Annotated in this window: 49 protein-coding genes and 10 tRNA genes (2 of these 59 running past the window's edge); 3 read left to right on the forward strand and 56 right to left on the reverse strand. The window is 23.1% G+C overall.

Annotated features, from left to right (window positions below; all coding sequences use genetic code 4):
* The 4 genes from JTY60_RS02240 to JTY60_RS02255 form a co-directional block, all read right to left on the reverse strand.
* A protein-coding gene (locus JTY60_RS02240) for a hypothetical protein (protein WP_434414495.1) crosses the window boundary here: on the reverse strand, positions 1-1556 show its start. 2857 nt of this gene lie to the left of the window's left edge; 1556 of the gene's 4413 nt are visible here — the first part of the coding sequence; it begins with the start codon at positions 1554-1556; its stop codon lies beyond the left edge, outside the window.
* A gap of 2 nt (positions 1557-1558) precedes the next feature.
* Positions 1559-6070: a hypothetical protein gene (locus JTY60_RS02245; RefSeq protein ID WP_434414496.1), complete on the reverse strand. Its 4512-nt coding sequence runs from the start codon at positions 6068-6070 to the stop codon at positions 1559-1561.
* A gap of 84 nt (positions 6071-6154) precedes the next feature.
* On the reverse strand, positions 6155-7150 hold the full coding sequence (locus JTY60_RS02250; RefSeq protein WP_434414497.1) for a hypothetical protein: 996 nt from the start codon (positions 7148-7150) through the stop codon (positions 6155-6157).
* A 44-nt stretch (positions 7151-7194) separates the two neighbouring features.
* The gene (locus JTY60_RS02255; RefSeq protein WP_434414498.1) at positions 7195-12366 is read right to left on the reverse strand and encodes a hypothetical protein; all 5172 of its coding nucleotides are present in this window, start codon (positions 12364-12366) and stop codon (positions 7195-7197) included.
* 193 nt (positions 12367-12559) lie between these two features.
* Here JTY60_RS02255 and JTY60_RS02260 point away from each other — a divergent pair, with 193 nt between their 5' ends.
* A complete protein-coding gene (locus JTY60_RS02260; protein WP_434414499.1) occupies positions 12560-12724 on the forward strand; it encodes a hypothetical protein in 165 nt (54 codons plus the stop codon).
* Positions 12725-12810: 86 nt separating this feature from the next.
* Here JTY60_RS02260 and JTY60_RS02265 read toward each other — a convergent pair whose 3' ends face one another.
* From JTY60_RS02265 to JTY60_RS02300, 8 genes are all read right to left on the reverse strand, one after another.
* On the reverse strand, positions 12811-14640 hold the full coding sequence (locus tag JTY60_RS02265) for a PTS transporter subunit EIIC (protein ID WP_434414500.1): 1830 nt from the start codon (positions 14638-14640) through the stop codon (positions 12811-12813).
* Positions 14641-14761: 121 nt separating this feature from the next.
* Complete coding sequence (locus tag JTY60_RS02270; protein WP_434414501.1) at positions 14762-15319, reverse strand: NAD(P)H-dependent oxidoreductase; 558 nt, start codon at positions 15317-15319, stop codon at positions 14762-14764.
* A 5-nt stretch (positions 15320-15324) separates the two neighbouring features.
* A complete protein-coding gene (locus tag JTY60_RS02275) occupies positions 15325-16383 on the reverse strand; it encodes an ABC transporter permease (protein ID WP_434414502.1) in 1059 nt (352 codons plus the stop codon).
* Positions 16367-17395, reverse strand: a complete 1029-nt coding sequence (locus tag JTY60_RS02280) for an ABC transporter ATP-binding protein (protein ID WP_434414888.1) — start codon at positions 17393-17395, stop codon at positions 16367-16369. The genes JTY60_RS02275 and JTY60_RS02280 overlap by 17 nt, the downstream gene beginning before the upstream one ends.
* A 50-nt stretch (positions 17396-17445) precedes the next feature.
* The gene (locus JTY60_RS02285) at positions 17446-18336 is read right to left on the reverse strand and encodes a 5'-3' exonuclease (RefSeq protein WP_434414503.1); all 891 of its coding nucleotides are present in this window, start codon (positions 18334-18336) and stop codon (positions 17446-17448) included.
* Positions 18320-21298 (reverse strand): DNA polymerase III subunit alpha, encoded by a 2979-nt coding sequence (dnaE, locus tag JTY60_RS02290; protein ID WP_434414504.1) that lies wholly within the window; start codon positions 21296-21298, stop codon positions 18320-18322. The genes JTY60_RS02285 and dnaE overlap by 17 nt, the downstream gene beginning before the upstream one ends.
* Positions 21267-22295, reverse strand: a complete 1029-nt coding sequence (locus tag JTY60_RS02295; protein ID WP_434414505.1) for a DHH family phosphoesterase — start codon at positions 22293-22295, stop codon at positions 21267-21269. The genes dnaE and JTY60_RS02295 overlap by 32 nt, the downstream gene beginning before the upstream one ends.
* Positions 22295-23989 carry a septation ring formation regulator EzrA gene (locus JTY60_RS02300; RefSeq protein WP_434414506.1) on the reverse strand — a complete coding sequence of 565 codons (1695 nt, stop codon included), beginning with the start codon at positions 23987-23989 and terminating at the stop codon, positions 22295-22297. The genes JTY60_RS02295 and JTY60_RS02300 overlap by 1 nt, the downstream gene beginning before the upstream one ends.
* A 148-nt stretch (positions 23990-24137) precedes the next feature.
* Between JTY60_RS02300 and rpsD the strand changes: the two genes are divergently transcribed.
* Positions 24138-24749, forward strand: coding sequence for a 30S ribosomal protein S4 (gene rpsD, locus JTY60_RS02305; protein WP_434414507.1), 612 nt, complete (start codon positions 24138-24140; stop codon positions 24747-24749).
* Between the two features lie 68 nt (positions 24750-24817).
* Here the strand turns inward: rpsD and tyrS are convergent, their stop codons facing one another.
* From tyrS to JTY60_RS02520, 43 genes are all read right to left on the reverse strand, one after another.
* On the reverse strand, positions 24818-26086 hold the full coding sequence (gene tyrS, locus JTY60_RS02310; protein WP_434414508.1) for a tyrosine--tRNA ligase: 1269 nt from the start codon (positions 26084-26086) through the stop codon (positions 24818-24820).
* A gap of 45 nt (positions 26087-26131) precedes the next feature.
* A tRNA-Phe gene (locus JTY60_RS02315) sits at positions 26132-26208 on the reverse strand.
* Positions 26209-26283: transfer RNA gene (locus JTY60_RS02320), tRNA-Asp, on the reverse strand.
* Position 26284: 1 nt separating this feature from the next.
* Positions 26285-26360: transfer RNA gene (locus JTY60_RS02325), tRNA-Met, on the reverse strand.
* 39 nt (positions 26361-26399) lie between these two features.
* A tRNA-Ser gene (locus tag JTY60_RS02330) sits at positions 26400-26490 on the reverse strand.
* A gap of 2 nt (positions 26491-26492) precedes the next feature.
* Positions 26493-26569, reverse strand: a tRNA-Ile gene (locus JTY60_RS02335).
* Between the two features lie 20 nt (positions 26570-26589).
* A tRNA-Met gene (locus tag JTY60_RS02340) sits at positions 26590-26664 on the reverse strand.
* Position 26665: 1 nt separating this feature from the next.
* Positions 26666-26739, reverse strand: a tRNA-Ala gene (locus JTY60_RS02345).
* 8 nt (positions 26740-26747) lie between these two features.
* A tRNA-Pro gene (locus JTY60_RS02350) sits at positions 26748-26824 on the reverse strand.
* Positions 26825-26899: transfer RNA gene (locus tag JTY60_RS02355), tRNA-Arg, on the reverse strand.
* Positions 26900-26901: 2 nt separating this feature from the next.
* Positions 26902-26976 (reverse strand) — tRNA-Cys (locus JTY60_RS02360).
* Between the two features lie 81 nt (positions 26977-27057).
* Positions 27058-28629: an extracellular solute-binding protein gene (locus JTY60_RS02365; protein ID WP_434414509.1), complete on the reverse strand. Its 1572-nt coding sequence runs from the start codon at positions 28627-28629 to the stop codon at positions 27058-27060.
* On the reverse strand, positions 28613-29524 hold the full coding sequence (locus tag JTY60_RS02370) for an ABC transporter permease (RefSeq protein WP_434414510.1): 912 nt from the start codon (positions 29522-29524) through the stop codon (positions 28613-28615). The genes JTY60_RS02365 and JTY60_RS02370 overlap by 17 nt, the downstream gene beginning before the upstream one ends.
* A complete protein-coding gene (locus tag JTY60_RS02375; RefSeq protein WP_434414512.1) occupies positions 29517-30371 on the reverse strand; it encodes an ABC transporter permease in 855 nt (284 codons plus the stop codon). Before JTY60_RS02375 ends, JTY60_RS02370 begins: the two co-directional genes overlap by 8 nt.
* A 1-nt stretch (position 30372) precedes the next feature.
* Positions 30373-31488, reverse strand: a complete 1116-nt coding sequence (locus JTY60_RS02380) for an ABC transporter ATP-binding protein (protein ID WP_434414514.1) — start codon at positions 31486-31488, stop codon at positions 30373-30375.
* Positions 31489-31610: 122 nt separating this feature from the next.
* The gene (locus tag JTY60_RS02385) at positions 31611-32882 is read right to left on the reverse strand and encodes a hypothetical protein (RefSeq protein WP_434414515.1); all 1272 of its coding nucleotides are present in this window, start codon (positions 32880-32882) and stop codon (positions 31611-31613) included.
* Between the two features lie 7 nt (positions 32883-32889).
* Positions 32890-33975 (reverse strand): aminopeptidase P family protein, encoded by a 1086-nt coding sequence (locus JTY60_RS02390; RefSeq protein WP_434414516.1) that lies wholly within the window; start codon positions 33973-33975, stop codon positions 32890-32892.
* A gap of 13 nt (positions 33976-33988) precedes the next feature.
* Positions 33989-34144, reverse strand: a complete 156-nt coding sequence (rpmG, locus tag JTY60_RS02395) for a 50S ribosomal protein L33 (RefSeq protein ID WP_434414518.1) — start codon at positions 34142-34144, stop codon at positions 33989-33991.
* Positions 34134-35021 (reverse strand): deoxyribonuclease IV, encoded by an 888-nt coding sequence (locus JTY60_RS02400; RefSeq protein ID WP_434414520.1) that lies wholly within the window; start codon positions 35019-35021, stop codon positions 34134-34136. Before JTY60_RS02400 ends, rpmG begins: the two co-directional genes overlap by 11 nt.
* 27 nt (positions 35022-35048) lie before the next feature.
* Positions 35049-35795 (reverse strand): Nif3-like dinuclear metal center hexameric protein, encoded by a 747-nt coding sequence (locus tag JTY60_RS02405; protein WP_434414521.1) that lies wholly within the window; start codon positions 35793-35795, stop codon positions 35049-35051.
* Positions 35785-36471 carry a tRNA (adenine(22)-N(1))-methyltransferase TrmK gene (locus JTY60_RS02410; protein WP_434414522.1) on the reverse strand — a complete coding sequence of 229 codons (687 nt, stop codon included), beginning with the start codon at positions 36469-36471 and terminating at the stop codon, positions 35785-35787. The genes JTY60_RS02405 and JTY60_RS02410 overlap by 11 nt, the downstream gene beginning before the upstream one ends.
* Complete coding sequence (locus tag JTY60_RS02415; RefSeq protein ID WP_434414523.1) at positions 36452-37723, reverse strand: sigma-70 family RNA polymerase sigma factor; 1272 nt, start codon at positions 37721-37723, stop codon at positions 36452-36454. Before JTY60_RS02415 ends, JTY60_RS02410 begins: the two co-directional genes overlap by 20 nt.
* A 2-nt stretch (positions 37724-37725) precedes the next feature.
* The gene (locus JTY60_RS02420) at positions 37726-39492 is read right to left on the reverse strand and encodes a CHC2 zinc finger domain-containing protein (protein WP_434414524.1); all 1767 of its coding nucleotides are present in this window, start codon (positions 39490-39492) and stop codon (positions 37726-37728) included.
* Complete coding sequence (locus tag JTY60_RS02425; protein ID WP_434414525.1) at positions 39482-40852, reverse strand: glycine--tRNA ligase; 1371 nt, start codon at positions 40850-40852, stop codon at positions 39482-39484. Before JTY60_RS02425 ends, JTY60_RS02420 begins: the two co-directional genes overlap by 11 nt.
* Positions 40853-40860: 8 nt before the next feature.
* A complete protein-coding gene (gene era / locus JTY60_RS02430; RefSeq protein ID WP_434414526.1) occupies positions 40861-41754 on the reverse strand; it encodes a GTPase Era in 894 nt (297 codons plus the stop codon).
* Entirely contained in the window at positions 41754-42227 is a 474-nt protein-coding gene (ybeY, locus tag JTY60_RS02435) for an rRNA maturation RNase YbeY (RefSeq protein WP_434414527.1), read from the reverse strand. Before ybeY ends, era begins: the two co-directional genes overlap by 1 nt.
* 79 nt (positions 42228-42306) lie before the next feature.
* Complete coding sequence (locus tag JTY60_RS02440) at positions 42307-43278, reverse strand: hypothetical protein (protein ID WP_434414528.1); 972 nt, start codon at positions 43276-43278, stop codon at positions 42307-42309.
* Positions 43236-43616 (reverse strand): hypothetical protein, encoded by a 381-nt coding sequence (locus JTY60_RS02445; protein ID WP_434414529.1) that lies wholly within the window; start codon positions 43614-43616, stop codon positions 43236-43238. The genes JTY60_RS02440 and JTY60_RS02445 overlap by 43 nt, the downstream gene beginning before the upstream one ends.
* Before the next feature lie 3 nt (positions 43617-43619).
* Entirely contained in the window at positions 43620-43994 is a 375-nt protein-coding gene (locus JTY60_RS02450) for a hypothetical protein (RefSeq protein WP_434414530.1), read from the reverse strand.
* A gap of 16 nt (positions 43995-44010) precedes the next feature.
* Positions 44011-44976: a hypothetical protein gene (locus tag JTY60_RS02455; RefSeq protein ID WP_434414531.1), complete on the reverse strand. Its 966-nt coding sequence runs from the start codon at positions 44974-44976 to the stop codon at positions 44011-44013.
* Positions 44969-45364, reverse strand: a complete 396-nt coding sequence (locus JTY60_RS02460; RefSeq protein ID WP_434414532.1) for a hypothetical protein — start codon at positions 45362-45364, stop codon at positions 44969-44971. The genes JTY60_RS02455 and JTY60_RS02460 overlap by 8 nt, the downstream gene beginning before the upstream one ends.
* Positions 45365-45447: 83 nt before the next feature.
* Positions 45448-47250 (reverse strand): translation elongation factor 4, encoded by a 1803-nt coding sequence (gene lepA / locus JTY60_RS02465; RefSeq protein ID WP_434414533.1) that lies wholly within the window; start codon positions 47248-47250, stop codon positions 45448-45450.
* Positions 47238-47759 (reverse strand): hypothetical protein, encoded by a 522-nt coding sequence (locus JTY60_RS02470; protein WP_434414534.1) that lies wholly within the window; start codon positions 47757-47759, stop codon positions 47238-47240. Before JTY60_RS02470 ends, lepA begins: the two co-directional genes overlap by 13 nt.
* Positions 47743-48663, reverse strand: coding sequence for a methionyl-tRNA formyltransferase (locus JTY60_RS02475; protein WP_434414535.1), 921 nt, complete (start codon positions 48661-48663; stop codon positions 47743-47745). Before JTY60_RS02475 ends, JTY60_RS02470 begins: the two co-directional genes overlap by 17 nt.
* A 123-nt stretch (positions 48664-48786) precedes the next feature.
* Positions 48787-49509, reverse strand: coding sequence for a hypothetical protein (locus tag JTY60_RS02480; protein WP_434414537.1), 723 nt, complete (start codon positions 49507-49509; stop codon positions 48787-48789).
* A 19-nt stretch (positions 49510-49528) separates the two neighbouring features.
* A complete protein-coding gene (locus JTY60_RS02485; RefSeq protein WP_434414538.1) occupies positions 49529-50146 on the reverse strand; it encodes a Sua5/YciO/YrdC/YwlC family protein in 618 nt (205 codons plus the stop codon).
* Between the two features lie 248 nt (positions 50147-50394).
* Positions 50395-51201: a Sua5/YciO/YrdC/YwlC family protein gene (locus JTY60_RS02490; protein WP_434414539.1), complete on the reverse strand. Its 807-nt coding sequence runs from the start codon at positions 51199-51201 to the stop codon at positions 50395-50397.
* Positions 51202-51387: 186 nt separating this feature from the next.
* Positions 51388-52653: an HAD-IC family P-type ATPase gene (locus tag JTY60_RS02495; RefSeq protein WP_434414540.1), complete on the reverse strand. Its 1266-nt coding sequence runs from the start codon at positions 52651-52653 to the stop codon at positions 51388-51390.
* A complete protein-coding gene (locus JTY60_RS02500) occupies positions 52647-53402 on the reverse strand; it encodes a hypothetical protein (RefSeq protein ID WP_434414541.1) in 756 nt (251 codons plus the stop codon). The genes JTY60_RS02495 and JTY60_RS02500 overlap by 7 nt, the downstream gene beginning before the upstream one ends.
* A 2-nt stretch (positions 53403-53404) precedes the next feature.
* Positions 53405-54133, reverse strand: coding sequence for a ribonuclease III (gene rnc, locus JTY60_RS02505; protein WP_434414542.1), 729 nt, complete (start codon positions 54131-54133; stop codon positions 53405-53407).
* Entirely contained in the window at positions 54133-55104 is a 972-nt protein-coding gene (locus JTY60_RS02510; protein ID WP_434414543.1) for a hypothetical protein, read from the reverse strand. Before JTY60_RS02510 ends, rnc begins: the two co-directional genes overlap by 1 nt.
* Positions 55105-55108: 4 nt before the next feature.
* Positions 55109-56770: a DAK2 domain-containing protein gene (locus JTY60_RS02515; protein WP_434414544.1), complete on the reverse strand. Its 1662-nt coding sequence runs from the start codon at positions 56768-56770 to the stop codon at positions 55109-55111.
* Between the two features lie 27 nt (positions 56771-56797).
* On the reverse strand, positions 56798-57121 hold the full coding sequence (locus JTY60_RS02520) for a hypothetical protein (protein WP_434414545.1): 324 nt from the start codon (positions 57119-57121) through the stop codon (positions 56798-56800).
* Between the two features lie 49 nt (positions 57122-57170).
* Between JTY60_RS02520 and rpmB the strand changes: the two genes are divergently transcribed.
* Positions 57171-57359 carry a 50S ribosomal protein L28 gene (gene rpmB, locus JTY60_RS02525; RefSeq protein WP_434414546.1) on the forward strand — a complete coding sequence of 63 codons (189 nt, stop codon included), beginning with the start codon at positions 57171-57173 and terminating at the stop codon, positions 57357-57359.
* 5 nt (positions 57360-57364) lie between these two features.
* Here rpmB and JTY60_RS02530 read toward each other — a convergent pair whose 3' ends face one another.
* Positions 57365-57671: the end of an FtsX-like permease family protein gene (locus JTY60_RS02530; protein ID WP_434414547.1), read on the reverse strand. Its footprint extends 2435 nt past the window's final position; 307 of the gene's 2742 nt are visible here — the last part of the coding sequence; the start codon falls outside the window, past its right edge; the stop codon is at positions 57365-57367.

The raw sequence follows: 57671 nt of genomic DNA on the forward strand, positions 1-57671 counted from the left end.
TGTTCTTTTGTTAATTTTTTATCTAAAAAATCTTTAATACTTAAATTTTCATAGGTTTCGAAAAATTTATTGTCTCAATCATCTGTGGAAGGGTCAAGTGAATTAAATATATTTTTGTTGTCTAAACCTTCTTTTAATTTTCTAAGATAATTTAGAAAATTTTGATATTTTTCAGTTTGAATTTTTTTTATCAACAAATTATCATTAAAAATATTAGAAATTAAATCTGCTTCTTGTAACAATTCTTTTGAATTTATCAAAAAATCTTTTAAAACATCACTACTTTCAATATTTTCTTGAAATTTATTTACAATGCTTTCTAATTTTGCTTTTTTCTCTTTTAAATAGTCATAAGTTTTTTTGCTAATAAAATTATTGCTATGATCATAATTTTCTAAATCAATGTTAATTTCTGAGAATAATAAATCACAAAAATTTTGTCAAATTTGTTTAAAAATATTTTTCAAATATTCAGGATTAAATAAAGATGCTTTTATTTTGATAAAACTATCTAATAAATCTGAATTTTCAGAATCAATTTCTTGATTAAATGTATAAGTCAAAATAAAAGATTCAAGTTCTTTTATTTTCGTCATTAAAGGGTAAAAAGTAAAAAATAGATGGATGTTTTCTCTTTGAAAAATTTTTTTTGTTTTTTCAACAAAAAAATAAGTGGTTCTTAAGTGAAAGGTAAGGTCTAGTTTATCTTTAACTTTTTCTAGATTATCTGGCAATGATCAGAAATTTAAAAAATCATCAATATTCATCTGTCAAAAAAATTTTTTGGCGTTTTCTAGGGATTGTTGAGAATGAGTGTCTTGAAAATTATTTCCCATATAATCAATGAAATTTAAAAAATTTTTCGAATAACCTAAAAAAATATTTTTTTCTAAAATACTTGTAAAAGTATTCATTCTATCGGTTTGATTCAAAAAATATTCATAAAATAATTGTTTATTTGCTTCTAAATAGTTAAACAATATTTTAGATTTTGATAAAATTAAATTAAAATTGGCTGAAAAAAAATTATTTTTTTTAAGTTTAAAAAAAATATTTTTTTTTAAGTTTTTTAAGTCTTCTGAATTATTTAGTGATAATAGCGCATCATATTCTAGTAAAAGATTATTTTCTTTATCTATTAGTGGTAGACTTTTTAATTCATTAATAAAAAAATATCCAGATCCAAGTAGCAATTTGTTGTAGGTTTCTTTAATAGTTAACTTGTCTTGTTGGGTAAATTCTGCTTCTTGATAGTTTTTATATTTTTCATAAATAATGATGAATTTATAATATAAATGTGATGTCTTAAAAAAAGTTGTTGAGAACTGATATTTTTTATTCAAAATTTCTGCATTTTGATTTAAATTTTTTAAATAATCTTTATTAAAAATATCTGTTGTTTCAACTAATTTATAAGATTTTTTTAGATCAACTAAAAATTGTTGAAAATTTTCAACAAATTCAACTAATTTGTTAATTTTAATAACATCATCTTTTGTTTCATTGGGAATACTTTTTAAATACTCTGTACTAATATTTTCAATTAAATATAACATATTTATTTATCTTGATTTTTATCTTTCAAATTTATTTTATTTACTAGTAATTTTGCTCTTATTTTTTTATTAAGCTTATAAAAACTAAAAATAAATATTGGTGATGTAATTGCAATTGTAAAAATAACAATTGCATATAATGGAATTTTTTTCTTATCTGGTGTGTTAAATTCAATAATATCAATATTATGTCTTAGTAAAAATTCTAAAATTTTATCATTGTCTATTCTATTGATGTTAAAAATAGAATTATTAAAAAAGCTATCTCATTCATAAATAAATATTTGTGATTTTTTACTATTAATAATTTTTCCTTTGTCTTTTTCTTTTAAGTAAGTACTTAAGCGATTTATTGATGATAAAAAAATATTATTTTTCGTTGAAAAAAAATCACTTACTGAGTAATTTGAAATATCACCTTTTTTATCAATAACTCCAAATGATTTCACTTCTATCCGATCATTTTTAACATTATTTGCAAAACCAATATTTTTTATTAAAAAATTATCTGAAGTTTTATTATCGTGGAAAATATTTACTTCTAAGACTTTAGTTTCTGGCATTTTTAAATAATTCTTGTCGATGGTAATATTTTTATCTTTATTTACAACTAAGCTAGTTCCTTGGAAGTCAAAAAAATAAAAAACAACGCTGTAGTTGTTTTCAGCCTCAAATACTATTCTATTGTTGTTGTCATAATAATTAACTTTTTTTACCTTAAAAGTTCGAGAAACATAAGGAATTTGTAAAAAAGCCTGTTGATTGTTGTTTTTATTTGCAAGATAAAATTTTATTGCATAAGTTGATAGGAAGGACTCAATATAGGCATTAGGGTTTTTTTTAATAACTACTTTTTCATGACTAGGTTTGTTGATATTTGGTACAAAATCAATGGTATTATTGCTAGATTGTGGACCCTTATAAATATCGATAATACTGTTTGTGTAAGCGATTGGAACATTAATTATGTTGTAATGAGTAATGTATTTGATTATTTTATCTTGTTCAGAACGAAAATTATTTAACTTATGAAAAAAATATTCAATTAAATAACCACTATTTTTTTCTTTATTTTGAAGTTTATTCAAGTCAGGTAGGGGGTTTTCAATAAATTGTCCATCTTCTCGATAATAAAAAATAGTTTTGTAATTTTTTTCGATTTCTTCAATTTTTTTTCTTAAAATTTCAATTGCCCGATTGAATAATTTATTTTGTTCTTCAATAAATTTTTTTCATTCACTTCCATTAATATCAAATTGAGAAATAAGTTGATATGATCTGTGATCTTTTTTTGAATGATATGAATTTAATTTTTCTAAAATTTTTTCATCTGTTAAAAAATTATCAAGAAATGTTCCAAAACGATTTTCATTTAAAATTTTTAATTTTTGAATAATTTCTGAGTTAAATGAACTTCCAATATAAGAAGTATTGGAATAACTATAGTATTGTTTGCAAAAAAGGATGTGTTTGTTTAAAAATTTTTCTTGTCAGAGATTGAAATTATTAATAAAGTCATCAGTTAAAAATTCATCTAAAACAGCTTTTTTACTAGCAAAGTTGATTGTATTTTCAATTTTATCAAAATCGTATTTGTCTGATCCTTGAATAAAAATTTGGGAAAGACTTAAACTCTTTTGTAAATGATAAAAATTTCTGTACCCGTAAAATTTAATTTCATAAAGCAAAAAATGGTTTAAAAAATCTTTATTAACTTTTAAAAATTCATCTTGTAATTTTATAGAATTTTTGTAATAAGTATCAAGGATATAAAAATTTGTTCCCTTCCCTGAACTTAGTAAAAAACTTAAAAAATCAATTAAATTATCTTTAAATAGGTATTTGTTATGATAAGGTTGTTCATTGATTTTAAAATTATTTAATTGTTGTAAAGTATTTTTATTGTTTAAGTAACGAAATAATTTTTCTGTATTTCCTTCTTTATATTCATAAAAAGCACTATTATCATTAATTTTTTTAATAATTCACTCACAATGTTTTTTGGAAAGTTTTTTTTGATTTTCTTCAAAAATCCCTTTTGTTTGTTTAATAAATTGTTTAAATGTGTTTTGTCAATTAGTTTTTGAATCCGATACAGCATAAATACTATTTTTAAAAATACCAAATTCAGAAATTAAATCATTTAGTGATTTATCAGTGTTGTTGTCTCAATTATAAAAATCTTTGGTGTTTTCTTGTTTGTAATTTAGGTTTTTTGGTGCTAATTTGATAATATCTTTATTTAAGGAGTTTAAGGCCAATTCTTTTGTATTTTGATCAATTCCATAAATATAATCAATAAAACTTTTATTGGCTAGTGTGTAAGAAAAATTTTCAAGAATAGAAAAGTTATCAGTACCTATCGCTAAATCATATTTTAATTTATCTAAATTATCTAATGATTTATCAAATAAATACTCGACATATTTTTTGTTGCTTATCCCAGATCAAGAAAAAATTTCATCATCAATAAACAAATTATTGGCTATATTACCAGTAATTTCATTTTTATTATTAATAAGATCATTTTTGTAAACTGTTTTTAAAATATCAAACATTTTTAAAGAAATATTGTTAATCTTAGAAATAAGATTTTCAAGTCTTAAAGATCTAGAACCAGTGGCAGTTTTTTGTCGCTCTTTCTCAATATCATCCCTAAAATTTTTAAAATCGTCTGAAAAATTTGGATAATATACCGCGGTTAATCTTTTATTGTAGATATCAAATAAACGATCTGCTTTTGAAAAAATATTCATAATTAGGTGATCATAAAAAGAATCATCATCTTTTTGATCAATATATGTAATAAACTCAGTTGCAGTTCTTTCAAATTCATCCAAAGGATCCAAAATTATTAATTTATCATGGTTTAATGTTTTTATCATATTTTTGTCAATAATTAATTTACTATTAGAAGAATTTAAAATATTAGAAAAAGTATCAAAGTCAAGTCTTGATAAAAAAACAAAAAAATCTCTTACTGCTACTTTATTTTCTTCATCAAAAAAATACTTGGTCAAGTAATAATTTCTACTATTTATCTTTAAATTTTGAACTTTTTTTATAAATTTATCAAATTTTTGATCAAGCGACAAAGCTTGATTTTGTATCAACAAAGCTTGATCTTGTAAAAAAATAAATTTATTCAATTCATCAATTTTATTATTGGAAACTGAAATATTTTCATTAATTTTTGGTTGAGAAGGATTTAAATTAATAAATAAATTCAAAATATTTTGAATTTTTGGCAATAACCAAATTAAATTATTATTTTCATATTTAATATCTTCAATTAATTTTTGAATTTCTTCTTTGTTTTTTTCGCCAAGTAATGAGGTGTTTTTTTTAGCTTCAAAATAATTTAATAAACTACTTTTAATCTTAGTTACAAATTTTTTTTTATAAGTTTCAAAAAAAATTTTTTTTTCTTTAATTAAATTATCGTCGTCTTCTTTTGAGAAAATAGCATCAATTTTACTAGTTTTAAAAAAATTCAAAAAAAATGTTTCAGATAAATTTTCAAATATATTTGAAAATTCTAGATATTGTTTTTTTATCTCATCAATAAAGATATTGTTTTCCAAAAATATTTGATGGTTCAGAATGTCGGTTGTAAATTTGTCTTTAAAATAAAAATCTAAGCTAAAATTTGTAAAATTTTTTAATAATGACAGATAATCTTGAAAAAAAAGATTAAATAAATCATTTGCGTCTAAGGTAGAAAGAAGTTGTTTTAAAAAATTTTTTTTAGTTTCTTCTTGAAGCTTATCTCGATTATTAATTTTTCACTCATAAACTTTGTCTAAAAAATTAAAAAAATTTTCAGAATAACTTACGTTGTAAAACTCTTTCATTAGGGTTTGAACGTTTTTTGAAAAATTATTTTCTTTTAATTTTGAGTTAGTGGCCTTAAAGTTATGATAAATTTCTGTAATTATATGAATTTTTTCGTCAATGTTATTATATAAAAAATCTTTTTTAATAACTTTTTTAAAAATTTTTTTTTTAAATTCAAAAAAAGTTTTTTCATCATAAATATCTTTTATGTCATTTAAATTATAAAAAATTTCTCCATTTTCATTAAAAATTGGAAGCCCCATAATATGGATTGGAACATAAAAAATACTATAGTAAAGAAAAGTTTTGTAAGTATCAAAAATTTTTTTTTTAATGTCATCATTAAATTCTGAATTTTGATAGTTTTTATATTTGTTGTATATTTCAATAAATTTGTGATAAATTGATTCTGTTGAAAAAAAATATTTAAAATTATATTGTTTGTTTAGTTCTTCTACATTTTTCTTTAACAATTCTAAAAGAGTTTTGTAGTCTTTTTTTTCTAGATTACTTAATTCTAAAATTTTTTCTGGTTGATAATTTTGAAGTTCAATAAAATATCTAACTAATTCATTAAAAGTTTCTTCAACAGAAGAAACATTAAAAAATAATAATTGTTTTTTAGTAATAAAGCTACTAAAATCATTAGTATCTATATCGTGGAATGTGTATAACATGAGGAATTTTAGAAATTTTATTTTAAATTTACTCTCTTATTTTAAAATAAATATTTTTCAAAAAAAATATCAAAAATATTAAACTTAAGTAGCAATTTTTTTAAAAGATAAGTCTTTTAAGTCAAAGACAATCGAATTTTTAAAAATTCTTTTTTTGGGAGTGCTTAAATTATAAATGTAATTTGTTCTTGCAAGAGCATTATTTTTATATTTAATATAAGTGGCTTGAAGATACTCATTTTTTATTTTTCATTGCATATTTTCTCTTTGATAAACTTTAATAGCACTATAATGTAATCCATCAACCCGATAATTTTTATAATTAAGAACTTTTTTAATTTTAATTTTTTTAATAATATCTGATAATTTATAGCAATTTATTTCAATTTCTTGTCTTAAATGATCTTTTTTGATAACAACTTTTAAATTATCCTTTAAGAAAAATTTAATTTTTTTTTTATCAACAGAAATAAAATTACTATTTTCAATATTATCAACCATATTTCCATAAAATCCCAAAGATGAGTTTTTTTGAAAAGTAATGAAAAAAATTCCATAATCTAGAAAATAAATTTGTTTGTCTAAAATACCATTTTTGTAATATTTTCAACCATTATTGTCCGTTACTAAAATAGAATTGTTATCGTTTTCATCTTTTTTATGCAAAAAATATTCAATAAATTCATTTGTTTCTTCAGTAATATGTGAAATATGATTGGAAGGTAAATAATAGTCAATCATTCGATCACATAATGAAGCGTTTAAATCATATATTTCTTGATATACTCTTTCTACAGCATCAATGTCTTTTATGGTTGGAAATGTAGAAACTTGAAAATAAGGAATTTTTTCATTATCTCTTAACAAAAATTTGTAAGAAATTGTAGAAAGAGGCCAACTAATATGAATATTTTTTAAAATATTACCAATTTTTTTGGTTTGTAAATATTCATAAAATAATTCATCTTGTTCTGCATTGAAATATTCAATAATTTTTCTTAGTTTGTGAAACTGATAATCATTTAACTCAAAAGTACTATCAATTGATGGGAGTCGGTTAAATAACTTTTTACCATCCAATCTTTTTCTAAATCCTCGATCTTTGATGGATAAGATGAGGAACTCTACTTTTTTTCTAAACTAACTGTTTGATTTTTATTTCATTCTTTAACAGCACTAATATAGGCTTCAACTTCACCTTTGGTTTTTAAACTATTTATATCAATTAAATTTGGATTGGTTAAATTTTTAATTCTTTCATTGTAGATATTAGTATTAATAATTTTTGGACAAGACTTTTTAAGATTAATTAAAAGATTTTTTTGCTCGGTATTATAATTTAAAATTGCTTCTTGCAACTCAATTAAATGATCTCTTTGATTAATATTTGAAAAAGAAATTTTTGGTTTTACAAAATTTAGTCGACTTCCATCATTTCTTTTTGTAAATCCTAAATCAATTGGTTCTCCTAATTTTCTTTTATATTCTTCTAACTTTTTTAATTGAGCTTCATTTCAATCATTTATTTGAATGATTAAGCTATCAATATCAGATTTTGATTTTAGTTTTTCAATATTTACAACAGGATAGGCAAGATTTATTTTGTCTTCAACACTAAATCCAAAGTTTTTTACTTGAGGGAGTTTTTTAATGTATTTTAAGAATAATTCTTTTTGTTCGACATTATGAGAATTTATTTTTTTTAAGGCCTCGTTTACTTCTTCATAAGTATTGACATTGTTCAAGTCAATTGTAGAATAAGGATAATCTAGTGGTGAGCCATCAAGTTTTTGGTAAAAATAATAAGTATTAAAAAGATTTGCTAGTTTTTGTTTAAATTGAATCAGAATTTGATTTTGTTCTTCGTTAAAGGCCTTAATTAAAAGTTCTGCATTTTTTATTTTTGTTTTATCTAAATTAAAAAGCAAATTTACCTCTTTTAATTTATCTTTGGTAATCTTTAAAGGATTATTATTAATATCACTAATAAAGCCACGATCAACAATGACAGGAAGATTTTTTAAATCTTTATCTAATAATTGTTGTTGGGTTTTATTTCAATTTTTGATATTGTTTTCATATATTTTTAACTGCTCAATGCTCTCAATTTTTTCAAAATCTAAATAAGTTGGTTTCTTTATGTTGGTGTCTTTACCAGAAACATAACCAAAATCAATAATTTTTGGAATTGCATCATACAATTTTTTAATGATTCGATGTTGTTCGCTATTGAATTTTTTGACACTATCTAAGGCTTTTTGATAGCTAAAATAATCAGTGATTTGACTTAAATCAATTTTTGGATATGAATGTTCAACTTTTTTATTAGTTCCTGGAATGATTCTAATATTATAGTCTTTTGGTTTTGGAAAATACTTTTTGCAATTTTCTAAAGTAATTTTTTGTTCATGATTAAAATTGTTAATATCAAAAATTAATTGTTGAATCTTCGCTTTACTGCTAAGATTAAGACTGCTAATTTCTGGCAAAGAAAAATTCAAAAGTTTGTTATTATGATTATTTCGAAATCCTAAATCTTTGATTAAAGGAATTTTTTGTAATAAAATATTTCTTAATAATTCTTGTTCATTGTTTCAATCTTTAATATTTTCAACTTTTTTTAATAATTTATCAATATTGTTTAAATCACCTTCAGAAATTTTTGGAGGTTTTGATAAATTTTTATTATCCTCTTCACGAAAACCATAGTCTAAAATATCAATATTTAAATCTAAAAATTCTTCAAAGGCTTGTCTTTGTTCTTGATTGAAATTATTAATATAAACATTTAATTTATCAACATCGTTTTTGTTTTTTAAATCTCATTCTTCAATAATTGGTTTTTCGTATTTTAGGGGTCTGTAATCGGGAAAAAACTTAATTTTTTTATCTTCAATTTGAGGTAAATTATCAATGGCATCTTTTAAGATTTTTTTTTGTTCCTCGTTGAATGCTAAAATTAAGCTGGCTTTTTTATCCAAATCATATTTATTTTTTACTTCAATGTTGGAAAGATTTGCATTTTTATACTTTAAATTAGTTCCATTAATATGAGATTTAAATCCTAAGTCTTGAACTTCTGGTAAAAATGAACTTTGTGATAACAACTCATATGACTGAATTTCATTAAATTTTTTAATGTTTAAATATAATTCGTCAAAGTCTTTTTTGTTTTTTACCGATAAGCGACTAATTTTTGGAATATCAATAATTTTTTGTCCTTCAGAATCATATTTAAATCCTAAATCATTAATTTTTGGTAAAGTATCTAAAAATCTTTTTAAAATTTCATTTTGTTCTTTATTAAAATTTGTTATTTCAAAAATTATTTGATGTTGATACTTTAGATTGGCAATTTTTTTTAAATCTATTATTGGTAATTTATGAATTAAAGGTTCGCCATCTGGATATTCTGTAAAACCTAAATTTTTAATTGAAGGAATATTTTTTTCGATTTTTTTTCAAGTTACTTCTTGAATTTCGTTTCATTTTTCAATGGAACTTATTAAATCTTTAAAATCTTTTTCTTTTTTTAAATTCAAAATGTCAACATGTGGTTTGTTAAGTGTTCATAAACTTCCATCAAGATTATGTCTAATTCCATAATCAATAACTTCAGGAATATTTTTTAAATATTCTTCATAAATAATATTTTGTTCTTTATTATAGCAGTTTACTGTTTCTATATACTCTAAAACATCATTTTTATGATTAAATTTTACTTCTTTAGGTTTTTTATAGGTTACATTAAAACCATGAAAACTAGTTTTAAAATCATAATTTAAAATATCTGGAATTTGTTTTAAAGCACTAAATAAAAAACTTTCTTGTTCTTGATTAAAGTCTTCAATATGATTTTTTATTTTTCGAAGAGTAATAAAATCAACATCTCGGGATAAAAAGTTTTCTACTAAAATACTGTTAGGTAAAGTAACTTTACAACCGTCTTTTGCCCTAAATCCGTAATCAATTGGCTTTTTAATTTGTAAAATATATTCTTTTTTTAAGGTTTCTTGCTCTAAATTAAAATCTAAAATTTTTTTTCTTAAAATATTTTTATCATTAGTTTCCTCAATATCTGGTAATGGATGTTTTAGGGGCATTCCATTTAATTTTGTAATAAACCCAAAATTTACAATTTGAGGTAACTCTCTCAATAATGTAGACCGATAGTTCAAAAAATTATCAGTGTAGTCTGATAAATTTTTGACAAATATAAAAAGCTTGTAAATATCTGATATTTCATAACTTTCATCAACATCAAATTTATTAGCTTCAAAATAATCTCAATAGACATTATCTGATACAAAATATTTTTTTAAATCTTGACGATTATTTTCTAAAATATTATTTTTATAAACAATATTTGAAAGAGATTTTGAACTTGAAAGAATTTCAAAAACTTTACTAATAAAAATTTTTAAAGTTGTTAAAAAAATTTTTTTGGGAGTGTTTGATTTAAAGTTTTCGTGAAGAATTTTATCATTTGTAAAGTAATCTGTAAGTTGAAAACTATTTAAATCAAAAACAAAATTTAAATTTTGTTGGAGCGACTTAATTTTTTCTTTAGTAAAAAATGAAGTAAATAAATTTAATAAGTAACAGAAAAATAGGATTACATAAAATTTCTTTGTTTTAATAAAGTTTGGTCATGAAGACACTTTTAAAAGATAAAAATTTTTTAAATAAATTTTTTTATTTTGCAAAATTTTACTAATAAAATTAATTGAAATTTCATTTGTTAGTGGAATAAAATTAAAAAAAGATAAGTTGTCATAGTCTTTTAATTGATTTAAAATTAATTTATAAGAAACAAAGTCATTCGAAAATTTTTCAATTTTGAAATTAACATTGTTTTCTTTTAAGATCAGATTTACAGCATCAATATTTGCGTTTAAAATATCAATAATATAAAAAATTTTTTTAAAATAATTAGTTGTGTTATATTCAACAAAATCTAAAGCAAGCTGATTTTTTTTAAAAAAATTGTTCAATGATGCACAAAAAAGATAATATGAGGATGAAGCGAGATCGTTTTTATCTTCAATTTTTAAATATGAATCATATAGGTATTCTGGAATAAGAAGGTTAAAATTGTTAATTAAAAAATTTTTTAAAATTATTTTGTAAACTTTTCCACTTGGATTAATTCAAATTGATAGTTCGTTTAAAAAATTTTTTAAACTACCATCAAATAAATTTTTTAATTTTGGAAAAAATTCAGAAATTTCTCGTTTAGTTTCTTCCTTTTTTGAATAAATCGTCTCTTGATTTACTTCTTTTTCAATAAAATTTTTAATTGCTAAAAAAACATCTAAATAATAAAATGAAAAAGAAATATTTTTTTCAACAAATTTTATTCTTTTTGCCTTATTTTTTGATCATTCTGTTTCTGATAAAAATTTAAAATGTTTTGGTTTTAAAAAAATTTGTGTTTGATATTTTAAAAATAAAAGATAGCAATAACTTCAAAGAACATCTTTTAAGTAACAAAATTCAAAAAGCTTTGGTTTGTTTATTTTGTCAAATATTTTAAAGTTTACATTGTTTTTTGGATTTAAAGCAAGTAAAATATGATCGTTTGATAAGTTATTACTTTTGTAATAATTAATAATTTTTTTTAAATAATCTTCATTAAAATAGTTCAATCGATTAACTTCTTCAAAAAAGTTACTATTCTCTGTTTTAATATTTTCTTTTAGTACTTCAAAATTACTAAAACCAATTTCTGGAAGAAAAAAAGGAATTAAGTTATTTTTTGTTCAATATAATTTTGAAGAAGTTGTTGGAATTAGTAAATTACTTGCAAAATAATGATATAAGTTTTGGTAAACAATTAAATAAATTAAATATAAATATTCTTTTATTTTTTTCTCTTTTTTTGGATCGTTAATGTTAAAATTTTTAATAAAATAGTTAAGACCACCTTTAAAAAAGATGCATTTATTAGCAATTTTTTGAATATTATTGTTATTTGCGATGGAAAAATTATTTTTTTTGGTAATTCCATTTTTAAAAAAATAGTAAACAAAATATTTAATAAAAGTGTTTATTTCAATTTCATTTGAAACTTTTTTTTCAATTAATAAATGTTTACTAAAAAGCACTAAGTCTTTTAAGAGATCATAATAATTAATACTAACTCATAAATTTTCTTGATCACTAAAATTAAACTTACTTTCATCATTAAAACAATTTAAACTATATAATAAATAAACTAATTCTTCATTAATTTCTTTTCTTTTTAATTCACTCTCAATATTTTTTAACTTTATTGTATTTTTTTTTGTTTCCATAAATCTAGATATCTTGCTATTTTTTTTAAAATTTTTATTATTTTATTAATTTTTTTTGTTCAAAAAAATTTAAAAAAAATGAATTTTGGTAAAATTAAATATGAAAAAAATTTTCAATTCGATAAAAAATTTTTTAAAAAATCGAAAAAATAAAAAAAATTCTTTTAATTGTTGTGGAAAGTGTTAAAAAATAATGAAAAATAAATGTTGTAAAGAAAATAAATGTAAAAACGAAAAGTTAAATCAATATAATCAAATAAATTACTTTTATTTAGAAAAAAATCATCATATTTGTTGTAAAAATTTACCAGAAGATAAATGTTGTAAAACTTCTGATGCTGTATGTGATTGTGAATAAAAATTAATTAATAATTTTTTTATTAAAAAAAGCACCTTTTTAAAAGGTGCTTTTTTTTTAAAGAAAATGAAACAAAAAATTATATTTTAAATTTTTTGATGGTTATTTTCTACTTTTTTAATGTTTAAATAATTATTTAGTTCTACTGCTTTACTATCAGCTTTTGGACCATAGACAATTTGAACAAAGTCTTTATTTTTTAAAACCCTGAATGCGCCAGTAGACATAAGAATTTTTTCGTCAACTTTTGAAGGATCAAGAACAACAACACGAACTCTTGAAGCGCAATTAGTAACAGATGTAATGTTTTCTACGCCACCTAACCCATTGCAAATAACTTCAGAATTATCACCAAGTCGAACTTGAGCTTTTGCAGCTTTTACATCAGTTAAAGCAATTCCTGAATCTAAAACCGGGAAGAAGATTTTTTTTCATTTCATGTAGTAATAAAATACTAAGAAATAAATTGGCAAGAAAATAACTGCCCACACATAAATTCAGTAAAAATTAGTACCTAATTTGTAAGGTAGAATCCCAAAAATAATACTGTCAAGAATACCACAACTAAATGCAGTACCAGTGTGAAAACCAAGATCTGGATTAATTGCTCTTGGAAGCCCAAAAAGCAACATTGACCCAACTCCAGCCATAAAAGAGTGAAAACCAAAAAATAAAAATGGTGACACTAAAAGATATAATCAGAAGAATGGTTCTGTTAATCCGATTGCACAAGAAGTTAGATACCCAGATCAAACGATTGGCATAACAACTTTACGATCTTTTTTCGGACAATGGTAAAAAACAGCTAAAGTTGCTCCTAGGTAGCCTCCAATCATAACAGGAAAGTTACCACCTAAAAAACGTCCAGGGTTTGTAGAAACTGGATCTGAAGCAATTTTGGTGATAGGGTCGTAGTGTAAAAAGAATTGTGTAGTAAATGGAAGATTCCATTTTAACATTGCAAAATAAATATTACTATCACCTTGTGGCATAGATGTAGAAGTATCATGGGTATGACGTTTTAGTCAATCTAATAGAGTGACATAACTATTGCCATCTTTTAAAAATCAATTTCCATCTAGACTGCCTCCAGCGCTAGTTCATCAAAAAATTGAGTAAAATGCGTGGTGAACTCCAAATGGAGTTAAAATTCTTCAAAGTCAAAATACCACAAAAGAGTCTACTCCTGCAGGTAGTTTTGCAGATTCTTGTCCAAGATATGTTAAACCTTGACCAATTCCTGGTCATGACATCAAAAATATAAATGACAAAATTGGAACAAATAATGAAGATGCCATAGGAACAAAACGATTACCACCAAAAAATGAAAAGAATGAAGGTAATTTAATTGTTTTGAACTTGTTATAACATCAAATTGACAACATACCAATAATTACTCCACCAAATACTGAAGTATTTAAAGATAAAATACCAAAGTTATAATTAAGAATTGAGTATGGTACGTGATTTCAAAATAAAAATTTAAAGCTTGCGTTATTTTTTATCAAATTGTCCAAAGTGTCTGGAAGTGTGTTATTGGGCAGTGCGATTGTAATAGCAACATACTGAATTTCTAAAAATAAGAAATAAGCAAAAAGTGCTGTAATCGCACTAATACCCTCGCCTGTAAAAACAATAACCATTGCAACAGCAAAAAAAATTGGAAGATTTGAAAAAAGGGTATCTCCAATAGATTTTACAACAAGTCCGATGTCATACGCTACTGGCGATGTAACACCAGAACTACCTGAACTTTGAGTAACAATTGCAGAACCAATTCCAAGACATAGTCCTGCAAATGGCATAATTGCAATAATCAGAAAAAATGATCCACTAAGTTTTGAGAAAAAACTGGTAATTTTTGCTCGATCAAACTTTGGATACCAAGAAAATTTTCCTTTTAAAGTTGTTCTCATAAAAAATTTTTTTCTGTTTTTTTTTAAAGTGTTTTTTAAAGTAATTTAGATAAGTAAATTACCATAAATTTATTATAAACAAAAATATTTAAAAAGTAAATAGAACTAATAAAAATTAATCTTATAAACTAGTTAATTTGTTCTCTAAACTTGCAAAAATTTTTCAAGAACGATTTTGAGTCATATGATATAAATCATAAATAATAAAATTTTTTAAAGGTTTTAAACCACAAAAAGAAAATGCAAGATCAATATGAAATAAAAGCGATTCTAAAGAAATTCTGCCAGGAAGATCGTAGTTTTCTTTTTGACCTCCAGCAGTACAAATATAAAAAAAATTTTTATCATTTCAAAAGCCATTATCAAATTTATGATCGTTGTCATATGCAACGCCCTCTTTTAAAACTTTATCAATTCATCCTTTTAAAATTGCTGGAACACTAAATCATCATACTGGAAATTGTAAAATTACAATATCAGCTCAAATAACATTTTTAATGTCAGAATCAATAGAATTATCGATTTTATTAAAATCTAAGACAGGATCAAAATTTTCTTCGTATAAGTCTTTAAAAATAACTGAATGGTTTTTTTCAAGACAAGATTTTGCTACTTTAAAAAGGGCGTGATTGAAAGAGTTTTTATTTGAAGGATGACAAAAAATATAAAAAATTTTCATCAGAATTATTTTTTAGGTTGTATTTTTTTATTAGGTTTTATTAATGCAATAATACGGCGAAATATTTTTTTATTTGAAGAATAGTCTAAAACACCAGATGCAAAAATTTTGCTAAATAAAAAATTAAATAAATAAATATAAAAAATATTTGCTAAAATTGCAGTTCAAACAACATAGTCTGGAGTTGAATTTGAAGCTTTTTCGAATAATATTGTTGGGATACTATAAATTGAAGTAAGTGGAAAATAACAAAGAAAATAATTTAAAAATTTAGAATCTTCAAATATTAAACGCAAAATTATTGAAAAAATAATTGGAAATAAAAGCATTACAAGAACAATCATTAAACTTTCACCACTATTAACAATAAATGAAGAAAGCGCCAAAGTTATTATCGAATAAATTATTCCATTGATCATAATTGTAGCAAAAATCATTGTTACAAAAAAATCATAGCCATGAGCCATGTTTGCATTGTGTCAAAAATAAGAAAAAGTTATTGAATGGCCATTATTTACCAATCACGCACAACTATTTGAAAATCCTAAAACTCAACAAATAATCATGCTCCCATTTTCTATGTGACTTAAAAAAATTATCCCAGAAATTGCACTAGCAATATTTGCAACGATAAACATTCATAAAAAAATACTAACAAATCAAATAAAATTTGTTAAAAGTTTTACATATCAATGAAATTTCACCCCAACTGAAGATAAAATAATTTCCATTGCTCTGGAATTTTTTTCTTCAGAGGTATGAGAAGATGTAGAAATAACTAAAAAAAGAATTGTAATAAAAACAACAAAAACAATAATAACTCCTAGCATGATTATTTTTGCAAGATCATTAGGACCAAATTGCACTGGTTTAGCATTTTTTATTGAACTAGCTGCTAAAAAAGAAAACAAAATTGCTAAAAAAGTAATCAGACCAAAAACAAAATAATTAATTTTTGTAAAAAATTTAAATTTTAAATTTCAAAGAAAATGGGCAAAATTGGATTTTGCTCCAAAAGAGTCAAATTTAAAATTAGATTTTAAGCGATTAGATGGAAACTTCATTATTTTTTTTTCCTTCTTCAAGTTTTTGATTAATGATATGTAATGCTTTTTTTTCATATTGTTTTTTCACAAAAATATCATCAATTTTATTGTTAGCTAAATTATTTAACCCTTTATTATCAACTGATGCAAAAAAGATGTCGTTTAATGAGGGATAACTAATTTCAAATTTTTCAATGTCTTCAAAAAATTGCGTCATAAAAGTTTTTTTAATGATATTTAATAATTCAACATTTAAAACTTTAAAGTATCAAAAGGTGTCTTTCTGATCAACTTGAATTTCACCTTTATAATTTTCTTTTAAATCATTAATTGTTGTAATTATTTTCTCAGTATCAGTAAAAAACTTTATTTTTATAATTTCCTCTTTTTGAAACTGTTTTCTAATCTCTTCAATTTTTCCAAATTGAACTATTTTTCCGTGATCTAAAATAATAATATCTTTGCAAAATTTTTCAACATCATCAATTCTGTGTGAGGCAAAAATAATGGTTTTATTAGCGTTTTTTAAAGAAATAATTAGTTTTTCAATAATCGAAACATTAACAATATCTAATCCTGAAAATGGTTCATCTAAAATAACAATACTTGGATCATGAATTAAAGCGCAAACAAATTGAACTTTTTGTTGATTACCTTTTGATAAACTTTTAATTTTTTGATTTGAATAATGCTTTATTTCTAGCAATGAAGCTCATTTTTCTCAGTTTTTACGAAAATCTTTATTTGAAAGACCTTTAATATTTGCATAATATTGAACTTGTTCTTTAACTTTTAAATTTGTAAGTAAACTTCTAACTTCTGGTAGATAACCAATATCATATAAAATTTTTAAATTAATTTTTTTATCATCAAGAGTTACTTCACCAGCATCTGGTTTTATTAAATTTAAAATAATTCGAAAGGTTGTTGATTTGCCGGCACCATTACGTCCTAAAAGTCCAATAATATTACCCTTATCTACATTAAAAGATAAATTGTTTACCGCAATTAAATTGCCAAAACGCTTTATACATTAGAAAATTTTAACATTTAAGGTCCTTCTTTCTTTTTTCTAAAAACTTATTGATAGTTTTTTTTCTCTTTTAGAAATATTAAAATTTTTTGTAACTTATGTTCGATTAAAAATTCAAATAAATCATTATTAATTTTAAGAGATTTAAAAATTATTTTTTCTTGGTCTGAGAGATATAAATTGTCAACTAATTTAATTAAAGTTTGATTTTTTTTAAGAATATCTTTGGTTTCATCTAATAAAAAAATGTCTTTAAGTTTTTTATCTAAATTATTAGCATTTAAAAAAATGTTTTCAATATTTGTATAATTGTTTAATAATTTAATTGCTGTTTTGACACCAACTTTTTCAACTCCTTTAATATTGTCTGAAGGATCACCAACCATTGATTTATAGTCAATAATTTGTGATGGTAAAAAATTAAATTTATTAAAAAATTCTTCTTCAGTTCAAAAATCTGGATTTAAAATTTTTTTTGAAATATTTAAAAAAATGACATTTTTTTTAATTAATTGACATAAATCAATATCTGAAGATAAAATATAAAAAAGATTGTCATTTTGATAAAAATGAGTAATCAATGAAGCAATCACATCATCTGCTTCATAATTTTCCTTTTTTAAGGCATGAATGTTACGTTTATCTAGATAAGTTTCAAATAATTGCATACATTTATACAATTTTTCTGGCATTTTTGGGCGATCTTTTTTATAGTCCTTATACAAATCATTTCGAAAGGTAGTTTTTTTAAAATCAAAAGCAAAAAAGCAATAATCAATCTTTAAATTTAAAAGTAATTTTTCTAAATTATAGATAAGGCTGTGCAAAATTAAATTGTAATCGTCTTCTTTTTTTAACGCTTTATAGAGAGCAAAATAAATTCGATATAAATAATTGTTCCCATCAACAAGCAAAATTTTTTTAATTTGAGGTTTCATTTGTATTATGATTGTATTTTAACAATGATAAATCTTCTAAATAAAATTTTTCATATTTTGAAAACTTTAATTGCATTAGATAGAAGTAATTTTTTTCAATTTTTTTCTGAGAAAAATATTTAATTTCAAAAATTTTTGAGTTATTTAATACTTTTACTAAAAGGTAATCGCTAGTTTTAAAAAGATTAATTACTTTCCCAATCAATAAAAAACGAGAAATTTCTGCTTTTTTTTCTTTTGATAAAATTTCTAAGTATGAATAGAAATAAATTCTTTTGATATCTTTTCTAATAAAAAGAATTTTTTGTTCAAAATAAAAAAAACTGTTGTATCAAATATTAAAATTTAAAAGACTTCTCTCTTTTTTCTTTAGCTCATTGTAGTCATTTAAATATTTGTTAATTTTTGGAAAAGAAACGATTGATAGATCATATTCTTGATTTTTATGAATGACAATTTCTGAAAATTCTTTTAATTTTTCAAGGTTTTTTATTTTTGTGGTTCTATTGTATTCTTGTAAATAATCTAAAAATCCTAAAACAATTAGTTCTTTAATTTTTTCGTTTTTTAAGTTTAAAGTTCTTAAAATTACATAGGTTTCAATAAATGTTTTGCTAGTTAAAAATTTGTCATGTTTTTGAATAAATTTTGAAATTAAAGCGGTGCCTATATTTTTAATAATTAAAATTGGATAATAGATAGTATCAATTTCTGAATAAAAATAGGGTTTTAATTTGGTAAATAACTGGGGTAAAAATTTAATGTTTTGCTCTTTTAATTCAAAAACATAAGTTTTAAATTTATCATCAATAATGCCTTTATTGACGTTTAAATTTTCAGTGTAAAAATGAATTGGATAATAATATTTTAAATATGCCATGATATATGATAATGTTGCATAAGCAATAGCATGAGCCTTATTAAAACCATAATTTACAAATAAAACAATGTAATCAAAGATTTCTTGAAGCTTTTTTTTATTAAAGTTATTTTTTAATCCTGTTTCAAAAAAATATTTTTTTAAATCTTCAATTTTTTCAACTTGTTTTTTTGAAATAATAATTCTTAACTCTTCCGATTTATCAAAAGAAAGATTACAAATTTTTTGAAAAATTTCAATAACTTGTTCTTGATAGATAATAATCCCATAAGTTGGTTGCAAAATTTCTTTTAAACTTTCATCAATAATGCTGTAAGATTTATTTTTAGTTTTTCGAAGGGATAACTCTTGAATATATTTTTTGGGACCTGGGCGATACATACTTATTGCCATCGCAATTTCTTCAACAGAAGTTGGCGCTATCATTTCAAGGGCACTCTTCATACCTTGAGATTCTAATTGAAAAATGCCGTTGGTGTATTTTTTTGTAAAAATTTTAAAAACTTTTTGATCTGAAAAATCAATTTTTCAAACATCAAAGTCTGAAAATTTTTCTTTAATTTTAGTTTCAACATTGGCAACAATTGACAAGCTTTTTAAACCTAAAATATCAAATTTCATCAATTTAAAGGATTCTAAATCGTTCATATCCCACTGAAGGCAAGAAAGTTCGTGATTTGCATAAAAAAAGGGTAACTTTTCTTCTAAATTTTCACTTTGAATGATGACACCAGCTGCATGAATTCCAAATTGTCTTGGAAAATTAATTAACTTATCAACATATAAACAAAAGTTTTTTTCAACTGAAAAATTTTTAAATAATGAAAAAACTTTTCCATCATTTTCATAATATCAAGTTAAAGAAATAGACTCTTTTTTTACTAATTTTGAAAGACTGTCTGCAAAAGCTAAACTGTAATTTAGGGTTCTTGCAATATCTCTTATGGCAGTTTTTATCCCAATTATTTGAAAAGTGCCAATAATTGCGGCATTATTTTGATACTTTTTTTTTAAATATAAAAGTACTTCGTGTCTTTTTTCATCACAAAAGTCAACATCGATATCTGGTAGTTTTAATCGATGTAAATTTAAAAATCTTTCAAATAATAAATTATATTTTATGGGATCAATAATAGTTATATTTAAAAGATAACAAATAAGACTGCTACATCCACTACCCCTTCCAGGACCAACAGCAATCTGATTTTTTTTGGCAAAATTTACATAGTCCTGAACAATTAAAAAATAATTTGAAAAATTAAATTTTTCTACAAGTTCTAACTCTTTTTCAAGTCTTTTTTGATATATTTCTTTGTTAATTAAAGGATTTTTTTTTATAAATTTATCAAATTTTTGATAAACATAATCAGAAAAATTTTGATTATTTAAAAAAAAACTATCTTTAAAATTTGAAAAATTTAATTCTTTTAAATCAAAGGTGCAACTTTGATATAAAAAAAAGTTGTTCTTTAAATATTTTTTTTGATTTTCTTTTATTTTATTTTCAGTTAAATAATATAAATAATTGTCTTTTGTAAAATTAAAATCTTCTTTTTTAATTTGAAACAAAATTTTTAAAAATGATAAATTTTTTTCTGAATCTGTTCTGATATCTGTTGCAAAAACTAATTTGTTTTCTAAAAAAGTTGTTTCATAATGATAAAAATTAAAAAAATAATTATCTTTTAAATCGTTTTTAATTATTTCTAAATATTTGTCTTCAATTTTTTGATGAAAAATAATAAAAAGACCATCAAATTTAATTTCTGATGAAAAAAAACTAAGTTTTTGACTAAAAGAATTTTTATTTAAAATAAAAATAGCATTTTTTCAACCTTGCAAATTTTGAATCATCAACAAAACTGAAAATTCTAAGAAATCAATATCTATCGAAAAAATAATTTTTAAATTATTTTCAATTGCTAGATTATAACATTTAACAGCCGAAGCCAAAGAATTTTTTTCACAAATTATAAAATGTTCGTAATTATTTTTTTTTGTCAAAAAAATTGCTTTTTTGACAGTTAAAGTTGATGAAAGAAAAGAAAAATTAGTTTTTAGATTTAAGTTCGGGTTGATCATCTTCTTTAAAAGAGGCAAAATATATTTTAATCTCTTCTAAAACTTTGTTAATGTCTGATTTTTTTTTAAGTTTTACTCCAGAAGCTAAGGCGTGACCACCACCACCAAACTTTTCTGCAATATGGTTAATTGGATATTTTTTACTGCGAATACTTATTTTGTAAACTTTTGCTTTTTCATCAAATGAAGCAAAAATATAGCAATCAATGTTTTTAATATTTCCTAAAATAAAAGAAAAGTTTTTAGCTTTATTGTAAGAGACTTGATATTTTTCGTAATGTTTTTTTTCCAAAAAATAATAAATAATATTTTTTTCAATATTTTTAAATTTATGTTGAATTAGGGCTAACAATTTAATTTCATTTAACTCTCTGTCATAGATATAACTATAAATATCGGTAATATTAATTTCTTTTGACAATAAATATGAGGCTAAATTAAAGGTTCAAACTGAAGTTTGTGGATAGTAAAACCGATTGGTATCAGTAACAAGACCATAAAATAAAAATTTAGCGATCGTTGGTGACACTTTTAGATGGTTATTTTTTTCCAATTGAAAAAAAATGTGACCTAAAATTTCACAGGTGGAACTGGCATTAGAATTAATAAAGGAAAGATCAAAATTTTTTAAAGAATATTTATTGGTTAGATGATGATCAATAACAATAATTTTGCAATCATTTTTTAAAATTAAATTATTTTTGTAAACTCTTGATAAAACATTCGTGTCAAAAATAATGGCAAGATCAAATTTTTGACAATTTTTTTGATTGTATTTGTTGTTTTCTTGTAAAAAAAAAGTAAAGGCATCATAATAAATGTCATCAACAAAACAAAAAAAATTTTTTTGAGAAAAATTTATTTTTAATCAGTGATAAAAAGAAAATTGTGCAGATAGTGAGTCTCCATCTGGATTTTCATGCCTAAAAATACCAATGTTTTTGGCATTACTCAACATTTTTAAAAAAAGCTCTAACTTATGGTTTTCAAAAATCATTATTCTTGTTCTAGATTTTTAGCAAGGCTTTGATCGTTTTTTTTAATAACATAAAGTGCTAATTTTTTGGCCATATCATAATTTTTAATTTTAAATAAATACTCTGCTTTTGAAATATCAGTTTCATTTGCTTCAGATAAATTTCTAAATTTATTAGCAATATTTATAAATTTTTCAGTATTTTGAATTGAATCTGAAAAAACTTTAAATTTATAAACAATTTCAATAACTTTTGTCGATAAAATTTCAAATTTTTCTTGAAAAATAATAAAGTTTATTTTTTTATCTTGTTGAAAAAGAAAATTATATAAATTTTTTATGTCTTTTAAATAAATATTTAAATTGTCTAAATATTCGTCAAAAAAAGGAGAAAATTGATCGTCTAATTCTTTTGCTTTAATTTCAAATAAAAGATTTTTTAATTTTATTAATTCTTGTTTGTAATAATCAATACTTTTCAATGATAATAAAAACTTTGATTCAATAACAATAAAATTATAACTTTGAACAATTTGTTCTAAAAGTTTTTCTATTATTGGTGCAAAATTAGATCATGAATTATATTTTTTTTGTAGGGAACTTTTAAAATTTTCAAATGTTATTAAAAGTTGATCTCAATAATTCCTACTATTGATAAAAATTAATTTTTCTTTTTCATTTAATTCATAAAATGAAAAAATTGCATTAATTTTGCTATTATTTTTAATTCTTTTTTTTTGAATTTTTAAGATTAATTGATCAATTTTTTTTGCAAAAACAAAAACAAAATCAAAATACAATTTTTCTTTAGAAATAGTTTTTTTTACTTCATTAATTTTTTGAAAAATTGATAAAATATCAAAATTAATTCCATTAATATCTAAATATGCTAATTTTTTATTTAAAATACTAACTTTTTCTTCAATTTCTTGATTTATTGTTTGAAAATTTACATTGTTTAAATTTAAATTTAGGCTTATAAGTTCTGTATATTCTTTTTTAATTGAAGCAAGTTTTTTGGGAATAATAATATTTAAAAGATTGTAATAAAATGGTAATTTATTTAAAACATCTAACAGGAAAGTAAGATAATAATTTAATTGACTTAAATGTTCTTTTAATTGTTCAAAGTTTGATACTTTTAATAATTTTTCTGAGTTAGCAAATAAATCTTCAATTTCTGAATTTAAGTTGTTAATAGCTTCATTTGCAATTTCAAATTTTAAAAAGTTTTTTCGAAAAAAATTATTAAGTTTTTGATAAGCTTCCTTGTATCGGTTAATTTCTAAGCGAAAGTTTTCCTCTTCTACAAAAGATGAATTTATTTTTGAAGATAAAACATTTAGTTGATCTTCTATTTCTTTTAAAATAACAGATATTTTTTTACAAGATTTTCAAAGCAAAAAAAAATTTTTTTTTTTAAAAATTTTATTTAATACATCAATATCTTTAGCTAAGTAAATTAAATAGTTGTTTTTAATGTGATTGAACATTGCTAAATTTTCTTGATAAACGCTCAAGTAGTTTAGATTATATTCACTTATTTTTGCCAATTTTTTTAATTTTTGACGATATGGAACTGCAGTAATTTGTTTTGATTTTTTAATAATTTTGTAATAAAAATTACAAACATAAAAATATAAAATAAAAACAATTGCAACAATAGCTAAAATAATAATTAATGAAATTGTTATTATTAATAATTTAGTATTCAAAGTAAGCCTTTTTATAAATATTTGTTTATTATTTTAATTTTATATTAAAATTAGATAATATAATTAAAAAATCTATTTTTTAGTTAAAATTAAAAATATTTAAAAATTAATGTAGGTTCTATAAAGAAAGCTTAAAAAACAACAAAATATGCGTTATATTGGTCCAGTATATAGAAAATCAAGAAGACTTGGGTTTAGTATTTTAGAAAATAATAAAGAATTTTCTAAAGGAAAAAAAAGAAAAACCGTTCCAGGACAACATGGTGGTAAATTTAAAAAATTAACTCAATTTGGAATTCAGTTAAAAGAAAGACAAAAAGTTAAATTTTTGTATGGAATTAATGAAACTCAACTGAGAAATTTATATCTAAATGGTCAAAAACACCGTGGTCAAACTGGTTATTTAATGTTAAATAACTTAGAATCTCGACTTGATAATTTAGTTTACAGATTAAACTTTGCACCAACAAGAAAAGCTGCAAGACAATTGGTAAATCATGGAAATATTTTAGTTGACAATAAAAAAGTAAATATTTGTTCTCAAATAATTAAACCTGGTCAAGTAATTTCTGTTAAGGAAAAAGCTAGAAGTTTTGAAAGTGTAAAAAAAGCTCTTGAAAGTAATGTTGCTACTTGTCCTTATGTGGAACTTGATAAAGCCAACTTTTCTGGAAAATATTTAAGAAATCCGAAAAGAAATGAATTTGCAAACGATATTAACGAGTTGGTAATTGTAGAATATTACAACCAAAATTCATAAAACATAAATCTTATAATTTTTTATATTAAAAATCTTAGTTCTTCTTTATATCATTTAGAATAAAATTCTTATGTTCTTATAACAAAAAAATTTTTCTTTCCTGCTTGTATTAAAATATAATAAAAATCATTAATTTTATTATCTTGAGTAATATAGTTTTTTAAGTTATCGTCTTCTTTGACAATTTTTTTGTTTAATAGTAAGGCTTTCTGTTTTATAAGTTGTCTTATTTTTGTTTTTGAACCAAAATGTTCAATTAAAACTAGAATATCAATTATTTTTTTATCGCGAATTTCATTTCAATTTAATTGAATTGAAGGTAAAAAAGAAAAATATTTTCTTAAAAGAGAAAAATTTATTTTATCTTTTCAATAAAATAGCATTTCGTTAATTTCTTGATAATTTTTAAAATTTTCTTCTGAAAATAAATACGAAATAACATTTTTTGTTAATTCTTTTTGAGCTAATTTTACAGATAAATTTAATTTGTTTTCATCTAACATTTTTTTAATATTTACTAATGACCAATCCATTAATAAATAACATACTTGATCAATTAATTTATCATCAATTGACAATAAATAATTATAAATTTTTCATGATTCATCTAAAAAAATTGCCCCATCTTCACTTTTGCCAAATTTATTATTATTACTATCGGTTAATAAATTAAAAGTTATTCCAAAAGCATTACAATTTGAAAATTTTTTATTGCAATAATCAATTCCACTAATAATATTGCCCCATTGATCGCTTCCACCAATTTGCCCATAACATTGATGTTCTTTGTATAAATAAAAAAAATCGTAAGCTTGTAGAAGTTGATAGCTAAATTCTGTAAAAGAAATTCCTACTTCAAGTCTTGTTTTAATAACCTCCTTTTTTAGCAAATTATTAACATTAAAGTCTTTCCCAACATCTCTTAAAAAATTTAAAATATTAGTATTGTTGTAAAAATAAAAATTATCAAAAATTTTAATATTATTAGAAAAAAATTTTGAAATTTGGGTTTTTATTTGTTCTTTGTTTTTTTCAACAACATTTTTTTCTAAAATTTTTCTTTCAACTTTTTTTCCCGAAGGATCGCCAATTTGTGCGGTAGCACCACCAATAATAACAATTGGCTTACAACCTAATTTTTGAAGTCTTTTCAATAAATTTAACTGAATTAAATTTCCAAGATGTAATCTGTTGGAGGTAGGATCAAAACCACAATAAATTCCTTTAGTTCCATCAATACATTTTTGAAATTTATTTTTATTGGTAACTTCTGAAACAATATTAACTTGAGAGGAAAATAAAAGTTTTATTTCTTCTTTAATATTAAAAGTGGCCATTAATTCTTTTTTTATTTTGAATTGAAAAAATATAAAAATAATTAATGGTGACCCATGCTGGACTCGAACCAACTCACGCAGGGCTTCAACCTGCAGCTCTGCCTGTTGAGACTTAATAGGTCTGGCGGTCCTTACGAGAATCGAACTCGTGTCTTCTCCGTGACAGAGAGATATAATATCCACTATACCAAAGGACCTTGGTTGCGGGGGGTGGACTCGAACCACCAACCACTGGATTATGAGCCCAGTAAGCTACCAATTGCTACACCCCGCGGCAAAAATGCTAACATCATTATAACAAAAAAATAAAAAATGGCGGAGGGAAAGGGATTCGAACCCTTGCGAGACTTTCATCTCCTATCGGTTTTCAAAACCGGCCTCTTCAACCGCTTGAGTATCCCTCCAGTGGTGGATCCTGCAGGATTCGAACCCGCACTCTCTCGGTCATGAGCCGAGCGCTTTAGCCACTTAAGCTAAGGATCCTTAGCTTTTTTAATACAAAGTGGTGGCAGAAGGGAGAATCGAACTCCCGAAAACACGGACATGAGCCGTGCGCTGTACCACTGAGCCATTCTGCCATGGTGGAGTCAATGGGAGTCGAACCCATGTCATCTGAGTGCAGGTCAGATATTTTACCACTAAACTATGACCCCAAAAAAAATGGTCGGGAAGACAGGACTCGAACCTGCGATCTCCTGGTCCCAAACCAGGCGCTCTACCAAACTGAACCACTTCCCGTGGCATGCCCGGAAGGATTCGAACCCTCATTACTTGATCCGTAGTCAAGCGTTCTATCCATTGAACTACGAGCACAATGGAGGCACCGGTTGGATTCGAACCAACGATCTAAGTTTTGCAGACTAATGCCTTGCCAGCTTGGCTACGGTGCCATATTTTTTAAATATGCAAATTCATTATAAGGGTTTTTTTATAATATTTTTTTATTTTTATAAAAATATTTTTTATAAAAATTAGTCTTGTGCTCCTTTATCTGTTAAAAATAAATTATAGTAATTATTCACCAAATCATCCAAGTTATAAGTGTATAGGCGAAAAATTTCTTGTAATTCATCAAATTTGGCTTCAAAGTCAGAAATAAATTTGCTGAAACTACTTGTGTCTAATTCACCAGTAGAAAACATTAAAAGATTACTTAAGAAACTTGTATCCCCTGTTTTAAATTTTTCTTTAACGTATTTTTTTATAGAAGCAAAATTTAAAGTTGGAAAACTGTAATTTTTAAGCGTTGAATAGCCAGAATAATATGATGTTGCGAAAGAAATAAATTTTTCTGAAATTTCTTTTTTTTCTTTTGATAAATTACTTCCTAAAACAAATCCATCAGTGTAAAAAGGAACATTTGCATCTTTTAGACAATCTTTACAAAACAAAAATTTATTAAAATTTATTCCTTCAATAGAATTGTTTTTATGTTGGATTGCATAACTTATTGCACCATTATAAATAAAACCAATAGAAAATGCCTTGTCAGAAAGATTTGTGGCAATTTCATCGCCAACAAATTTTACATTTCTGTTTATTCCCAAGTCTTTTAATAGTTCAAAAGACTTTATCACATCTAAAGGAGTTTGAAAGTTTAAATAATCATTTTTTGCTTGAGTTTCATTGTTTTTTGTATAATATGGAAAAAATTCTTTGCACTCTTCAGAATAATTTTTACCTTTAGAAGCACAATCAATAAGTCTTAAAGTTTTTGTAAATCCAAAACTGTTTCTTGGATCATCTGAAAATAAAATTGGTTTTGAAATATTTTTGTCTTTCATTGCTTCTCTTAAAGCTTTTCATAAAGAAAAATGGTCATTTTTATCAAGGCCATATTTTTTTAAAATGGCATCTGGATCTGAATACATATCTTTGTTGTATGCAAACTGAATTGTTCCTGGATAAAACGGATAATAAAAACTTTCAGTGCTTCCAGGATGTTGAACAAAAAATTTTTCCTTGCCAACATCATCAAAAAAGTTTAAGTTTTGAAACATTGTAGGTTTTGTATCGTTATAGATAAGTTTTTGATAAAAATAATTATCAATTTCATTTTTTGAAAAATTGTCTTGATCTTCTTTAATTTTTTTAATGTCAAATGGTTGAATAAATCCATATTTGTAAAGTTCGGGAACCGTAAAATCTGAAGGCATAATGACATCAAATTTAGTAGAATTTAATTTATTTAGTAATTCTCCATTAGAAGAAAAAGTTACCACATTTACATTTCAGCCCGTTTCTTCTTTGAATTTATCAATAACTTCATCAGTTAAATAATCAGTTCAAATTGCAATTGAAATTGAATGTTTATTTTTTCAGTAAAAATAAAAAACTGACGAAGTAAAAGTTGAAGTAAATAAGATTAAAAGAAAATATTTTTTTGAAGTTTGTAAATAAAAATAACTTTTTGTTTCTTTGAACTTGGCTAAAAATGTTTGATATTTTTTTTGTCTTAAAGAAACTTTTTTAAATTTATTTAAAAGAAAGTTTAATTTTTTTTTTAAAAAAAATAATTTAATTTCTTTAAGTTTTTTTTTCATTAAAGTGCTCCTTTTTTATTGATGGTGGAGCTAAATTTTTGAAGTTAGCTTCCAACTTATTAATTTTTGATGATACCAAAGTAATTTTTTTTGAGATTTGTTTTTTTTTAATAATAAATCTTTGTTTTTTGTTTTTGTAAAAAGATAAAAATTGAAAAACAGCAAAAATAATTGCTAGAAATACACCAAGAATAACTCCAAATGCATTAACATAAGGAAAATACTTTAAAAGTGTATAAATATATACGGAAGCATTTTGCTTTGGACCTGAAGTAAAATATGAAATTACAAAATCATCAATTGAAAGGGCAAATGATAAAATTAAAGAAACGATAATTGCTGTTTTTAATAATGGAATAACAATTTTTCTAACTGTATAAAAAGGTGTTGCTCCTAAGTCTAAACTTGCATTAATAAGATTTGAATTAATATTTTTTAAGCCAACGGTGATGGTAACAATAACATATGGAATGCAAAAAGAAATGTGAGATGCTAACAAAGAAAAATAACCTAAAGGAATCATAAAAGAAATAAATAAAATCATAAGACCGGCAGCCGTAATAATATCTGCATTAATAATTGGAATATTATTTAGTGAAAAAAACAATTTTTGTTTTTTTGCTGTAAATTTTGAAAGGCTGATTGCTGCAAATGTTCCCATAATTGTAGAAATTAAGGCCGATAAAATCCCAATTAAAATTGATACAATAATTGAAGAAAGAAAAATTGATTTCTCAAATAATTCTTTGTAAAAATGAAAGCCAAAACTAAAGTTTTTAAAACTGTAAACATCCCCTGAATTATTAAAGGAAAAAATAATCACAAAAAAAAGTGGCAAATAAAGAAACATAAATGCTAAAAGCAAATATGATTTTAAAAAAATTTTTTTAAACATTTTTTCTTCCTTTTTTTGGTCTTTGATAATTAAATATTTTTCCAGCAAATTTAAATAATAGGATAAAAACTACAATTGATAAAAGCAAAATTAAAGCAACTGAAATTGCAGATTTATAGTCGCTACTTTTAAAAAAGTAATTTTCAATAACATTTGAAATCATTAAATAATTCCCATTTCCTAAAAAATGTGGAATTACAAGGGTGGTTGATGCAGAAATAAAAACTAGCATTAAACCGGAAAATACCCCAGAAAGTGATAATGGAAAAATAATTTTTTTAATTGTTGTTGAAGGTTTTGCCCCAAGATCACTACTAGCATCTAAATATCTTCTGTCAATACCATCAAGAGAAGTATAGATATTCATAATCATGATTGGTAAAAAAACATTAATAAGTCCAAATAACATGCAAGAAAAAGTTCCATAAAAGTCTGGAAATAATAGGCGAAATAAAGTTTGAATCCCATAACTTTTAATTAATAAATTAATTCAGATTGGAAAGGTAAATAAAAATCAAAGAAAAGCCTTTGATTTTTGATTTTGAATTTTAAAGGCAATAATGTATGCAATTGGATAACCAATAATAAGGCATAAAAATGCGGTTAAAAGCCCAATAAATATGGAAAATCCCAAAATTTTCATAATTGATGAGTTATTCAAAATATTTAAAACATTTTCAAAGGAAAATCTAATGAGATTGTTTGCTGTAAATTCAGTAAAAGCAAAAATTAAGATAATCAAAAAAGGTAGCAAAATTAAAAATAATAACACGGTTAAATAGGGAAAAAATAGGAGTTTAAAAGTATCAATTTTTTTTGTAAATTTTATTTTTATTTTTGAATACATGTTACTCAATCTCTTTTCACATTACATGAATGTCATCTTTTTCAAATCATAAACCAACAACTTTTCCAAGTTCAAAATTTTTTGTCGAATCAGCTAAATATTTTCTTCCATGAGAAAAAATTAAATATTCAAAATGAATTCCTTGAAAAACTTTGTTAATAATAATTCCATTAAAAAAACCTTGATTTTTACCCTTTAGAACAATATCCTCTGGTCTAATAACGACATCTACGGGCTCATTTTCACCAAAATTTACATCATTGCAAGGAAAAAAATTATGGTCTCAAAAAACTAAGTTATCCTTAATAAAAATTGCATCATCAATGATATTTGATTTTCCAATGAATTTTGCGACTCATTTGTTTTCTGGCTCATTGTAAATTTCTTCAGGAGTGCCGATTTGTTCGATTACCCCATCATTCATAACAATAATTCGATCGCTCATGATCAGTGCTTCTTCTTGATCATGGGTTACATATAAAAAAGTTGTGTTTGATTGCTTTTGAATATTTTTCAATTCAATTTGCATCTTTTTTCTTGTAAGGGCATCTAATGCCGAAAGTGCTTCATCTAATAAAAGAATTTTTGGATCATTTACTAACCCTCTAGCTAAGCTTACTCTTTGCTGTTGCCCACCACTCAGATTATCAATTGAATAATCTTCATAATCTTCTAAATCGACAAGTTTTAAAATATTTAAAACTTTTTTTTCAATTTCTTTTTCTGGTAATTTTTTAATTTTTAAACCATATGAGATATTATCATAGACATCAAAATTGGGAAATAAAGCATAATTTTGAAAAATTGTATTAAATTGTCTTTTGTATGGCGGTAAATTTTTAATATCTATGCCTTCATAAATTAAAGAACCAGCGCTTGGCTGTTCAAGTCCTGAAATAATTCTTAAGAGAGTTGATTTTCCACTCCCAGAGGGACCTAAAATTGTTAAAAATTCTTTTTCCTTAATATAAAAATCAACAGATTTTAAAATTATTTTCCCAAAATATTCTTTAGAGATATTTAATACTTCTAAAATAATTTTTTCTTTTAAAAGATTTTTAGTTATTTTTTTAATTTTTTGTTTAACTAATTTGTTTGAAAAATTATTTGTTCTCACCTTCTTTAATGCTAACTGCTCTTAGCTACCCTTTTTATTTTCTAGAAAATGAAAAAATTATTGTATTTTTTACTAAATATTTTAAATTAAAATTTAAAAAAAATAATTTATTTTTATTTTATTTAAATTTTTAAAAAATAAGAAAAGTTGATGATAAAAAAGAAAGTTTTTTGATACAAAAAATCAATTTTTTCAAATAAAAGATTGGTAATATCAATTTGCAAGAAAGCAAAGGGAAAAGAAATTAAAAAGAAAAAAATTGAAATTGTTTCAACAATCAAAATAAAAAAAATTGCCAAAATATTGGCTTTTTTATTTAAATACAAAGAAAAGATGCTACAAATTATAAAAATAAAAGTAGTAAGCAAAATTTTTTTGGTAATATTATTTTTTATTTTATTATTGATAAGTTCTAAAAATATAATTGCAAAAAAACCCACCATAAAACAATAAAAAAAGGCAATCGTTCCAATCATTTTTGGGAAAAACAATAAAAAAAATAAAGTGGAAAGAGATCAAACCAAAAGATTTGAATAATGATATTTAAACTTTAAAAAAAAGACAATTATTTCTTTAATAAATAACCTAAAAATTACGAGAGCAAAAGTTAATAAATAACAATAAATTAACAAAAATAAAAGAAAAACTATTTCAATTAATTTTAGGGGCAAAAATCTTTTTAAGGGAAAAAAATAAATTTTTTTTAATCAAGTAAGATATAAGCTTGAAATAATTAGATATTGTAAAAAATTATAATCTTTTGCAGCTTTTAACAAATGATTTTTGCTTGAAAAGTTGTAAAAAATTAATGATCTTAAAAATAATGATTTTAAATTTTTACCATAATTTTTAAAATTTAATAAAAAATTATTTTTGTTTTCTGAATAATTTGGTTCGTAGATAATAACATTACCCTTAATATAATTAGAAAATAAATAATTTTTGTAATTATATTTAAAAAATTGAGATTTATGGTGAAAATAAGAAATTTTTAAGGGAACTATTTTCATCCCAATAAATAGTTTATTTTGATTAAAGGAAGTTTTTTTTAAAAAAAAATAGTTTTGAAAATCCTTTTTGCAAACAAAACTATTTTTGGTTTCAGATATTATCGATAAATAATTTTTATTATTAAAAAAATTAATTGATTTGGTAATTAAAAAAGAAATTAAAAAAAATATTAAACAAAACAAAATTGCTAAAAATATTTTTAACCTTAAAAAAAATATTGAGATAATTACAAAAAAAGCATGAAAAATTCAATTATAAATTGACTGATTGTAAAAAAATATATATAAAAAAATAATTAAATAAAGAACTGAAAATACTAAAACTTTATCACTAATAAAAAATTTTCTTTTGTTATGAAATTTTTTACAATAGGTAAAAAACATAAAAAAATTAATTATTAATAATTAAAAGTTCTTTTGGAGATTTGTTTAAAGGAACACCAGAGTTCAAATCACAGACAACATCATCTTCAATTCGAACCCCACCAACATTTTCTAAATAAATTCCCGGTTCAATCGTAACAACCATATTTTTTTGATATTTGGTTTCATCATAATCGGCTACATTAGGTAACTCATGAACTTCAATGCCAAGACCATGTCCAGTTCTGTGTAAGAAAAAATCACCATATCCAGCATTTTTAATAATATTTCTAGAAACTTGATCAATTAATCTGCCAGTTTTTCCAGGAATAACATGAGAAATTGCTGATTCTTGAGCTTTTTTTACCGTCAAATAAATTTCTTTTAATTTTGAAAAATTAGGATTACAATTGACATTGCCAACAAAAATAGTTCTTGTCATATCACAACAATAACCTTGATAAATTGTCCCAAAATCAAGTAATAAGATATCGCCCTCTTTTATTTTTACATCTTTTGGGTCATAATGAGGAAATGCTGAATTAATGCCTGAGGCAACAATTGGACTAAAACTTGGACCATCACCAGAAAATTCAATAATTTTTTGCAAAATTAAATTTTTTACAAAATTTTCTGTCATTCCAACTTTGATATTTTTAGTTAAAAAATTAAAAATTTTGTCATTAATTTCGCATGCTTTTCTAATTTTTTCAATTTCTTTGAGAGATTTTACAAGACGCAAATTTTCTGTGGCTGTCGGAATTAAATTTTTATCTTGAAGCACTGCTTTTAGTGACAAAAAATCACTATAACTTGAATATTTTTTTTCAAAACCAATATTTTTTAAGAAAAGTTTGTCGAGTAAAATATTTAGATCAGAAAAATAGTTATTTGTAAGAATAAACTCATCAATGTTTTCACAATTTTTGTCATTTTTAATGCGATTAAAATATCTAGCATCTGCCAAAAAATAATTTTTGTCTTTTGTAGCAACAATTATCCCGGCAGTTGTATCATAATTTGTCAATCAAAATCTTGTAAAACCAGAAGAAATAACTAAACAGTCAAGACCATTTTTAGAAATAAAATCAGTTAGAATTTTTTTTTTATCCATTAAAAAAAATAAATTATTTTTTTGGTCTTTCTTCATGTAAAGTGTGGCCTTTACATTTTCAACAAAATTTTTTTAATTTAATTTTTTCAGTGTTTTGTTTTTTGTTTTTTTCAGTGATGTAGTTTTCTTCGCCACATACAGTGCATTTTAGTAATATTTTAATTCTCATAATGACTTTCCTTTAGGTTAACAAAAGTTTTTTTTCTAATTATATCAATTTCTTCTCGATACATGGGAACATTATTAATGTAAGGGGTTTCTAAAATTTTTACAATATTGTTTAATTTTATATGAAAAATAAAATTTATTAGGGGTTTAAAGCCAATACAACCACAGCCAATATTTTCATGACGATCTTTTCTTGAATTTTGTAAATTTTTTGAATCATTTACATGAATACAAAAAATTTTTTCAATTCCAATTAAGTTGTCAAAATGCTCTAAGACAGCATCAAGATTGTTAATAATATCATAACCTGAATCATGTAAATGACAACTGTCAAGGCATACTCCAATATTTTCTTTATCATTTACATGATCTAGAATATATTTTAAATGTTCAAAACGAAAACAGATTTCAGTTCCCTTCCCAGCCATCGTTTCTAAAGCAATTTTTACTTGATATTTTTTTAAATCAATTTGATTTAAAGAATCGATACAATTTAAAATTCCTGAAAATAGATCAGAACTTAAATAGTTTCCTGGGTGTAAAACAAGCGTTTTAGCCCCAATTGCAGCCGTCCTTTTTATTTCTTCTTCTAAAAAATTAACCGAAAATTGTTTTTTTATCTTATCGATTGGATTGGAAACATTAATAATGTATGGACAATGAACAACAACATTTTCTAAGGGGATGTTTGCTTTTTCTAGCAATTCTTTGGCTTCTTTAATCTTAAAAAAGGCAGTTGGTTTTCGAATGGTATTCTGAGGGGCTCCAGTGTAAATCATTAAGGCGTTTGCCTTGTATTCTATTGCCTCTTTAACACTTCCAAAAAAATAATTGGGAGCCTTTAATTGGCAGTGAGAACCAATAAGTAGTTGGTACATATATATTAATTATATAACTTTTTAGAACTATTTTGTTAATATTTCAATAGAGTCTAAGTAATAAATTTTTTTTTTTAAAAATTTTTTTTTTAAGAAAAAAAACAAATTTTTAAATAATAAAATTTCAATTTCATGGCCAATATCAATAAGATTAATTTTGTTATCTTTGGCAAAAATAAAATCTGATAATTTTACATCACCGGTAATAAAAGTGTTAATTTTTGGATCATGTTTTAAAATATTTGGAATTAAGCTTGCACCAGCACCAGAAATAAAGGCAATATTTAAAATTTTATCTTCAAAAAAAACATATCTTATGGGAGCTTTTAAAGTTTTTTTAAGTTTTCTTAGTAATTTTTCTGGCAAAATTTTTTTATTAATTTTTGCATAAGTTTCTTTTAAATAAACTTTTTGATTGGTAAAAAAATTTTTTGCTAAAAAATAATTTAATCCGTTTGGTAGAACATCTAGGTTTGTGTGGAGGGAAAAAACAGTAATTTGGTTTTTTTCAAGTAATAAAAATTTTTTTTGTAAAAATTCATTTTCAAAAGCCTTTACGGGGTTTGGATATAAAATTGGATGGTGTGTAACAATTAAATTTAGTTTTTTTAAAATACAAAAATCAATTGCTTCTAGGGTTACATCAGTAGTAACTAAACATCCCAAAAATTTATCTTGCAAATTACCAAATTGAAATCCAGAAATATCATTTTCCATTTGTTTTGATAAGGGATAATAACTTTCTAAAAAATCAATAATTTTTTTATGTTTCATAAGAAAAAAAAGTTGTCAAATAATTATTAATAATTTTTAACTTTTGTGCAGAAATATTTTTATTCAATTTAATTTTTTGATAATTTTTGTGTAAATAATCGTAATAAAACTGATTATTTTCAAATCTCAATTTATTTCCAAGATATAAATCAACTAACGTAAAAACTTTAAACTTTTTTTTGGTATTTACTTTACAAATATATTGATAAATATTGTTTTCTAAAATAAAATACTCTTTTTCTATGTATCAATCAAAAGAAAAAATAATAAATCGTAGTCGGTCAATTTTTTTATCAACATTAAAGATAAAATAATCAACTGTAACATGGTGATTGTTTTTTAAAATTTCATTAATTGTATTGACTCCAACACCAGAAATAATGACACAATTATAATGATTTAATGGAAGGCTTGAGATTTTATCAATTTGTAAATAAGAGACGTTTTTTGGACTTTGAAAAAGTTTTTCGAAATTATTTTTGCAATTATTTAATGGTAGCGATTTATTGTCAACAGCAGTTAAAAAGTGTTTATCTTTAAAGTTTAAATATAAATTTAGCAAAATTTTTCCATGATCGCAACCAAAATCGACAATTGAGCGATAATTTTTAACAAGATTATAAATAATTAAAAGTCTATCTGATAAAAAAAGTTGCTTATTTTTTGACAAATTCATACAAATGTTTCGAATTTATCGGATGCTTTAGTTTTTTGATAATTTTATTTTCTATTTGACGAATTCTTTCTTTTGAAAGATGAAATTTTCTTCCAATTTCTTCAAGACCTCATTCTCTGCCATATGGTTCAATTCCATAGCGCATTTTAATAATTGCTTCTTCTTTTTTGCTCAAAACATTTTTAAAGACTAAATCAACCTGTTTTTTTAACATTTCTTTAAAAACATTTTCATGGGGATTAATCGAGTTTGGATTTTTTACAAAGTCTCCAAAATAACTATCATCATCGTTTTTTATTGGTCTTTCAAGACTTATTGGGTCATTTGCAATTCTTTTAATATCTCTTAGTTTTTTTTGATTTAAATTTGGATAAAATTTTTTAATTTTTTGTAAAATCTCTTGGTTGGTTGGAACTCGATGGTTTTGTTCCATTAAGTCTTTTTCGATTTGACTTAATTTATTTACAATCTCGACCATATGAACAGGAATTCTAATAAGACGACTTTGATCGGCAATTGATCTCGTAATTGCCTGTCTAATTCATCAAGTTGCGTAAGTTGAAAACTTAAAACCTCGTTTATAATCATATTTTTCAATCGCTTTTAAAAGACCCATATTCCCCTCAGAAATTAAATCACCAAATTCAACTCCTTTGTTTAGGTATCTTTTAGCATTTGCAACTACTAATCGTAAGTTACTTTCAATTAATTGCTTCCTTGCGTTGTTCGAAATTTCTGGATTTTTAGATAAAATTTTTTTGGCAAGATCTAATTCTTCTTTGTGAGTTAAAAGTCGCTTTTTACCAACAAGATTTAAGTAATCACGAACACTATCAGCAATTTTTTCGCGATTTGATAAATTTGAAATATAAGAAACATTTATTTTTTCATCTCTGTCATAATTTTTTTCTAGATTTAAATATTTTTCTAAAATTTTTACTTCTTCTTCAATTTTATCTAAGTCTTTTCCAGAAAAATCATCATCTTCAAAGATTGAAGAAGATGCCGTAATATCTGAAATTACATTTTTATTTTTAAAAAAGTCAATTTCTTGGTTATTTTTTTTAACTAAATATAATTTTGAATTTTTATCACTTTTAAAAAGTGATTTTTTTATTTTTAAATTTTTTGTAATTGAAAAATTTATTTTTTTGACAACTTCTTTTTTTAAATTTTTCTTTTGTTTTGAAGTCAAAGAATAAAAAAGAGTTTTTTTCTTTTTTGTTAGCAAGTTAGTTTTTTTTATTTCCATGTTTAATAAATAAGATCAGATTGTTTTTGGTTAATAAGAGCAATTTTTTTTTCTAAAAGGTTAATTAAGAAATTAATTCTTAAAATATCTTTCAATAAAAGATTATTTTCATTCACAAGAAAATTTTTTAAATTTAAAATTTCTTTTTTGCAATCCAACAAAGTAAGTTTTAAGACGGCAAGCTTAAATTTTTTTGGATCGTAATTTTGATACTCTTCGCGAATATAGTTTAAAATATTTTTTTCAGAATTAAAAAAATTTTTATAAAAAGCATTAGAAACCAGTACTTTTTTTAAATCACCCTTATTATTTATTTTACCAAAAAAATTATTATTTATTGCAGTAAGTAAAAAATTGTGAGACTTTTTTTTTAAGTCAACTCCAATTTCATCAACAAACAACTTATTTTCATCATTAAAAAAACAATTTGATAAAATAAATGACTGGTATTGCATAATATTTATAACCTTTTTTTCTTTTGGTTTTGAAGTTTCTTTAGAAGTAAAGTTTTTATTTTGAAAAAAATAATCTGAAATGGTTGCTTTATCAATTTTAGTCTTTTTACTTAAAAAATCGATGACAATTTCTTTATTTAAATTATTTAAACAAAAAATAAATGGTTTAAAAAATTGAAAAAAATCTTCATTAATTGGGGTGTTTTTATTTTTTAGATTTCAAATAAGATATAAATATTCATATCATGTTATTGGTTCTTCTAAATATAATTTTTTTAGTTTTTCTTCATTGTATTTTTGTAAATATTCATTGGCATCTTTTGCTTTTAAATCGTATTTTATGCATAAAATTTTAGAGAAATTACGCTTTAATAACAAGTAAATTACTTTTTTTGTAAATTCTTGCCCTGCTTCATCAAAATCAAAGCTTAAAATTACTTTTGAAAACTTTAAAAGATAAGTTAAGCAATAATCTGATAAACTTGTTCCCATAGTTGCAGCAACATTTTTTAAATCGCATGATACAAGACTAAATACGTCAAAATATCCTTCAACTAAAATTATATAGTCAATAATTTGTTTTTGTTCTCAAGCTAAATTAAAGTTATAAAGTACTTCATTTTTATTAAAAAGTGGTGTTTCTTTAGAATTTAGATATTTTAAATTTTTAACTACCTTTGGAATCCCAAAAAAACCAACAATTTTTTGGTTCAAATTAAAAATAGGAAAAATATAAAAATTATTAAAGGTAGGACTACCATTTTCTAAAATTAAATTTAAATCTAATAAAAACTTTTCATCATATTGTTTTTTTTTCAAAACATTAATAACACTGACATCACAGTAACCACAGTTTAAAGTTTTTAAAGTTTTTAAACTAATTTTTCTTTTAAAAAAAATTGTTTGATTGTATTTTTCATTCTCTAAAAAATTATATTTAGCAATTTTTAAAAAATCTAAATTGCATTCATAAAATTTATCAAAATTAAATGAAGTTTCAGAAGTTTCTTGTTTTTCTTCTAACTGAAGGTCTAAATCTAAGATTTCGATAATTTCTTTTACAGCATCATATAAAGAAATTTTTTTAAAATCACGAACAAAAGTAACTCCATTCCCTTTAGCATTGCAAGAAAAGCACTTAAAAATTTTTTTTTGTGAAGAAACTGAAAGTGAGGGATTAGTATCATTGTGAAATGGACATAATCCCACATAATTTGAACCTTTTTTTTTTAGTTCAATGTAATTTCCAATAATTTCATTAATACTTACATTGTTTGTAATGTAATCGTAGGCTTGTTTTAAATTACATTTCATTAATAATTTTATCAATTTCTAAATCAATATTTTGAATGCTAATTCTTTTTTGTTCTTTACTATCGCGAAATCTTAAAGAAACACAATTGTCGTTTAATGAATCGAAATCAAAAGTAATTGCAAAAAAAGTTCCAATAGCGTCATATTTGTGGTAAAGTTTTCCAATAGAAGCATTATCTTGAAAAATTACTCGATATTTTTTAATTTTTTTCAGCGATAAATAAACTTTTTTGGCATCATCTTTTAGTTTTTTTGCTAAAGGAAAAACAGCAATTTGATAAATTGAAAGATCAAATGGAATTTTTAAAAAAACTCTTTTCTCATCTTCTTCATAGTAATCAATAAGCAAGGCCAACATTAGTCTTTCGATGCCAATACTTGGTTCGATAACTGATGGAATAAAACTATGCTTAGTTTCTTCATCAAAAATTTTTAAATTGGAATTTGAATTACGAATATGATTTTCTAAATCAAAAGTACCTCGATTACAAATGCCTAAAAGTTCTTTTCATCCAAAAGGAAAATTAAACATTATGTCTGTGGTTTTTTTGCTGTAATGAGCTAATTCTTTTTGATTATATTGATATTTTTTTAAATTTTCTTGAGAAATTTTTAAATCATTTATAAGATACAAAAAAATTTTTTCTGTAAAAAAATTAAATCAATTTTCTTCATCTTCTTTTTTACAAAATAACTCTACTTCTAATTGAGTAAATTCTTTAGTCTTAAAAAAAAGATTTTTTGCCGTAACTTCATTCCTAAATGCTTTTCCAGTTTGCAAAATTGCAAATGGAATTTTAGGTCTAAAAATTTTCAAAATATTTTGAAAATTTATAAAAATACCTTGACAAGTTTCTGGTCTTAAAAAAACTTTTTTTGTTTTTTCATCAGTAAGACTATAATTTAATTCAAACATTAAATTAAATTTTTTAAATTTTGATAAATTTGTAGAATTACAATTTAAACAATGAATTTTTTTTTGTTTTAATAAAGTATCAAAAACTGTTTCATTATCTAAATTATTTTGTAAAAAATAATCTTTCAAATCATCAATTCGATTTCTAAAATTACAATCTTTGCATTCAGAATAGACGTCAAAAAAGTTTTTTAAATGGCCGCTTGCCAAAAAAACATCTTCTTTGTGAATAATTGAAGAATCTAATTGATAAAATTTTAAGTCGTCTGATAAATCTAAAAAAAAATCAGTTGTTTTTTTTATTAGTAAATTTTTAAAAATTACTCCTCTATCAGCCAAATCATATAAACTTTGAGTTCCACCATATATTTCATCGGTTGGAAAAAAAAATCCATTGTTTTTTAAAAAAGTAACAATTTTATTAAAATCTTTTTTGTTATTCATCTAAAAAATTAATTAATGGATAAAAAATTGCTTATTCAATGTTTTGTTGGCTTTACATGAAGTTGCAAATATACTTTTTGACCTAATAAATTTTCAATTTTTTGACGAGAAATCATCCCAATTTTTTTAATATTTTCCCCATTTTTACCAATAAAAATAATCTTTTGACTATTTTTTTTTAATAAAATAGAAACATAAATAATTAGCATGTTTTTTTCTTCATTTTTTTTAATTAAATCTACCAAAACAATGGAATCATATGGAATTTCACATCGTAAATGTTCAAAAATTGTTTCTCTTATTAATTCAGATATTTGAAAATTTGAAGAAGTTAAAACTTCTTGTTCTTTTTCGTAAAAAAAGAAAGGGTTTTTTAAATAAGCAGTTGAAGTTTCTAAAAGATGATCAGTATTTAGTTCATTAACACAAGAAATAAAAAAAACTTCTTTAAAGTTTATTTCTTTAAAAAAAGATAAAACTTTATTTTTAAAAATTAAAAGTTCTGGTTCTTTTAATAAATCACTTTTTGTTATTAATAAAAAAATATCGTTTTTTAATTTTTTTAAAAAATTTAAAATATTTGTTGTTCTTTCATCAAACTTACAATTACATGGACATAAAAAATAAATTAGATCAACATCTTTTATGGCCTTATTAACTTCTTTTCCCATCAATTCATTTTCTTTGGAACCACCTTTGTGAACTCCTGGGGTGTCAATAAAAATAAATTGAAACTTATTTTTATAAACAAAAACACACCTAATAAAATTTCTTGTTGTTTGCGCTTTAAAAGAAGTAATAACAATTTTTTTTTTAAAAATTGTATTTATTAAAGTAGATTTTCCAGCATTAGGTTCCCCAATTAAAGTAACAAATCCAGAAAATTCATTGTTTTTATCCATTAATTAATACTTTTTTGCAAATCAAAAATATAGTCCTGAACAAAAAACATTTCATCACTAGTAATTTCATCGGTATGATCGTATCCAAATAAATGTAAAACTCCATGAATAAAAACATTTTTTATTTCATCAAAAAGACTATTATCTGAAAGATTTTTTTCAATATATGAAGTACAAATAAAAACATCTCCAAGTTCAACAACTTCTTCTTTGGTCAAAATTTCTTTGTATTCTAACTTAAAAGGAAAAACTAAAACATCGGTAGGATTAGGTGACTTATAAATTGAGTTAATTTTTTTAATTTTTGATTCTGTTACAAAAATTAATGCGAAAAGATATTTTGTTTCTAATTTTAAATAATTTGCAATATCATTGCAAATTTTTTCAAAAGAAGGATAAAGTTCCAAAATAATTTGTTTAGATTTTGAATCTTTTATGTAAATTTTAAACTCTAAGTTGCTGCTAGAAGCCATAATTAAATTTTTCTTACTTTAAATAAGTATATAAATTTTATTATAATTTTTTTTTATTTAAATTATTTTAAGTAAAAATTTATTTTCAAAATTTTCATCATTTTTTTTTAGATGATTTATTTTTTTCAGATTCTTCAAAAATTTCTTGCTGATTATTTACTATATTTTCTTTGTTTTCTTGTGCTAAAAAAGACATGTTTTCGTGTTTAACTTTTTGATTTAATAAAGAAATATTTGTTTCTTTAGCTTCTTGGCTTAATAAAAACATATCTTGCAAATGTTTTTCATAAGTTTCATCCTCAATTACTGCAGGATCTTGCAACAATCTTGAAATTTCTTCACGTAATTTAGTATATTTTGAAATATTTTTGGCACAAAAGTTATAAACATTTGATAAATGTTCTGTTAGGTGATAATATTTTGGTTTTATTAGCTTCAACTCTTCATTAAAAAAACGATTTTTACGAATAAATTCAATTGCAGTTCCAACTTTTCACTTATTTCCAAATCTTTGATAAAAGTTTTGTCCAAGCATAGATCATAAAATTATATGAGTTGATACTTCCGATAATTTTGAAAAATAAGGCGGTGTATTTGGCGACATAGCATATAAGTTAACTCTATCGATAAGATAAGGATTATAAGTTTTTCCATAAATTTTTGAAATTACCAGATCATTTAAATGATATCTATAAATAGTTTTTTCTAAGTTTATTTCTTTTGCGGGTTCAGAGTATAAGATTTTTTTAATTTTTGTTCATTGATAACCAGCAGTTATTGTTCTTCAAGGATAAACTGTATGTCTTAAATGATCGGCTCTTGGATATTTTAATCAATCAAAAAAATCAGTGCTAGTTATTGTTAAAGGACGTCTTTTTTCTACTAAATCACTTAATTTATATGTTTTATCATCAAGACAATTTTTCCCCAAAAAATGTAAAATGTTTCTTGATTTTCTTCTAATTTTTATTAACAAACTAATTTGTTTTTCGAGTTCATAAAACATTTTTATATAATTTGCTTGTTGATATAAGTTTGCGGGAATAATCATTCAACTGGCATCAAATCCTCATTTTGTAAAACGTAGCAGAGATCTAGAACATTGCCAGCATTGTTTTCAAATAAATATGAATTACCTTTAAAAAAATAATAAAAAAACAAATTTAAACAAATTTTCTTATTATTATTTTTCAAAATTGTAATATTTTGTGATAAAAAAATGTTGTTAGTTTTTAAAAAATTTATTTTTCCAAAAGGAAGCGACATAGTAAATACAAAATCATCATAATTGGCTTTTGTAAATTTATTTTTAATAACATCATCTGGAAAGTAAGAAAATTTATCATTTTCTTCAATATATAATTTATCATCATTTTTTTTTTTTTTCATCAACTATTTAAGAGATACTTTTTTTTTCATTTTTTTTTTATCTTCGCGTTTGTTTCTTTTTGTGAGTTTCTTTTGCAGAAAAAAAAAAAATATTACCTTTTTTATAAGTAAAAATATCTTTCCATAAACCAATGTATAGTCAAAAGTTGGAAAGTAAAAATTTTTTCAAAAGTGATATTCTTTTCAGTAAACATTTTTACAATTATTTTTTTGAAATCCAAAAACATTAGATTTTAAAAGTTCATCTAAATATGATAAATATAGAGCGTTTAAGCAAAATTTTCTTTTGTATTGTAATTCTTCAATTGATAAATTATTTAAATTTAATTTATCAATAAAATAAGTACTTAAATCAAAAAAATCTTGATTATTTTTCATTAATTATTTTCTAGCCTTAATCAACACCAAATCATCAGTAAAGAGCTTTTTTGTTTTTGGCTTTCTTTTTTAGTTTTTTTTCTGATAATTTTTTTTTAACTTTTGAAAGTTCATCCATTTCATTTTCTACAAAAGAAACATCAATAAAATCATCATCCAATTGATTTTTTTGTGATCTTGTTGAAAATTTTTTTTTATATGGAACGATTTTCTTATTTGAAGAAATTTTTTCAATACCATAGTTTGACCCAGAAAAATAGTTACCATAATTATTATTATCACTAGAATCACTTAATGAGGCAAATAAAATTTTTGAAGCGTCATGGTAATTAAATAAAATAAATTTTAATCAACAAAAAATAAAAGCAAAAGAAAATCCAAAAGAAATTATAAAAATAAAGTACCCTTTAAATTCTTCTTTCGATATGTAGTTAAAGTGATTTAAAAGAAAAGTATAAATTAATGAAGATGTAATAAAAGCTAAAATATATAATAAAAAATAATTAATATTTTTTTTAAATAAGGGAATAATCATTAAAATATGATCGGTAAATCAAGACTTTTCTTCAACAATTTCTTTTTTCTTTCATGATAATAAATTAAATGTTGCAATTAAATTATGAAAATTTATTAGATTAAATAAGGATCAAAGAAAAAAATAAATAATTAAAGCATTGAAAAAGAAATTTAAAGAAAACTTGTAAACATCATTTGGATAATTTAGAACAAAAAAAGTATTTACTGAAGAAAAAATAAAAAAACTTAAAAAGCAAGCAAGAAATAAAAATAGTAAAAATCTTTTAAACTTTATAATTTGAAAAAAAATTAAAAATTTTGGATCTTCTGGAGATATTTGGGTTTTTTCATTGTCTTTGTCAATAACCATAACCCCTTTTTTAAAATCAGAAAGGGCTTTTTTCTTTTTGTAAAAAAAAGAAAAGTCATTGGTTTTTTCTTTATCAGAAATAAATTTTTTACTCATCAGATTTTTCCTTATCAAGTCTTTCCTTCAATTTTATGACTTCGGTTTTAAACTTTTCAATGGGATCGAATAACTCATCATCAGTTGAGTCATCAATTGGTTTCTTATTCTCTAAATCAAAATCAAAATCTGTTGTACTTGTCGTACTAGTGGCTTTGTCATATGAAGTATCTAGGGTGTTTAAATCGGTTGTTTGACCATCATTAAAATTTTTATTTTTTGTAATTAGGTTGCTTGTTTCAGCAATTGATCGATTTTTTTTCTTTAAAATTCAAAAAATTAATCAAATTAAAAAAATAACAAAAAGTACAAAGAAAACTAAAACAGTTAATAAAAGAACAACGGTATCTTCCTCAGTTCACTGAAAAAGAAAAAATGATGGGTTCATGACTTTATATATTTTAATTAATTATAAGATAAATCAAAAGAGAATTTATAAAATACTCCAATTTTTTCCTTAAAATTTATTTTTTATTTGTTTTTAATCTTACTTGTTTCAAACAATTGATTGAAAACAGAGGTTGGAATTTCAACTTTTCCAAACTGTTTCATTTTCTTTTTACCCTCTTTTTGATTTTCTAAAAGTTTTTTTCTTCTACTAATGTCACCTTTATGAATAATATTCAAGTCTTTTTTAATTGCCCCAATTGTTTCTCTTGCAATAATCTTATTATTAATAACAGCCTGAATCGGAATTTCAAAGTTTTTTCTTGGAAGCATTTCTTTTAATTTTTTTACTAATTTTTTAGCTCTTTCATATGAAGATTGTTTATCAGTTAAAAAACTTAATAAATCAATTTTTTGTTTGTTTAATAATACATCAACTTTTACTACTTCAACCGGTAAAGAATCAATAAATTCATAATCAAAATGACAATAGCCTTTACTAACCGTTTTTATCTCATCAATTAAACCAAAAATAACTTCAGAAAATGGTAAATGAAAAACAATTAATTGGGTATCATCAAATAAAAATTCCATATTTTTAAATACTGATCTTTTAGTATTTAGCAACTTTATGACACTACCAATATATTGAATGTCACAATAAAGGCTTAAAGAAACTCATTTTTCTTTAATTGATTTAATTTTTTTAGGATCGTATTCTGAGGGATCAGAAATTTCTGTCATTTCATTGTTTTTTAATTGAACTTCATAGACAATATTGGGTTGAGTTACAATTAGGTTAATCTTATGCTCTGTTTCTAATCTTTGACAAGTAATTTCTGCATGTAAAACCCCTAAAAAACCACATCTAAATCCCATTCCTAAACTTTGAGTCGATATAAAGGAAATATTTAAACTTGAGTCGTTTAGCTTTAGGCGATAAAAAGCTTTTTTAAAGCTATCAAAATCTTTTTGATCGTAAGGAAATAATGAAAAATAAAGTAATGGTTTTATTTTTTGATAACCAGGAATTGGTAAATTTAATTTATTTTGTTTTAAAAAAATTGTATCCCCAATTTCAATGTCATCAATATTTTTAATACCACAAATTAAATAACCAATCTCACCAGCATGTAAAACATTTAAGGGTTTAAATTCAGGAGTCCTGACTCCAACTTCTAAAACTTTAAAATAAGTTTTTTTGTAAAAAAAAGTAACTATGTCGCCAGTTTTTAGTTCACCATCATAAACTTTAATGTATAAAACAACTTTTTGATAAGTATCATAAAAACTGTCAAAAATAAGCGCTCGAAACTCATTATTTAAAGTAATTGGGGGTTTTATTTGTAAAATTACTTTTTCTAATAATTTGTCAATATTAATCCCATTTTTAGCACTAATTTGCAAACTATCTTGATTAATTTTTAAAATTTTTTTAACTTGATTATTAACTTTTTCATAATCGAAGTTTTTCATATCGCATTTATTAATTGCTGGAATAATTGATAAATTTTGTTTTCTTGCAAGTCTTAAATGTGATATGGTTTGAGCTTGAATTCCTTTAGTTCCATCAATTACTAAAATTACTCCATCACAAACTTCAAGAGATCTTGAAACTTCATAAGAAAAATCTACATGCCCTGGAGTATCAATTAAATGAAAAGTGTATATTTCATTTTTATACTCATAATAAAGTCTGATGGAGTTTAATTTTACAGTGATCCCTCGATCTCTTTCAATCTTTAACTCATCCATTAGTAATTCAGTTTTTAATTTTTTTACTTTTTTACAAATTTCAATAATTCTATCAGCAAGAGTGCTTTTTCCATGATCAATGTGAGCAATAATTGAAAAATTTCTAATATTTTTAATATTTATTTTATTCATATATCGTCAATCAAAGTTAAATTAGATTTTAATAATAAGTAACCTAGTAATGAACCAATACTAATTGCAGAAATTACTTGAAGAAAATTTCAATATAAACTACTTATCGCAAAACTAATACCATATAAAGCAATTTCATAAAAAAAATATCCAAAAAGAACAAGTGCCTGGGAAATACATAAAAAAATAAAATATCAAAAAAATTTTCTTTGGTGAAAAGTCATCAAAAATAAACTTATTAATTTAATGAAAAATGTAATTGGAGCGTAAATTGCAGCATTGTTTAAAAGATCACCAACAACATAAACAAAACTCATTGATATAACATAGATATAACTAGTTGTTATTAGACAACCTAGAAATAAAAAAGCATCGGCAAATTGTAAATAGCCACCTTCATTGCCGATTGCTTGAATTTTTAAAAAAGCTAAACAAAGAAGAATAAATGCCCCATAAATCCCACAAAAAGCAATAATTTTTATTTGATTTTCTTTATTGTGTCTGATCATAATTTTTAAAAATTAACTTTCCATTAAGAAAACTTTTGATATTTAAAATTTTTTTACCTTCTTTTTGAATTTTTAAGATATTGATAAACCCGTTTAAACAATAAATTTTTAGTTGATTTTTAGACAAAATAATTGTTTTTGGCAAAATAGTTTCTTTTGTCTCAAAAAAATTACATTCATCAATGAAAAATAAATTATTTTTAAAACAAAAATATGGTAAATCAGATTTTGGAAATGATCTAATAAAATTGTACACATCTAAAACGTTTTTTTCAAAATTAATTTTTCTTTTTGAAAAGGTAATCATTTTAGAAATTGTTTCTTTTGATTTATCTTGTTTTATTAAAGAAAAGTTGTTTTGATAATATTCATTGATTCATTTAGATAAATTTTTATGAACAATTTCTTTAATTTTTGAAAGAACTGATAAATAATTATCTTTTATATCAATTAAAAAAGGTTCCATCTTTATAATATCGCCGCTATCCACTTCTTTTGCAATTTTTATTATGCATACAGCAGATATTGGATCATGCCTAATTGAATACACAATTGGAGAAGGTCCTTTTCACCTTGGAAGAAATGAAGGATGAAGATTAAAAGTATCTTTTACAAAATTAATTACTTTTAAGGGAAAAATTGCCCCAAATGAACAACAAAAAATTGATGTTATGCTTTTTTCTTTAAAAATTTTTAAAATATCGTTTCAAAAAGTTTTATTTTTTTCAAAATTTAAAAAAAAAATCTTATTTTTTTGGCAAAAAAGAAAGATAGGATCTTTTAATAAATTTTTTTGTTTGTTCTTTACAACAACAAGTTTTAAAGCAACGCTTTTTGATAAAACAAGGTTTTTTAATGATTCAAAAGATAAATCATCGCTTCCAAAAAAAGCAAAATTATTCATTTTCGGTAAAAAAAGCAATAACTGCAAAAATTACGCTACAAAAAACTCCTGCAAAAACAAATAATAAGATAACCATTTAGTTATTTTAAAACAAAAAATAAGATTTTAGATAAATAAATAGTTTTAATCATCTAAATATTTATTTATTATATTTTTAATCTTTGAGGCGTATCTACCCTCTCTTAAAATTGAAAAATTATTATCAATATTTATAATTGTTGGAGTAAATTTTCCAACAGCATAAGGATAGGTGGGATAGGTGAAATAAAAAGATGAAAAATAAATTGTTGTTTCTTTTGCAAATTTTTTAATCTCTTTAGTTTTGTTTGGAAATTCTGAAAAAAATAAAGGTCCTTTTTCATCTAAAAAATAAACCATAAGACCAGAAAAATAAGAGAACCCAGAATAATATCTTTTTTTAATTTTTTCTTGAGAAATCAACGACTTTAAAAAAATAGTAATTTTTACCGAGTCACCTTCAAAATAAAAATCATCTTTATATTCTTCAATTAAATAATCTTTTGAAATCTGAAATATTGGATGATATTTGTTAACTTTTTGAATTAAAAAAATTTGTTCGTCAGTTAAATCAAAATAAATAAGTAATTGATTTATCGATAAAAAAATAAAAAAACTATTAGATTTAATTAAACTTAGTTGTTTTAACTTTTGGTAGTTTTCTTTAAATGATAAAGAAAAAATACCACATCTAAAATTAAATTTTGCAAAAAAAAATCGATTATTGTCGGTTTTTTGTAAAAGAAATTTTAACTCTTTTTTAAGTGCAGCTAATCGAGCAATTCGTCGATTGTTAATTGCAAGAGCAGGATAAAAGTTATTGTGCATAATTTTTTAATTTAATAATTTATTGGTTGTCGCAACAATTAATAATTTCAGAAATATTCATTCCCTTTCTTAAAATTAAAAAATTATTATTCTCCAAATCAATAATTGTTGAAATTTTATTTTGAGAAAACCTTTTAATTAAGATTCTACAATAGAGCATTTCAGTTTTTTTAGAAAGATTTTGATAAAAAAATTGTTTTATTAATCTTAGTTTTATCCTTGGATCTTCCCCTTTATAATGACAACTTGTTGCAAACAAAGGACCAGTTTCATCAATTAAAAGTGGAACTTCTCTTGCAAATACAGAATTTTTTTTTGAAAATCAAATTCTTACAAATAAATAGTCATTTTTAGAGTAAAGAATTTCTTTGTATTCCTCTTTTACTCTACTTTTTAAAATTTTAAATGAAGGATTGAATTTTAATAATGAACAAATTAATTTAATTTGTTTTTCTTCTAAATTAAAATAATCAAGTAATTGTTCTAAACAAGAAAAAAAAATTGTAAAATTTTGATTTGTTTCTTTTATTTTATTCAATTTATTAAAGTTTTTTTTGGAAACTTTTGCAAAAATTGAAGGAACGGTGTCAAATTGAGCAATAATAAAACCATTTCTTGTAAAACAAATTTTAGCCATTAAAAATTCATTTTTTATTTTTTTTGTCTTCAAAAATTGTATTAAAGAAAATATTGCTAATGTGACACAGGAAAGAAAGATAATTGAAGTAATAATAATTAGATATAAGTTGTCAGAGTCTAATTGATATGAGTATGAAATATAGGACATTAAGAGAGGTTCTGGAATGTGAATAAAAAAATAATTTGAAAAAATTTAAGGTAATTAAAAAATTTTTATTGAATTAATTAGGTGAATAAATAGTATTTCTAATTTCGGGAAGCTAAAAGATGCTGAATATTTTCTTGAATTTTTCTTTTATATATTCCTTTTCTAATAACAGAAAATTTGCCATCTTCTAGGTCGATAATTGTTGATGGTCTTGATAATGTATTGCCCCAATAAAGAGAATAATTAAAATGAATTGAGTTTTCTTTTGCAAAACTTATAACACGATTGGGAAGTTTTCTTGGTCTTTTACCTTCATAATTACAACTTGTAGTATAAAGAGGGCCAAATTTTTTTAATAAAGCACTTGTGCATGTAAATATTCTATTACAAAAAAATCCTGATTTACATTGAGGAAAAAATCATCTTTTAGGAAAATAGATTCTAAAAACTAAATAATCGTTCGTTGAATAAAGATTTTCTTTTGATTCGTCTTTTACTCTACTTTTTAAAATTTTAAATGAAGTGTGAAACTTACCAAAAATATTTATGGCATTTATTTGTTTTTCATCTAAATTTATATGTTTTAAAACTTGTTCTAAACTTTCAAACATTAAAATCAAATTTTTATTACTACGCTTTTTTATTTTGTTAATTTTTTCAAAGTTTTTTTTATTTGCCCTACCAAAAATTCCAGGAATAGTATCAAATCTTGTGCAAAATAACTGATCATTATTTAAAACTTCACATATCGCTTTATAGTCTTTACGCAACGTATAATTAGAATATTTTAATTGAGGTATTGGTGAATTGTCATAGAAAGGATCTTCTGAATTATTTTGATTTTGGTTGTTAAAAGGGGCTTTATTATTAAAAAAATTCTTTAAATTTTTGAAGATATTGTCCATATATTGTTAATTTTATTTAAAAAAAAAATTATTAGATTGGTTTCTAATAATTTTTTTATATTAATAAGTTTTTTTAGATAAAGGGTTAGATTTCTAAAAAATATTTACAATTTTTTTTGTTTATTACTACAGACATATTTTTGTCTGTAAATCATTTTAAAATATTATTAAAACTTTTTCAAATTTTTAAATTTTTAAACGATAGAAATATAAAAATAATGCAAAAATTAAAAGAAAAATATCACTAAATATCATTATCATCCCGGAAAATACGGGGGGGATTAGGCCAAATGATGCAACAAGTGCAAAAATTAAATTGTAAACAATTGATCAGGTTAAAGAAAAAATAATAAACTTTTTTGTTCTTTTTAGTAAAAAAATAACATAAATAATATTCATTAAATTATTATTTACAAGAACAATATCAGTTTGAATGCTAGCAAGATCAAATCTTGATCCAATTCCTACGGAAATATTTGCCTCTTTTAAACTTAAAATGTCATTAATTCCATCCCCTACATAGATCAAATTTAAGTTTCTTTGATTTCTTAACGACTTTACAATTGAAAGTTTTTTTTCTGGAAGACATTTGGTAAAAATATTGTCTCTGTCAACAATTTTTTCAATATCTTCGTCATATAAATTGTTGTCTCCAGTAATAATATAAGTGTTGTATTTTAATTTTTTTAGTAAATGAAGGCAATTAATTGCCTCTTTTCTAAATAAAATTTTTTTATCAAAACCAGCAACTACTCGATTATCATAAATTAAAAAAATTTCTTGATTAAAGTTGCCAATTTTTAAATTTGAAAATCTTTTTGTGGCTTTTTCTTTGGAAATTACGGCTACTTCTTTATCGCTATATTTTCCAAAAACCCCAACTCCAAAAATTTCTTTAAAATTTGTAATGTTTACCAAGGGATAGTTTACCAACATATTAAGGATTGATTGAGCAATTGGATGTTGAGATTTTTGTTCTAATGACCTTAAAATGGAAAAATACAAAGAATTGTTGTCAAGACAAGTTAAGTTTTCAAAATAAATTTCATTTTTTGTTAAAGTTCCCGTTTTATCAAAGACAACCGTATCGATTGAAGAAATTTTGTCAATTAAATTTGGATTATTAATAATAATTTTTTTTCGATTTGCTTTCATTGAGGTGATTGCTAAAAGTAATGGAATTGTGATTCCAAGTGCGCATGGACAAAAAATAACTAAAACCGAGATCGTTGGAAAAATACAGTCCTTAAAGTTTAATGGACTGTTTAATAAACCAATTATTAAATGAATCAAAAAAGTTAAAAAAGCAATTGACAAGACAGCAAAAGTTAAGTAATTTGCAACAACCTCAGAAATTTTTTGATATTTCTGTGGGGTTTTTTTGTAATTTTTAATGGTATTAATTAAATAAGTTAGCGCAAAATCTTGATAGTTTTTGGCAACTCTTACCATAATATTATTCCCCAAATTAATATCTCCAGAGGATACATAGAATTTAAGCCAATACTTTTTGGCAATTCATCGCCAGTTCAAACTTTAGTGCTAATAATAGAACTAACTTCGTTGATAACATATCCATCAACTGGAATAATTTCGTTTTTTTTTACAAGAACAATATCGTTTATTTCAACATCTTGATAAAATTTATTTTTAGTTTTGTTAGTTCTAATATCAAAACACCTAACATATTTTGGTTGTAATTCTGACAAAAAATTGGAAGTTTTTTCGGTTTTTTGAAAAATATATTTTTCAATTCTGATTCCAATATTTGAAAAATATAACAACAATGATGCAGAATAAAAAATTACATTGTCTTTTGCTTGATCTGATAGATTATTAACGGTAAAAATATCATTAATTTGATAAAAAAAGTAAAAAAGCGAATAAAAAGTAATAATAAATGAGGAAAATAAAATAATATTGTTGATATTAATAAATTTTTTAGAAAAATTTTTAAAAAACTTTTTTATTAAATCAATTCCAACCAGCAAAAAAGTAGTTAAAAAGCAAATAATTTCTAGAATATGGTACTTAAAGATAATTAAGACGTGATTGCTAAAAAAATTGTAATTTAGAAATGCTATAAAAAGAAGGATATTTGCAACTGTTAAAAGAATAAAAGAAAAAGAAAGTAAATTTCAATTTTTTTTTGAAGTGCTTTCATCTAATTTACAACAATGATCAACGTTATGATTATTCATACTTATGATTTTTTTTTACTAAGATTTTTTTTTAAAAAATAATTAAGCGCGTTTTTGGCGGCTTTTTGCTCAGCCTCTTTTTTGTTTTTTCCAGTACCTTCAGAAATTTTATTTTTATTTCAAATTACAAAAGTACGAAAAATTTTTTGATTTGTTAAGTCTTTGTTTGGATAAATATAATCAACCCCAGGTAAAGAAAATGATTGTAAATACTCTTGAAGTCTTGTTTTATAATCCTCAATTTCTTCAAAATCTAAGTAATACAGATTAATAAAATAATGATTTTTTAAAAACTGAATTACTTTATTTAACCCCGAAGATAAATAAATTGCTGCAATTAACGCCTCAAAAACATCAGCTAGATTTTTAATACTGTTGTGGAGTGGGTCTCTTTCACCTTTTCCAAGTTTAATTCAATTGCCAAAATCTAACTTATGAGAAATAAAACCAATTGTCTTGGTTTGAACTAACTTTGATCTAATTTTTGACATTGATCCTTCAGAAATATCTGGATATTTCTTATACAAATATAAAGTAATACAAAAGTTTAAAATTGAATCGCCTAAAAATTCAAGGCGTTGATAACTTTCAATTTTATCTTTTTGCTCATTGCATCAAGAAGAGTGACAAAAAGATTGAAAAAACAAATTTTCTTGATCTTTTGGAATCTTAATTTTAAGAGACTTTAAAAATTTTATTAAAGGGGCCTTCTCCTCGTCTAGTTGATTCATTAGTTTAATTGTTTGATGTTCGCAAAATCATAACATTTTTTTAGTGCATGATAAAAGGATATTTTGTTGCTAGCACCATGAGCCTTTATACAAACTTTTTTAACATTCAACAAAATAGCGCCACCAACATAGTTGTAATCTAATTTTTTGATGGTTTTTTTGAGAATCATTTTTACTAATGGACTAAAAATTTTAAATAAAAATCTTTTATTAATGTTATTTTTTACGTCTTCAATAAAAGACAAAATTCCACCTTCCAAACCCTTTAGAGCTAAGTTTCCAGATCAACCATCAGAAAGAATAATATCTGCGTTAGTTTTCAACAAATTAGTAGGTTCTACATAACCATCAAAATACTTTGAATATTCACTATTTTTTTGTAATAGTTCGGTTGTTTTATGGGTAAAAGCATTTCCTTTGCTAACTTCTTCACCATTTGATAAAATTTTAATTGAGATATTGTTATTTCCATTATTTTTATAATATTTCACTAAAAATGGCAAGCACAAAAGTAATTTCTCTGGTTGAATATCAATGTTTGCCCCAATATCTAAAAAAAAAGAAGCTTCTTTTTTTTTAATATTTGGCAACATTCCACAAAGAACTGGGGTTGATTGCTCATCAATTTTTAATTTACTGTAACATTCTAAAACAAAGGCAGCGCTGTTACCAGCAGTAACCATACCACAATAATCATCTTCTTGAAGTTTGCTAATAGCTAATGCCATGCTACAACCCTGTTTGTCTTTAATGCTAAAACCTAGGTCTTTTTGTTCAATTTTTTCATTACACTCAATAAAAAATAAATTTGATGGAATGATGTATTTTTTTGAAAAATTCATTCACTCCTTCTTGGTACCAATTACTTCAATAAAGGCGTCTGGAAATTCATGACAAAATGAAAATGCAGCAGCGTATGCCTCACTTTCACTATTATCAAATCCAAGACAATCTAAAACTATTTTATTCATAAATTTAATTTAGCATCAAAATGCATTCACTACTTTCCATAATAATGTTGTATAACTCCCATTTGTATTTTTTTAATTTTAAAAAATTTAAAATTTTTTTTTCTTCTTGTTTTGAAAAGGAAAAAGATAAAAAAATTGTAATTCCTTCAAAAATTTCAGACTCTTTTTCTTCTAAAAAATTTAATAATAGGGCAACTTTATCTTCTAATTTATTGATTATTTTTTTATCTTCTAACAAAAAGAAAGAAAATTTTCCATTATTGTTTAAATTTTCTGAATTATTTAAAGATAAATGCAAAGAATTTTTAATATAAAAAGCGGTTACTTCTTTTGATAATTCTTCAAAAATACTTAGGGTTTCTAAAGGACTTTGCTCAGGTGAAAACGAATAAATTAAAGGAAGCGCATAAATTATTGAAGGAAGTAAAAAAACATGACAATTATCAGAATAATCACTAATAATCTTGAAAACTTTGACGTCATCTGTTAAAAAAATATTATCTTTAAATTGATATTGACTTTTAATTTTTTTAAGGTTCTCTGAAGAAAAATTATCATTTTCAACATTAATAATTTCTTTTAAATAACTATCTTCAAAAATATTTGGTATTTTTTGACAATTTGTGATCAAAAATAATCCCGATAATTTTTTGTTTTCTAAATAATTATCAGGATTTTGAAGTTCATTTGATGGATTATCATTTTCTGAAAATAAAAGATGATTTTCCGTTTGAAAATTCATATTGTCAATCTTTATTTTCAATAATTGTCCATGTTTTAGACCAACATTTAATAATTTGTCTGGATCTAAAGCATGGGCGTGAACTTTAATAATATTGTTAGCTTTTACAGTAATAATTGAAGAAAAATTATTTTTTTCAAGTTTTTTTCTAAATTCTTTTAAATTAAAAGTTTTTTGCTGTTTTTCGTTCAATAAAATTAAAAACTCAGTGCAATAACCATGATTACAATTGGAATTAATGATAAATGATTCTAAATTTTCATTGTGGTTTTGAAAGTTATTATCTTTTAAATTTTGATAATTTACAATTTTATGATCAAAAAATCCATCTTTCATTCCCTCAAAAACCTTTAGTAAACCAAGAGCCCCGGCATCAACTACTTTTTTCTCTTTTAAAATTTCCATTTCTTGGGTTGTTTCTGCAACAATATTTTTTACTTCTTCTATAAATTCTGGAAAAAAATTTTCAAAGTACACAATGTGCCTGAATTTTTTATAAATTCTAGCTATTTTTTGAATTACTGATAATATGGTGCCCTCTTTTGGGACATAAACTGCATTATATGCTTCAATAGAACCATAAGAAAATGACTTTAAAAAATTTTTTACCGTGAACTTTAAATTTTTACTAAAATATCTACTAATACCAACAAAAAATTGACTTAAAATAATTCCTGAATTACCTCTAGCTCCAATGAGCATTCCTTCACTCATTTGTTGAAAAATTAAACCAACATCATCAGTATCCAAGTCTAAAATATTGTTGATTCCAGATTGAATTGTAATTGACATATTAGTACCAGTGTCTGAGTCTGGTACGGGAAAAAAATTAATTTGATTAATTTCTTTGGAAGAATTAATCAAATTGTTAGCTCCAGAAAATAAAATTTCTTTTAATTTTTTTGGTAAAAGGATTTTTGTCATTTTTAATTTTTGTTTAATATCATCAAGCTAAAAAACTAAATTAACAATATAAAAGTTTACTTTAGTTATTTTTATATCTAGTTCTTTTTCGCAAAAATATAAAAATTCTTGTTCAAAGTTAGATATTTTAAAAAAAAGATCTTTTTTAAATTGAACATCTGCATAGATATTAATTAAAAAAGTGTTTTTTTTAAAAACGTTTTTTTCAATTAAATTATAATTTTTAATTTTATATTTTGAAAATAAATTTAAAAAATGTTTTTTTTGATAAAAATTTAAAATTAATTCGTGTTTTTCTAAAAAAATTTTAATTTTTTTTAAATATTGATTAAAATTATTATCATTATTCACGTATATATTATAAAAAAAATTATAAAAAAATAAAGATTAGGATTCTTCAATGAAAATTTGTTTAGTAACTGGAAAAAGAAAAAGATTTGGAAACAACAGAAGTCATGCTATGAATGCTACTCGTAGGTTTTGAAAAGCTAATATGCAAACCAAAAAAATTCTTATTAATGGAAAAAAAGTTAAGGTTTGTCTTTCAAATCGTGGCTTTAGAACCTTGAAAAAGTGAGAAAAACAATAGTTTTCTTATTCTTTAATTTTTAATAAGTCTGCTAAGTTTTTTAATTTTAGTTTTTTCTTTGCAGCGATATATGATAAGAAAACAATTATTAACATAATTACAACTGTATATAAAATTCAAATTGGTTTAAACACAAAAAAAATTGGTAAAATAATTTTATTTGTAAGAATTGTATAAAGTTCTTGCAAAATATAATAACTTGCAAGCATCGCAAATATTGATCCAATAATTAACGATAAAGCATAAACTGTTAAAAAAATAAAATTTACAAAAGAATTTTTATATCCTGTTGCTTTGAAAACAGTAAATAAT

The sequence above is a fragment of the symbiont of Argiope bruennichi genome, from assembly GCF_051094275.1.
Taxonomy (GTDB): Bacteria; Bacillota_I; Bacilli_A; order Mycoplasmatales; family SG1.